Origin of the sequence: Paenibacillus terrigena DSM 21567, assembly GCF_000374845.1 — a bacterium.
Lineage (GTDB): Bacteria > Bacillota > Bacilli > Paenibacillales > Paenibacillaceae > Paenibacillus_K > Paenibacillus_K terrigena.
Window position 1 is genome coordinate 345,517 of record NZ_KB895415.1, and the last position, 57,671, is coordinate 403,187.

The window sequence follows — 57,671 nt, forward strand, 5'->3', positions numbered from 1 at the left end:
AGCAAGGAATCCCGAGGCTTCGAGCTCTACTGTCTCGCCTTCACGGTTCATGGTGGTGATCTTCACTTCATTGTAGCGTTTCACAATCCCAATATATCTTGGCAGTGACAAGCAGCCTTCATAGCCTACTTGTTCTCCCGATTTCTCGATGATTTCCGGATTAATGAGTTCATAAAATGTATCATCAATATTCATAACAATGACTCTACGCAGCATTCCAATTTGCGGTGCCGCCAGACCTGCTCCATACTCGGAATCCAACAATGTCGCCTTCATATCATCCAATAGACGAATGATTTTGGCATTGATTTCAGTTATCGGCTTAGCTACTTTACGTAGTACCGGATCTCCGAATGGAACGATTTCTTTCACTTGCATTACGAGCTTCCTCCCCATTGAACATTTGTATCCCCTCAATATACTATATGCAAAATGCAAATGACAAGAATAAGCATAAACGACTTCGTCGTCCTTGTAAGGACGGGAAGCGTTAAAGCGAGAAAAAAGCATCTCATCTACGATGTAGATGGAGATGCTCTCACGATATTCAAGCTATATTCAAGTTATTGTAACGATCCGCCTGCGGCTTCAATGACCATCTTGGCTTGATGATAGACGGAATCCGGTACGACTGCCGAGAGTTGAAATTGACGCGAAGCTTCATTCATCGCATCATACCCTGCTGCATACAAACCTGTCATCATGGATGTGGAATACGACATCATCGACATCGTGCTCAGGTTCCCCAAGTTGAACCAAGCAGGATCTCCGTTATAACCCAGAAATCCCCCATCCCCTGCCGTATTCTCGTTAATAGCCGTATTCTCAATTCGAAGAGCACGCAGTTTGTTCTGCGCCGCCTCTGCGTCCGCGGATCTGGTGAAATTCGCCTTAATCTCTATCGTCTGCATATCTACTTCACCTTCACGAATTCTCTTGACGCGCATCTGCTGCTTCGGCGCGTGCTAGAGCATCCAGATCTGCCTGATCTGCATCATCCATGGCGAATTCGACATCCTCATTCTTCGCAATGGGTAAGTTGTTCGTTTTCTTTTGGTTTTCTCGATGGTTGTCCATTTCGAGTCACTCCTTCTATAGGTTTCTGCAGCTATAGGATCGGCGTAATCGATAGAATCTATTCGCGCGAAGACGACAAAGAGCCTGAATAGCACGGTAATCCGTTACTATTCAGGCTCTATATTTCACACTAACTTGATTTCAGGGCATCAATCTCCACGAAATGCTTTCTTCATGCGATCGAAGAAGGACTGCTGCTGTTCGTGCGTATGTTCACCATTTAAGCCTGCGAATTGACGCAGCAATTCACGCTGCTCGTCGGTCAACTTCGTCGGTGTCACAACAACGACTTTCACATGCTGATCGCCTTGACCGATACCACGTAGACGTGGAACCCCTTTGCCTTTCAAGCGGAAGTAAGTACCTGTCTGCGTACCCGCAGGAATCTTCAGCTTAACTTTCTCTGTTAACGTTGGGATCTCAATTTCATCACCAAGCGCTGCCTGAGCAAAAGTCAGCGGAATTTCGCAATAAATATCGTCGTTCTCACGCTCGAAGAACTCATGCGATTTCACACGAATGACAATGTACAGATCGCCTGCTGGACCGCCGCGTAGGCCGCCTTCACCTTCGCCAGACATCCTTAATTGCGCGCCGTCATCGACACCCGCAGGAATTTTAACATGAATCTTACGCTGCTTCTTCACTTTACCTTGCCCGTTACATGTCGAGCAGCGCTCACGAATAATTTGTCCTTTACCGCCGCAAGTCTGACAAGCGCGGCGATTCACCATACGACCAAATGGCGTATTCTGAACCACTTCTTGTTGACCCGTACCATGACACGTCGAACATGTATCTGGCTTCGTACCCGGCTTCGCACCCGATCCGTGGCAAGTATCACAATTTTCCGTACGAGGAATCGTAATATCCGTCTCTTTACCGAATACCGCTTCCTTGAACTCAATCGTCATGGAATATTGAAGATCGTTACCGCGCTGAGGCGCATTCGGATCTCTTCTTCCACCGCCGCCACCGAAGAACATATCGAAGATATCTCCGAACCCGCCGCTGAAATCCGCACCGCCGCCGCCAAATCCTTGATTTGGATCGACATGACCATATTGATCATATGTGGCACGTTTCTGATCGTCGCTTAACACTTCGTAAGCTTCTTTCACTTCTTTGAACTTGTCTTCGGCATCCGCAGCCTTGTTCACGTCTGGATGATATTGCCTTGCTAGCTTTCGATAAGCTTTCTTGACATCGTCATCAGACGCCCCCTTATCTACACCGAGAACCTCATAATAATCCCGCTTATTCGCCACTATTCCACCCCCATGCTGGTATACATTGTACTGTGTTCGACAACAAAAGGAAAGTCAAAGGGAGGGAAATCCCCTCTCTTTGACCTGTTGTTTCACAATGTGAAACGCTCATCGCTCACGAACGATTACTTCTTCTCGTTGTCGTCAACAACTTCGTAATCTGCATCCACGACGTTGTCTCTGCCTGGAGCTGCACCTTCTTGTGCCGCACCTTCAGCACCTTGCCCCGCTTGCGCTGCTTGCTCATACAACTTCACAGAAAGCTGTTGCACGATTTCAGTCAAAGCTTCTGTTGTGGATTTAATTTCTTCTAAGTTATCCGTTGCAAGCGCAGCTGTTACTTTTTCTTTCGCAGCATTCGCTTTGTCGATTTCCGCTTGATCTACTTTGTCGCCAAGATCTTTGATCGTCTTGTCAACTTGGTATACCAATTGGTCCGCGTTGTTCTTCGCTTCAACCAATTCCTTACGGTTACGGTCTTCTTCAGCATGCAATTCTGCATCCTTCATCATACGTTCTACTTCTTCATCGCTCAAGCCGCTGGAGGAAGTAATCGTAATTTTTTGTGTTTTGTTCGTGCCTTTATCGGTAGCCGATACGTTAACGATCCCGTTCGCATCGATATCAAATGTAACTTCGATTTGCGGTACGCCGCGTGGCGCCAAAGGAATTTCACCTAATGTAAAGCGACCGAGTGTTTTGTTGCCTGCTGCCATCGAACGCTCACCTTGCAAGACGTGGATTTCAACGCTTGGTTGGTTGTCTGCGTATGTGGAGTACACTTGGGATTTGCTTGTAGGAATCGTTGTGTTACGCTCGATCATTTTCGTGAACACGCCGCCTGCTGTTTCGATACCAAGGGACAATGGTGTTACGTCTAGCAATACAACGTCTTTTACATCGCCAGTCAATACGCCCGCTTGAACGGCTGCACCTAGTGCAACGACTTCGTCTGGGTTAACGCCTTTATGTGGGTCTTTACCGATTAATCTCTTAACCGCTTCTTGAACCGCTGGAATACGCGTCGAACCACCAACCAATACAACACGGTTGATCTCACTAGCAGACAATCCTGCATCACTCAAGGCTTGACGAGTAGGGCCTAATGTACGCTCTACAAGGTTAGCAGAAATCTCTTCGAATTTCGCACGAGTCAAGTTAAGCTCTAAATGCTGAGGTACGCCGTCAACAACCGTGATGAACGGTAAGGAGATTGTTGTCGTAAGAACGCCAGACAATTCTTTCTTCGCTTTTTCCGCAGCATCTTTCAGACGTTGTACAGCAGCTTTATCTTTGCTTAGGTCAATGCTGTGCTCTTTCTTGAATTCAGCTACAAGATAGTCGATGATCACTTGGTCGAAGTCGTCACCACCAAGACTGTTGTCACCACTTGTTGCTTTAACTTCGAAGAAGCCATCACCAAGCTCAAGGATCGATACGTCAAATGTACCGCCACCAAGGTCAAATACAAGGATTGTATGATCTTCTGTCTTCTCCATACCATATGCAAGTGCTGCTGCTGTTGGCTCATTGACGATACGAAGCACTTCAAGACCTGCGATTTTACCCGCGTCTTTCGTTGCTTGACGTTGACTGTCATTGAAGTAAGCTGGAACCGTGATAACCGCTTGGGTTACCGTTTGACCCAGGTAAGCTTCTGCATCAGCTTTCAACTTTTGCAAGATGATAGCGGAGATTTCTTGTGGTGTGTAATCTTTGCCATCGATGGTTTCTTTGTGATTCGTACCCATGTGACGTTTGATGGAGCTGATTGTACGATCTGGATTCGTGATCGCTTGACGTTTCGCTGTCTCACCAACGATACGCTCGCCGTCTTTCTTGAAGCCGACAACGGATGGTGTTGTACGGTTACCTTCTGGATTCGGGATGACGACAGCTTCGCCACCTTCCATTACTGCAACACAAGAGTTTGTTGTTCCTAAGTCAATACCAATTACTTTACTCATCGTAAGTATTCCTCCTCAAATTCGTTCCTGACGGATTCATTTATTCAAAAACCGCTGTGATGCGGATATTACATGCTCACTTTAACCATCGCAGGGCGAAGAACTTTGTCTTTCAACATGTAGCCCTTCTGAACTTCCTCCACGACAATACCTTCCTCATACTCATCAGACTCCACTTGCATAATCGCTTGATGGTATTCTGGATTAAATGGTTGACCCACGGCATTCATCTGTTGCAGACCTTCTTGGTCCAGCACTTGGGACAATTGACGGAAGATCATTTGCACACCCTTAGAAAAGGATTCGAAATCTTGATTTTCACCACTTACTTGAATGGCGCGTTCGAAGTTGTCCAGTACCGGGACAAGCTGCTCAACAACTTTCAAGGATGCGTATTTCGCGAGTTCTTCTCTTTCCTTCACCGTCCGGCGACGGAAATTATCGAAATCCGCTTGGACTCTCAAGGCTCTATTATTGTTCTCATCCGCAAGTGCGGTGAGACGCTCGATTTCAACTTCTGCATCCGATAGGGGCGCAGTCTCTACTGTCTCTTGTTCTACTTCTGGAGTTGCCTCTGTATGTGATGACATCGTTTCTTCATGATGATCTGTCATGTTCTGTTCATCCCTCACTTCCGTCGTATTCTCTCTCTCTTCCACGATTCGTTCACCTCCTTAACATAGACTAGCGCATTTTGATTACGGTATGGATTCTTAGAATCGCAGCCGCAACCTCGCCCGCCGCATGAATAGCATGTATTTTGACATTCGCAGGATCAATAATGCCTTGCTGGATATAATCAATAAATGCCCCTGTATCGCAATCCATCCCCATCGCATCTGTTCCGTATTCCTGCTGTGCGGATCTTGCTTGCTCGATCTTCTCTAATGGATTAAATCCTGCATTCTGAATGATCTGTGACATCGGTTTATGCAGTGCCGCAGCTACGGCGACAACGCCGAAGGATTCCATCCCTCTCAAGGATTCCCGGAATCGTCCCAGTTCATAAGAGATGGCAAGCTCTGTCGTCCCTCCACCCGGAAGAATCCCGCCTCGGACTGCAGTCTGTACGGCCGAAGCCGCATCTGCAGCGATCCTCGCACGTTCCCCGACGACTTCAGCCGTACTCGCACCAATAATAATGGAGACAGTCGATTCACAAGCCACACGGACACGTTCGAGCCGCTCGTCATATTGGACAAGCTCGGAGTAGCCAAGGACCTGCTTCAACTGCTCCTCCTGCTTATGTAATGCGGCACGTTTGATCGGAATGGACCCTGTAGACTTGCAAATCCGACGAATTTCTTCCCGGCTTACGCGCTGCACCACCATCATATTATGGTCCGCACAGAATTGTTCGGCATCCGGATGGATCCCTCGCTCCAATACGATCAGGGCGACATCCAATCTTGATAAGCATTCGAGCTGCTGCATGAATCGAGCACGATGCTCCATGTATTGCCCGAATCCAGCTTCTGTCGTGAGCAGCTCTTCATCGAGCTGTTCAGGCTCCAGTGCATCTTGCAGGACCAAAATCCGCGCATGCCTGCGTTCAACGGACCCATGCCGATAAATCGGCTGCTGCCTTAGTAGTAGTCCATGCCATACTTCGCTGGTTGCCTTCTCATGCGCAAATACGGATTCCGACAAGCTATAATCTTGATCGAGCAATCGTTCCATCCCTACACGGGCAGCAGCTTCCATCACGAAGTCTACGATGTCATGATGCTCGCGCCCTGCGATGAACGCTGTCTGACGAAGCAATGGATCGTCGATCCCTGTAATCCGAATTGCACGCTGCTCCAGCGCCTGCTTCACCCAGGCGATCCCTTGCTGCATCCCCGTAACAACCTTCGAAGCTGGTACGCCCCGAAGCACTTGAGCAACACCTTCTTGCACAAGCGCTCCCGCGAGCACCGTAGCCGTTGTGGTACCATCACCGACAACCCGCTGCTGTGAGCGGGCCACTTGGATGAGCAGCTTCGCCGCAGGATGCGTCACATCCATCTTCTCCAGGATCGTGACGCCGTCATTCGTAATAATGACTTCTCCTTGCGGACTAACCAGCATCGCATCCAGTCCTTTCGGACCGAGCGTCCCTTCAACTGATGAGCATATCGCACGAATCGCATTCGCATTATTGATGAGCGTCGCATGACGTTCATCGCCTTCTAGCAGATTTGAATTGCCTTGCGTCATGCTTCACAGATCCTCTCTAGTCGTACCCACGCGAGTTACGTCTTATTTATACCAACGCTCAAGCACAGGGGTTAAGTTCTTGCTTAAGAAATCCAATAATCCAATGACTTTTCCGTATTCCATTCGCGTTGGACCAAGAATTCCAATCGTCCCTACGGCTTGCCCTTCAATCGAATAGGTTGCTGTAATGAGACTGCAATTATTAATCGCCTGATGATTATTCTCGGTGCCAATTCGTACCTGAATACCGTTCTGCGCTGAAGAAATCATCTTCAGAAGCGTCGGCGTCTCATCGAGCAAATCCAGAATCGTCTTCACTTTATCGACATCCTTGAATTCCGGCTGCGTCAACATATTCGTTGCGCCGCTCAAGAAGACACGATTCTCAGATTCCCCTTCAAGCACATTCTCAACAATGCCCATGAGCTCTTCATAATGATTGACATGACGCTTCATCTCGTCGCCAACCTCACTGAATAGCTGCGATTTTAATTTATATAGAGGCACACCCGCTAATTTGTGGTTCAGCAGATGAACCATTTGTTCCAATTCGGATGGCGATACACCTTCCGGTAAGGTCACCGTTTTATTCTCCACATGCCCTGTGTTCGTCACGATGATCGCGACCGCAGTCGTCTCCGTAAGCGGCAGCAATTGAAAATGCCGAAGCGATGTGTTGAACATTTCTGGCCCTAAGACAATCGATGTATAATTCGTCATATTCGCCAGAATCGTGGCGGCATGCTGGATGACTTGCTCCGTAGCCGTTAACTTCTCCGCGAAAAAATGCTTCATCTGCATCGAATCATACGGCTGCAATGTACCAAACTGTATAAGATGATCAACATAATAGCGATAACCCTTGTGAGATGGAATCCGCCCCGCCGACGTATGAGGTTGTTCCAGAAATCCAAGCTCTTCCAAGTCAGACATTTCGTTACGAATCGTCGCAGGACTATATGTGACTTCCCCGCGTTTCGAAATACTGCGGGATCCAACGGGCTCGGCAGAACGAATATAATCATCTACAATCGCATTCAATATCATTCGTTGACGCTCCGTTAACATGCTAACCCCTCCCGTTATCGATGAATCCGATCTCGTTAGCACTCCTCTCGAACGAGTGCTAAACGTTAATACAAAAATACCAAACTGACAAGATGATTGTCAAGTCAGTTCAGCATCTTTATCGCGCGAGCCCGCGCCCGTTTATTAATTTTAAGCCAACTACTTCGACAGCTGTTCCAGTGCTTGGTTCAAATTTGATTCATACGATTCGGAAAATGCATTGATGCGGTCCATATGGTCCTGAAATTGATCAACCATAGACTGCTCTTCAAATTGAATTTCACCCTCTACGATGCCATAATGCCCTTCAGCCTGCTGCAGCAGCGCGTGAACAGCACGGAGGTGAGACATCAATTCACGCGTCCCCTCTTCGGTTTTCTTCGCCCCCTGTTTATACGAAACCATGAATTGTTTGATAAACGCATCCTTCTCCTGCTCAGACAGCTCGGACCCGTATTGTACAGATGCGAGCAGTTTGTCCCTAGCCTCATTTCGGAGGGTAAAAAAAACAGTCATCCGCATTTCATACGTATCGACAAGCGCATTGTATTCCGCTAAGCCTATCGCATCCTTCAACAGCTTCTCCGTGAAAAATCCGTCCGGCACCGCTTCTTCCATCCACTTATTATTCGCCATGACAGCGACTGACATCTCTGTAGCGTACGTTTGAAACCCCTTCAATACTTCATGGTACTTGCCGTATTCCTTCTCCGTAAATGTGCGAGGCGTAATCATCGTCCCATGCGTCATTTCGGCCATCAGTTCTACAATGGTAGACTGAAAACGCTTGTCCTGCTGCTCGGCTTCCTGTTTGCGGTGCGAAAGATTACCGAAGATGCCAAGCACGATCAATACTGCTACACCAATCCAAAGGAGTCGCTTGTAGCTGCGATTCTTGCCTTGAGGAGATAATGTCTCAGGCGAATATTCCATCATGCCCCCCTCCTTTCGAAGTGGCCAAGTTGCTTGTATTCTGCGCAGTCTTTATCACGTGCACTTCATCCAACACCTTTCATAGATTCCATAATTTGTCTCGTAGTATTTTAAGTGCAAATGTTGAATTTTGTCAAACGTTGCAATAGCACAACAAAAGCTCGGCAGCCGCGCTCCGAAATGGAGGTACGGTCACCGAGCTTCAACTTTTGGTTATTCAATCTGTGATGCATATCCATACAATCCATGGCATATTTAGCCCAACATTTTGAGTACGGCAATCTCATCACAGCAATGAAGCTTCTTGCAATGGATGCAATCTTTCCAGACCTTCTCCGGGAAGATTTCTTTCTGTACCACTTCAAATCCGTTCTTCTGAAAGAAATTCACTTCATATGTGAGTGCCATGACTTTCGGAATGTCTAGCCGTCTTGCTTCCTCTATAAGATAATCGACCATCTTCGAGCCGATACCTTGACCTTTGTGACCATCGGATATCCCGAGGGATCGAATTTCAACTAAATCTTGACCAAGCCTGCAAAGGGATCCGCAACCCACAATATCTCCTTCAAGCTCTGCAACGATGAACCATTCCAGCTGATCCACCAGTATCTCACGCGTGCGCGGCAGCATGATTCCTTTCTCTGCATAACCTTTGATCAATTCGTACAATGTTTCTATATCTTCTGTAGTCGCTTTTCTGCAAACCGCAGGCATCGCGTTCTCCCCCTTACGACATCCTGGATGTATTTAATATCCTGTCAAATTCTGATAAGAATAAATATACATCAGGAGGTATAAATACGCAAGAAGGAAAATTCCATATTTTATATTAGAAAACGAACCTTATGATTTAGCTTTCAATAAACTCTGCAAACACATCATTTCCGAATAGTACACCACGGTCACTTAGCTTATAACCATCCGTTGTCGCTTCGATCAATCCAGCTTGAAGCAGCTTGTTCAACTGAGGCGCATACACGTCATCCAGATCAACGCCAAACTGCTCGGTGAAGTGTGTACGTGTAACGCCCTGCATCATACGAAGTCCCACCATCATGAAATCTTCCATCGCTTCATTCGCATTGACAGCAAATTGGTCAAGTCTCAGAAGACCTTTGTGCGATGCATCATTATAGGCTTGGACGCCTTTAATATTCACATGACGCTGACGGTTGACATACCCGTGCGCACCTGCGCCTATGCCGTAATAACTCTCATTCAGCCAATATTTCATGTTATGCCGACTTGCCTTACCCGGTTTCGCGAAATTGCTAATCTCATACTGCTCATAGCCCGCTTCTTTCATTCGCTTCATTAAGAGAAGATACATCTCAAGCTCGATATCCTCATCTGGAAGCGGCAGCTGATTCTTCTGATACATCGTATGGAACAGCGTGTTCTCTTCCACTTTCAAGCTATAGATCGAATAATGAGGAAGGTCCAATGCGAGCGCCTTCGTGATGCTGTCATCCAGCATTTCAAGCGTCTGATTCGGCAGTCCGAACATCAAATCGATCGACATATTATCAAATCCCGCCGCACGTGCATTCTCAATACTGCGATAGACATCATCTGTATTATGAATACGGCCAATCTCCGATAAAAGCTGGTTGTTGAACGATTGCACGCCGAAGCTGATCCGATTGACCCCTCCAGCATGCATGACGCGCAGCTTCTCCAAATCGGTCGTACCTGGGTTTGCTTCCATGGAGAACTCGAGATTCGGATGCATGCTTGGAAATGCCCGATGAACCGACGCTAGAAAATACGCCATCTGCTCAGGTGTTAATACCGTCGGCGTTCCGCCCCCCACGAAGATCGTCTCGATCACATCGGGAGGCTGCATCTCGGTCGTAAGCGCCATCTCCGCTTCCATAGCCTCTAAGTACTCCATAACCGGCTGGCCTTTGAGCACATAAGAATTGAAATCACAATAGAAACATTTATTGGTACAAAAAGGAATGTGGATATATAAAGCTTTAGGTGCAGCGAGCTGTACCTCTGCTGAGGGAATCGTTGTCATGTGGATTCACCTTCCTTTCATTTCATGGCATTCATTTGAACTTGCAAAAAGGGAAGCACGAGGCTCCCCTTGATCCTTACGATCTATTCGTCGATTCGAAGAACGGCCATGAACGCTTCTTGCGGCACTTCAACGCTACCGACCTGCTTCATCCGTTTCTTACCTTCTTTTTGTTTGTCGAGCAATTTCCGTTTACGTGAGATATCGCCCCCATAACATTTAGCAAGGACGTTCTTACGCATCGCTTTAACCGTCTCACGGGCAACAATCTTGGTTCCTACAGAAGCTTGAATAGGTACCTCGAACATTTGTCTTGGAATCAACTCGCGCAATTTCTCACAAATGATACGTCCGCGATTATAAGCACGGTCTCTGTGAACGATGAAGGACAAAGCATCCACTTGTTCACTATTCAACATAATATCCATCTTCACGAGGTTCGATTTGCGGTAGCCAGAAACTTCATAGTCGAAGGAAGCATACCCTTTCGTACTTGATTTCAATTGATCAAAGAAATCGTAGACGATCTCAGCCAGTGGCATATCATACGTAATCGTAACACGGTTCGAATCGAGATATTCCATATTTACGAATTCGCCGCGTTTACCCTGACATAGCTCCATAATCGCACCAACATAGTCATTCGGTACGATAATCGCCGCTTTGACGTATGGCTCTTCCACGAAATCAATCCGACCGACTTCTGGATAGTTGGATGGGTTATCGATATTCATGACATCCCCATTCGTCAATGTTACGCGATAGATAACGCTCGGAGCCGTCGTAATAAGCGGAATATTAAATTCACGCTCAATCCGCTCCTGAATGATCTCCATGTGCAGAAGGCCCAAAAATCCGCAGCGGAACCCGAAGCCAAGCGCACTCGATGTCTCTGGCTCGAAGCGAAGCGATGCATCGTTCAGCTCAAGCTTCTCAAGTGCCTCACGCAAATCTGTATAATCAGAGGACTCGATCGGATACAGACCGCAATATACCATCGGGTTAATACGACGGTAACCTGGCAATGGCTCAAGTGTCGGGTTCTTCGCATCTGTAACCGTATCCCCGACACGTGTATCCTTCACGTTCTTAATTCCTGCTACGATAAAGCCTACATCACCCACGGCAAGCTCATCTACGATACCCATGCGAGGCATGAATGCACCAACCTCAATCACTTCGAAGGTCTTGTCCGTCGCCATGAACTTGATCTTGGAGCCTGCACGAATGGAGCCGTCAATAACCCGAACATAGACGATAACACCTTTATACGCATCATAATGAGAGTCGAATATCAATGCTTTTAACGGTTGATCCGGGTCTCCTGTAGGCGCTGGGACCTTCGCTACCACTTGCTCCAGAATTTCTTTAATCCCGATTCCTGCCTTCGCAGAAGCATGTACCGCTTCACTTGCATCCAGGCCAATTACTTCTTCGATCTCTTCTTTGACCCGATCTGGATCTGCGCTTGGCAAGTCAATTTTATTAATGACCGGCAAGATTTCAAGGTTGTTATCAAGTGCCAAGTACACGTTCGCTAAAGTCTGAGCTTCAATCCCTTGCGCCGCATCAACGACTAGTAACGCGCCTTCACACGCTGCCAAACTGCGCGATACTTCGTACGTAAAGTCGACGTGTCCCGGTGTATCGATCAGATTCAGCAAATAAGTCTCGCCGTCATCCGCTTTGTAGGATAAACGTACAGCTTGTAGCTTAATGGTAATACCGCGCTCACGTTCTAGATCCATTTGGTCGAGAACCTGGGCTTGCATTTCGCGTTGCGACAACGCGCCTGTATATTCCAAGATTCGATCCGCCAGGGTTGATTTCCCGTGGTCGATATGTGCGATAATGCTAAAGTTTCTAATTTTCTCTTGTCTTGCCCGAATGTCCGTCATTCCTTACCCCCACTACGAAGCCAAAATGTTTTCAATTTACTCATTATAGCAGTTGTGTGAAAACCCTTCAATGGTGGGGGGTAAATCCTCAACTGGTAATCGAGCTAAATAACGAGACAACCCATTCAATTCCTTTGTGTGACACGGACTCAAGTACTCCGCCCGTGGTGCTGGCTAATCGATCTACTGCTGGTTCATTCCGGTTACTGATCGCCGAAGCGTCCTGCTGCGGCGTATGTTTCCCATCTAGAACGCCGTCTTTGACGATCGTCTGCTGGATGGCACGTTCCTTCTTATCCGTAACCCGTTCCTGAGCAGCATTCTCTTCTGCCTGTTCTGTCGTATCGAGCGGCTGCTGGACCGTCCAAGCCGGTGGATTATTCTGAAGTTCGGCCGGACCTTGAATCCGTTCTATTCCCGATGAAGCAAGATTCAGACCGAGCATCACCCCGACCGCGACCATAGCAACCATAACAAAGACTCTCCGTTGAAAAATGGACATTGAGAACGCCTCCCTTTATTCCTCTATTTAACCTTTGCCCCCGAGTGACCGCTCGCAGGGGCATTCACTTTCTCTGCATTTCGATACGTATCCGCAATAAGCTGTGCGAGTACATCTGCCGTGCGGTAGCTCTCTTCAAGTGTGTTATCTACACCGCCAACCTCAATCAGGAAGCTGTTCGGGGAGAGGGATTGATTGTACTCTCCATTGCCGTTAGCTGAAGTTTTTCCCCATACCCCCCTGGAAATGCCGGGATAATCCTTCTCGAGCTTATCGTGAATTTTGCTGGCAAAAGCTTCGTTTTGACGCCAATTTTTGTTCCCATGACCAATAATGAAGAAGACTTGCGCATAATCTTTGCCATTGATTTTCACCGTTGTCTTCTCTCGTTTCTGTGAGTCACGATGGATATCGAAGAAATATTGCAGTTCTTGATTCTGTGCCATCGCTTCTTTCACCGTTGCACGGGAGTATTTATAGGAATAATTCCAACTGTATGATTTCATCGTCGTCATATAGTCTGTCGAAGAATGCATAGCACCGACGCCGAGTTTTTCGAGTGTATTCGCCAATCGTTCACCGACGAGTGTAATATTCTTTTTCGCAGATGAAGGTTCTTTGACTGTCTCTCCTAAGACGGGATTCCAAGATTCGCGATTGTGAGAGTGATAGATAAATACGACTTTCTTCCCTGAAGCTGCTTGCTTCGGATCATTCGCACTCTTGCCGATATCGGTATCCTTCGCCGGAACTTTCTCCGGGATTGCAGGCACGTCCTTCTTCGGAATGTCCACAGTAGGCGTAGGCAAATCATTCGGATGCACCTCATCCTTCGGTAACGCTGCATCATGATAATCTTCCGGTCCTGTCATGGTGTCATTTCCAATCCCGATACGAAGTGGAACGGCATCATCTCGGCCAAGTCCTGGCATCTCATGCGATAGCATGCTCTTCGGGTCCATCGGATTCACATTCGTGAGCATCTGGAAAAGAAATGCACCGATCTTCTGCTTTGATAGAATCGGCTCCTCTGATGTGTTTTTCATATGAGGGATCTCCATTCCTATCATATCCAGAAAAAAGTGACTTGAAACCGCAGCAGCAAATCCCTTCATAGAAGTCGTTGGCGACGTATTGACCTGCTTATGCAGCATCGTCCCGAGTCCTAGCAATATAAAAAAGAGCATTGAGCAAATGGTTAGGACCGCAAAGGTTCTGCCCGTGACGAGCATCTGCATCATCCGCCGCTTTAATTTAGGAATATGTATCGTCTGGAATGTCGTGGTCTTCATCGTATCTCCTCCTGTAAATCTAGCGATAATTAAGACTATGAGGAGAATCTAGCAAGTAGAACCAAAATCGAATCCATAGGTTTGAAAAAGTAGAGAGGGCAAAAATAGAGATAGGATGAGTTGATAGAAGGAGGGGTATCTCACTCCAGCCGCTTCTTGTCCGCCATTTGCTATTGATTGGATAGAAGGTTGCAAATGGCTTCCAAAGAGCGGACGTAAACTCCTACGTGAGACACCCCTTCCCTAATTTGATCATCCTATTTCTATCTCAGCAATTCTCTGCTTTTACAATCGTGGGAGTTCGATTTTGAAGGCGGGGGAGAGGAGAAGGGGCATCTCACTCCACCCGCATCTTGTCCGCCATTTGCTTTTGATTGGACAAAAGGATGCAAATGGCTACCAAAGAACGGACGTAAACTCCTACGTGAGATGCCCCCTTCCCCTTTCATATTCATTTCAAAGGCTTTCAACATATACTTCTCCCCTTTTGCAATCGGTGGATTCGATTTTGGAGGGAAGAGGAGGGAAGGGGAGTGGGGGGCTTAATGTGTATAGGCCCCGACGTTGTCCTTATCTACCGCTTTGTGCAGCGCTGCGTTGAGCCCACTTGCGATAATGTTCGCGATATCCTCGATGAACTCATCGATTTCTTTCGGCGTTACGATCAGATCGTGGCCGAGCGGCTGCAATACTTCTTTCACGAGCATCAACCGGTCGTTCTCTGGGATATCGTCGAGCATACCCATGATTTCCTTCGTCTTGTTCGTCTCTTGCTGGAAATGCGCACGCATCATCTCAATGGCATTATTCACGATGGTGGAAGCATAACAGACAGTCGGTACGCCAATTGCAATGCACGGGATGCCCAGAATTTCTTTTGTTAATCCTCTACGTTTATTACCGATCCCGGACCCCGGATGGATCCCGATGTCTGCAATCTGAATCGTCGTGTTTACGCGTTCAAGCGCTTTGGAGGCAAGAGCATCGATCGCAATCACCAGATCCGGTTTGATTTTATCGATAATCCCTTGGACGATTTCACTCGATTCAATCCCTGTAATTCCGAGTACGCCCGGAGCAACCGCACTTACCGGCCGATATCCAGGGCTTATTTGATCGGGGGTTAATTCAAAATAGTGCCGCGTAATCATCGTGTTCTCGACGACGAGCGGACCAAGGGAGTCCGGCGTGACATTCCAGTTGCCCAGACCGACAATCAGCACTCTATCCATTTCCTTGATTCCTAATTTCGTCAAGAAGGCAGCGAACTCTTGGGCAAATTTCGTCGCGACACGATCCTGCAGATCGGTGTCTTTGTTGCGAAGTTCCGGTACTTCGAGCGTAATATAGTGGCCTTGAACACGACCAAGCGCTCTAGAACCCGCTTCGCTCTCGACATCGATTCGCGTTACTTTGATCCCGCGATCCTCATCAATTTGTTCGAGTACGCCAGGAATTTGAGATCCATGAATGGCCGTCGCCATTTCCTTAGATTCTAACGCCAGATCCGTTCGCACAGAGTATTGCTGCAAGTCTAATTTATCGTTCATCGATATTCTCCTCATCAGGTATTTTCTCCTAGTGTGCGAGTTGCAGCCATTGATTATTCAACCCGCTGTAAGACATGTCAGGATTCTTTCCTTGATTTTTAATAACCTGCATGATAGAATATTTTAAGTTGTGGAATCTCTTTTGGATTCTAGTTATTGTAGGTAGTGATGCCTTACAGGAGGTGAATGCAATGCCAAACATTAAATCCGCTGTTAAACGTGTAAAAACAAACGAAAAACGTCGTTTACTTAACGCTTCTCAAAAATCCGCTCTTCGTACAGCTGTTAAAGCTGCTGATGTAGCTGTAGCAGGTAACGAAGTTGAAGCTGCTAAAAGTGCAATTCAAGTTGCTTCCAAAAAGCTGGACAAAGCTGTAACTAAAGGCTTAATCCATAAAAATGCAGCAGCTCGTAAGAAATCTCGCTTAGCGAAAAAATTAAACGCCCTTTCCGCACAAGCGTAAGGAAGCGAAGAAAAAAGTCCTCGAGAATTTATTCTCAAGGACTTTTTTGTATGTTATCAAGATGCTGCAAGCCGCAGAAGGAATAGCTCTAATCCAAGTACCTTATCTCTTCGGCCCGTCTTAATCTCATAATCCAATTCCGCAATACTGGATAATATCGCAGCAAGCCGCTGCGCATCGAACTTCCGTGCCTGCTCACTCGCTAATTTGACGGCGTATGGATGAAGCCCTACCTGGGATGCAATCTGCTGCTGCGAATAGCTTTGTCTCGTCAATTCCTTCACTTGTAACATGATGCGGAATTGTCTGGCGATTAGCGCAATAATCTTAATCGGTTCTTCCCGCTGCTTCAGCAGATCATAGAGGATCGATAACGCGCGATCCACACGAAGGTTAGCAATCTCCTCGATTAAAGCGAATATGTTCTGCTCTGTGTTCCGCACGACCAGTTCCTTCACGACCTGCGCTTCGATCGTTCCACCAGTACCGACGTAGAGGCTCAGCTTGCGAATCTCGGCTACTAACGTCTGCAGGTGTGTACCAGCATGATTTACGAGCACATCAGCGACCTGAGGTGCCATTCGGCTTCCATTCTTCTCCGCTTCCTTCTCCACCCATTTCAGCAGTTCCTCAGCGCTTAAAGGCACGAATGAGATAACGGCCCCCTTGTCCTTGATCGCCTTCACAACTTTCTTCCGTTCATCCAGTTTCTCGCCTTGAATCATAAATACAATGACACTGTATTCGGCAGGACTATTCAAATAAGACATCAAATTCTCGACGCGATGCTCAATTTTACCGGACTCTTTGCCGCCAGCCATGAATATAGAAGGATCGCGGACCACAATCAATTTGCGCGGGACAAGGAAAGGCAGTGTTTGCGCTTCATCGATGACCGTATCGATCGGCACCTCACCAAGATCATATTTGCTTAGCGCGAAATCTCGATGCTCTTCTTCGATCAACTTATTCGTAAGCGTCTGAACGAACTCTTCCATTCTATATTTTTCGGTCCCGTAGCAGACATAGACCGGCTGAATGTTTCCTTTATGAATATCTCTTATTGCTGTTTTGGCATCCAAGCTTGTTCCCCCTCTAGAAATAACCCCACACGAAAACTTATAAATTCTATACTAACAAAAAAGGCCACCCCCCGCAAAGGGGATGACCACCAACTAGACACAACAACAAAGAGATTACGCTGAACCTCCAGCATAATCCCTCTGTCCCACAGCATCTATATAAACATTCGCGAAGAAGTCCGGTTCTCCTTAGCGAACGGTCATACGACGCAAGGGGCGCCGCTGACTTCATGTTTGTATAGTATACGACGGCCGCAACAATGTGTGCGTACGTTTGAAATAAAAATCATGATTTAGACTTTTTGCCTTTTTCTTGTTGTTTTTCTTGTTGTTTTTCTTTATCTTTCGCTTTCACTTTCACTTGGATCACTTGTTCCTCACCCATTTGTCCATCCGCTTTACGCGGGGTGAACGTATAGGTTAACGTTTTGTTATCCTCTGCCCATAATGGATTCGAGAACACACCATTCGTAAGCTTCTGATGATATACCTCTTTATCCTTGGCATTGTAGATCATGAACTTATTCTTCTCAAATACAGCTCGATATGCTCCGTTCGATGTCGCCACTTCCGCTCGAGAATCTGGATTCGCCGTATCATACTCGACCAACGATAAGAGGTTATTTCCACCCTTATCCCCAGCATCGGATTTCAAGCTGCGAGGTTCACCAGATCCAATCTCAACTGTCACGGGCTGTCCGTCCTCAAGGGTCGCATCGCTGGATGTACCCCCAACGTTGCGCTGCGAGTCACCGTCCGTACCCTGTTGATCTTGTTCTTGTTTCGTTGGGGGCACTGGGTTCGGCAGAGCACCAACTTTAGAACTATCATTGCCTGATTTGGATCCCACAACGGACTTCGAATCAGCAGTCCCCTGGTTGGAAGACGTACCGCCGCTTGAATCGGTATTGCCTTGGTGAGCTTTGGCCGCGTCACCCGTCGCCCCTGATTTGGTACCCGCAACTGTCGGTTCTTCCTTCGGAGCAGTATCTGCAGACCGAGCATCCGGCTTCTCCGCATCCTTTTTTTCCGTACCTGTCACAACATCTTGTGAGACGGCTTGATCGGCTGATCCCGCCTTAGGTTGACTGGTTGAAGGAGACGAAGCATCGATCTGCATCTCAACCTTCTGATCCGCTGCTGCTGATTCTTGCGAACTCATTAATTCCATATCTGCTTGTTGAGCGGTGTCCGGTTTGTATGTGACCATGAATAGACCTACGATGATACCAGCCGCAACCACACCGCCAATGGATCGGAAGGAGAGACGTTCCCAGAAACGCGGCTTCATCGGGACAACCTTCTGTGGCGATTTCTCAGGCAGTTCACGCTCTCGATCGATTTGATCGAGCTGTGGCATAATGGCATCGACAAGGCTATATTTCGGCATGACTTTCGGCATATTCTCGAGTTCAGCAGATAGGTGTCTAAGGCGTTCGAACATTTCGGAACAATCCGAACATTGCTTCAGATGCTCCATCAGGTGAGCGGATTCCAACTCGTTAAGATCGGCATCCAAATATCTATTCATTAATTCCATCACCTCTGGACAATTCATCATCGAACACCACCCTTCTGATAATCTTGAAGTAAGCTTTGCAATTGTTGTCTTGCCCTAAATAAATACGATTTCACCGTATTCAAAGGCAAGTTAAGTGAATCTGCAATTTCATTGTAGGAGAAATCTTGTAAATACCTCAGTACGACGACCGCACGATGGTGTTCTGGAAGCTTTTCGATCGCCTCTTGAATGTCCTTGGCGACATATGTAGACAGAACCTCACGTTCCACATTGTCGTCCCCCCTGAACACGAGTTCATGTTCCTCAATAGAGACCGATGGCTTTGTGCGTCGAAATTTATCAATACAAATATTCGTTACAATGCGTTGCACCCAAGTCTTGAACTGAGCTTTCTCTTCATAAGAGTTAATTTTCGTATAGATACGGATTAATGCCTCCTGAGAAGCGTCCATAGCATCCTGCTCATTATTTAGAATATAATAGGCTGTCCGGTATACATGGGTTTCAATATTGCGCAATAGAGTTATGAGTGCGTCGCGATCGCCCGACTGAGCAGCTCGAATGAGTTGTTGCTCTACCACTACTAGGATCCTCCTCTCTTGCAACATTACAGACGGCACAATGCCTCAATTTGTTGCAATGTTGCTTCGATAATTCTGAATTAAAATTTGGTAATCTTTATTTCGTCACGAGGGCAAAGACTAGAGTCTTGTCTAAGGATATCAGAAAATGATAGGCGCGACCACTTTACATGGGGTTCTTGTGGCGAACTCGAATCCCCGCATCCGTCACTTCCATCTGAATTTCGCCTTGTTGATCCGTACGAAATACTTGAATACGGTTCATGTCCAATCGTTCCATAACAATAGGGCTTGGGTGTCCATACAGATTCTTCTCCCCTACGGAAATAACTGCTGCTTGTGGTTTCCAGTACTTCAGCCAAGTGTCAGAGGATGACGTTTTACTACCGTGGTGCGCGATCTTGAGCACATCAATCCCTTGACCTCCTACGACGCGTGATCCACCCGGCTTCAACGCCAATTGATCCAGGATCTGCTGCTCAACTCGAACTCCCATATCGCCAGTAAATAAGAACGTCGATTGTTTCATATGTAATAAGAAGGAGACCGAGACATCGTTTTGTTCATCCATCTTCGTTATACGCTGATTATTCATGAATGTTGCGGAAGGAGACAGGAATGTAAGCGAAGTCCCGGCGTCCATCTGCAAGGTTGCGGGTACTCCAGCGGCATATAGTGGAATGCCAAGTCCAATTGCGGTCTGGAACAGCTTGGATATCGGTTGATTCTCCTTCAACGTTCCATTAAATAGAAAAGCATGGACAGGAATTTCTTCTAATACCGCTTGCAGTCCGCCTGCATGATCTTGATCCTCATGGGTCATGATTAATAAATCTAATTGTTGCACCCCTCTTTGCTTCAAGAGCGGGACCAGCGTCTTGCGTCCTACCTCATAGGGATCCTGCCTGGTCTTCCAGCCATCTCCTGGCTTGCTGAACCGCACCGTTCCTCCGCCATCGATGAGAATGTATTTACCACTCGGCGTGCGGACCAGTATACTGTCGCCTTGACCGACGTCAATAAATTGAACATGACCGTCTTGCTTATAGAACGTAGGATTGTAGGTATAGAAAAGCGTAAGTGCTATAACTAGAAGGAATGAAATTCGTCGAACTATTGTACGTGCTTTGTTTCTTCCTCTTGGTTGAAGATGCTTCAATATCGATTCGGATGGCATCAAAGGTGCTGTTTCTTCATCGGATACCCATTGCGGAATCCTCTGTGCACCTGGTCGCACTTTCCCAAGATGAGCAATACCAAGCCCAATAAGCCCGTAATAGAGCAGTATCCACCAAATGGGAGGCGAAGGCCAGATCATTAAAAATTCACGGGAAGCATTGAACCACTCTATCAAATGAAAGGTCCATCCATTTAACCATTCGGTCGGCCATACGAGAAGCTTCGCTGCGTTGATATGCATATAACTAACCGCTAGGGCAAATGTCCCAAGCGGTAAGATGATGAGACTAATAAATGGTACTAGCACAAAATTAGCTATCAATGAAAGCCATGAAACTTGGTTAAAATAATAGATTGTCAGCGGAAACGATACGATTTGTGCAACGAGTGTAATCGACAAGAGGCTAGCAATCCACTTCGATCGGATTGGCAGCAATCGCTGCAGTGGCGGAACCCACAAGATCAGTCCAGCGGTCACAATAAACGAGAGTTGAAAGCTAACATCCAGCACTTGATAAGGATTCCAGAGCAGCATCAGAAATGCCGTGAGGCTGAGAATATGTAATCCATCCTTAAGCCATTGCCTCCTAAGCGCGTAGAGCGAGATCATCGCCATGATTCCCGCACGAATGACAGACGGTGAAGCGCCAGACAGCAGTACATACGGCGGAATGAGACCAATAACGATGAGCAGACTCGTCTCCCTCGTCAAGCGAAGCCGTTGGAACAGCCACAGGAAGAACCCTACATAGACAGCAACGTGGGTCCCCGAAATCGCAAGAATGTGTGTAAGACCGAGCTTCGAGAACTCACGGAATTTCTCAGGATCAAGATCCCCGCTATCCCCAATAACAAGTCCCTTCATATAGCCATCATGTGGCGCATCGAAGATCCTGGACATCTGGTTCCCTAATTGCGCTCTCAGCTGATCATTGATCCGCAGTAACGTCTGCTCGTTCCACCCCGGAGGCGCGGTGACTTGAATAGAACTAACCCCTTTCGTCCGGAGTGAGTAATGAATATGCTTCAACCGAAGATACGCGCGGTAATCGAAGCTTCCGAAATTCCGGGCCGTTGCAGGCCGACTCAGCGCCCCCGTCATTCGCAGCGCATCCCCGCGCTGCCAGGAGCCTGCTGCATTTTGCTGCGCCTGCTCCGTGAGTTGAACTTGCACCATTACTTTCTCATCAAGTACTCGCTGCTCCGCCTTCCCTTCCAACATCATTTGTCTTATTCGAAGAACAAAGCTTACCCGATCCCCGTCGACTTCAACTTTGGAATCAATTACACCTGTCACTTGCACACCCTCAAGGACTGTTTCAGCCCCTAACCGTTCTGTAATCTCGGCAATTTGGCTCGTATTTCGCAAATCAGTATAGACGTAATTCAGCATGCCGAATACAACCGCTGCAGCGCACAGCACCGCAAGCTTGATGGATGCTGCCCGCATCAACAGAAGAAGCGGGATGCCGATGAACAGCAACCCGCAACCGATCATAATTAAGAGAGTCCCTTGCCACATACTAGAGAGTCCTGTACCGAGCACAAAACAGCTTGCAAGCCAGACCAGTGGCCGCCGATGGATCATTTCCATTCATCCTTTCTAGAGGTAGTTCAAAAAGTCATCTTTTGATCACGAGGTGTTTTAGGTAGTTAATTCGACATCGAATCTTGCGTTCACCCTCGAAGAGTATATGCTTACGGAGTATGTTTCCTCTGGAAACATTTTAGGTACTCATTTAGGTTTTGCCTAAACTCCGTTCCTCCTGAAAGTTTTTCAAAGAAAAACTCTCTCCGGAAGCATAGGCTTTCGGGTTCTCGCAACCTAAGCACACGCTTACGAAGCAAGTTTTCTACGAAAACTCTTAGGTGCTGAAAAGCCACTTTTTGAACAAATAATTTTACGTAACAAAAAAACCTCTAACCATCCACCTGATTCACTCAGGCTAATGAATAGAGGTTCCTCCTCATTTTTGCATCACATATTTCGATTAATTGGATACTTGCATGATCGTATCTTGTGGAGGCTGATAGCCTTCCAAATGTCGGAAGACAATTCCTTTGGTCTTCATCATCGTAATGACTTTCTCGCTATCCTTCGGATATGGGCGGTGATATACGATTTCTACAACACCACTGTTCGCGAGCATATTCGCACAGGTCCAGCAAGGCTGATCTGTTACATAAACAACTGAGCCTTCCCGATCGATACGATCCGTGAACAATAGCAGGTTCTGCTCCGCATGTATGGTCCGTACGCAGCGCTGCTTCTTGATCATCTCTTCACGGCCATCGACGACCTTTAGTTCATATTCTTCAGCAATCATACATCCCGCTTCTTCACAATCAGGCACGCCCATCGGGGCACCATTGTAAGCTGTTCCGAGCAGCTTCTTCCCTTGTACCAGCACTGCGCCGACATGGCGCCTTGGACAGCGGGAGCGCGTCGAAACCATGTAAGCAATATCCATAAAATAAGTGTCCCAATCTTTACGCATGTTTGTCTCATCTCCAGCGGGTATTCTATGGGAACATTGTAGCATCTTTTCATGCCAATGCATAATTCCATTCGATGACAGTTAGGTTATAAAGCTAGCTTCGACGACATTTTGGCGTAAATTTTCGGACCAATCCCTTTCACATTTCGCAGCCCTTCAATCGAGCTGAATTTCCCATGCTGTTCGCGATACGCGATAATCGCCTTCGCCTTACTCTCCCCAATACCAGGCAGTTCCATCAACTGTTCCATCGTTGCCGTATTGATATGAATGAATCCCGGAAGGTTCTCTTGGGGGGCAGCTGCTTCCGTACTGAGTCCGGCCCCTGTCGTAACCGTGTTCGTCACAGGAAGCGCTAGAGCCGTCTCTTCCGGCTTCTGTTTCTCGTTTGCAACTTGTTCTGACACGACTGTGGATTTGACAATTGGCTTCTCAGGTTCGACAGTTAACGCCTGTGACATCGGCTCGTTCAGCTTAGTCCATCCTGGAATCCCCGTGATCGATGTCGAACGTATCCAAGCAAATACCAATATACCTATACCAATGCATAGACTACTAAACAAAAACCAACTTTTTCGGCCTGATACGGGTTGTCCGTACGGTTCCATTCGGTCACCTTCTTCATTAAATATTCAATATATATCGCATGTTGGCCAAACCGTATTGCATATATTGTGAAAAATGTTGTGCTTAGGGATAGTCATAAAGGAGGAATCGAAATGAAAGTAGGATTCATCGGAACGGGGAGTATGGGCAGGACGCTGATCGAATCGTTCATTGAATCCGGTGCACTTGAACCGGGGCAAATTATCGCCAGTAATCGAACCATGCAGAAGGTTCATCAATTGGCTTCTCAATATCCGGGGTTGCAGATTGCTTCTTCCAATACCGAGACGGTGATTGGGAGTGACATCATATTTCTATGCGTTAAACCGTCGCAATTTAAGAGAATCACAGAGGAGATTGGATCGGTGGTGACCGATCATCAAATTATCGTCTCCATTACGAGTCCGGTACAAATTCGACATCTCGAAGATCATTTGCGATGTAAAATCGCCAAAGTCATTCCGAGTATTACCAATTCTGTACTCGGCGGAGCTACCTTATGTATGTACGGTAGTCGCATAAAAGGAGAAGACCGGCTGCTTCTGGAGGATTTACTACAATCCATTAGTCGTCCCGTGTTGATTGAAGAACAAAACACACGGATAACTTCGGATTTTTCCAGCTGCGGACCGGCCTTCATTGCTTTTTTCCTAAATAAATGGATTGATGCGGCGGTTGAAACGACGGGCATTGATCGGGAACAAGCGACGTGCCTCGCTAGCGAGATGGTACTCGGTACAGGCAAGCTGCTCACCGAGGGAGGACTCACCCCTGAACAAATTCAGACGCGCGTCTCCGTTCCCGGCGGGATCACGGCCGAAGCCATTCGTCTCATGGACCAAGAGCTTCAAGGCGTGTTCCATCAATTAATCCGTACCACACATGACAAGTACAATGAAGATCTCGACAAACTAGATGATCTCTTCCACCTGCCAGAGGTTAACCGACAACAATATTAACGAGCTTGCCTTTGACAGCAATGACTTTACGAACGGACTTTCCAGCCATCGCAGCTTGAACGCTGGACTGTTCCATCGCTGTTGCTTGCATGCCTGCTTCATCTAGATCTTTGCCAATCATGATGCGCTCTACGATTTTACCATTCACTTGAACGACGATCTCGACTTCTGCATCGACGGTCAATGCTTCATCATACGTTGGCCATGCTACGTAGGAGATGCCGCCGGAATGTCCAAAGCGCTCCCACAGTTCTTCCGACATATGCGGTGCAAGTGGGGATAACATTTGGATGAAGTTCTCCATCGCTTGGCGTGGAAGCTCTTCCGCTTTGTAGGCATCATTAATGAAAATCATCAATTGGCTAATCGCTGTGTTGAAGCGTAACCCTTCGAAATCCTCGGTTACCTTCTTCACGGTGCGATGCCATGTGCGCTTGAAGGCTTCGCTGCCTTCGCCATCGACGATCTTCGGATTCAGCTGACCATCTTCGGTAATCATCAAACGCCATACGCGAGCCAAGAAGCGATAAGAACCTTCTACACCGCTTGCATTCCATGGTTTCGTTGCTTCAAGCGGTCCCATGAACATTTCATACATCCGCAACGTATCTGCACCGAACTCGTTCACGATTTCATCCGGGTTGATGACATTACCACGGGATTTACTCATTTTCTCATTGTTCGTTCCAAGGATCATCCCTTGGTTCACCAGCTTATGGAACGGCTCCTTCGTATCTACGATACCCAGATCATAGAGAACCTTGTGCCAGAAACGTGCGTACAGCAAGTGTAGAACCGCATGCTCTGCACCGCCGATGTACAAGTCTACTGGCAACCAAGCCTGCTGTTTGTCTTTGGAACACAACTCGTCATTATTCTTCGGATCGATGAAACGAAGGTAATACCAGCAGCTGCCCGCCCATTGCGGCATCGTGTTCGTCTCGCGACGTGCCTTCATTCCTGTCTCAGGATCAATCGTGTTCACCCACTCTGTCACGTTCGCAAGTGGAGATTCACCTGTACCCGAAGGTTTGATATTCTCAACATCCGGCAGAAGAAGCGGCAATTGATCCTCAGGGATCGTCTTCATGCTGCCGTCTTCAAGATGAATCACAGGAATGGGCTCGCCCCAATAACGTTGACGGCTGAATAACCAGTCGCGTAGACGGTACGTGGTTTTGCCTTGTCCTTTACCACACTCTTCAAGCCACTCGATCATTTTCGCCATAGCTTCTTCTTTGTTCAATCCGTCTAGGAATCCAGAGTTCACGTGTACGCCTTCTCCAGTATAAGCTTCCTCTTGAACATTTCCGCCTTGAACGACTTCAATAATCGGCAAGTCGAACGTCTTCGCGAACTCCCAGTCACGCTCATCATGCGCTGGCACTGCCATAATCGCACCGGAGCCATAGCCCGCAAGTACATAATCCGCGATCCAGATTGGCACTTTCACGCCATTAACTGGGTTGATAGCATATGCACCTGTAAATACGCCCGTCTTCTCTTTCGCAAGATCCGTACGTTCCAAATCGCTCTTATGCGCCGCTTTGTCTTGATAAGCCTTCACGGCATCCGTTTGTTCCGCTGTCGTGATCGCAGCAACCAGTTCATGTTCAGGAGCAAGCACGCAATATGTAGCGCCGAACAATGTATCTGGACGCGTCGTGAAGACAGTCAATTGACCCTCATGACCATCGATCGCAAAATTCACTTCTGCACCCTTCGATTTTCCAATCCAGTTGCGCTGCATGTCTTTAATGCTCTCTGCCCAGTCTAGCTCTTCCAGGTCATCTAATAGACGATCCGCATAAGCTGTGATCTTAAGCATCCATTGACGCATCGGTTTGCGAATAACTGGAAATCCGCCGCGCTCACTTTTGCCATCGATAACCTCTTCGTTCGAAAGCACGGTTCCGAGCTCTTCACACCAGTTCACCGGTACTTCAGCCACATAAGCTAGGCCCATCTTATACAATTGGATGAAAATCCATTGCGTCCACTTGTAATACTCAGGATCCGTCGTACTGATCTCACGATCCCAATCATACGAGAACCCTAATGATTTAATCTGACGGCGGAAGTTATTAATATTCTTCACAGTAATATCGCGTGGATGCTCACCCGTATTCAAGGCGTGCTGCTCCGCTGGCAAGCCGAACGCATCCCATCCCATCGGATGAAGTACGTTGTACCCTTGCATCCGCTTATAACGCGACACGATATCCGTTGCCGTGTAGCCTTCCGGATGTCCTACGTGCAGACCTGCACCCGACGGATATGGGAACATATCCAGTGCGTAGAATTTCTTCTTGCTGGAATCATCATTTGTTTTGAATGTCTTGAACTCATCCCAATGCTTCTGCCATTTCGGTTCGATCAGGAACGGGTTATACCCTTGTGATTGCTGAATTTCTTGTGTCATGAATCATTCATCCTCCTACATTATCTAGCGCAATTTGCATCAAAAAAACCTCTCATCCATAGCGAAAAAATGTCGCTAGGGACGAGAGGCTATCTCCCGTGGTACCACCCTAGTTAGCCCTCGGCATACTTTGCCAAGTTGCTCCCTCAATGCCCTTAACGCGGGCTAGACGATACGATTTGATCCGATCGGAGTTGATCGTATGACTCAGAGGCGAGTAGATTTTGACGAACCATCGGCTTGCACCACCCGCCGACTCTCTGACAGATTTCGATCAAAACGTATAATCCTCATCATAGTCTTCTTCCATATCCTACTTACTTAATACTGCTCATTATGAGAAAACCTCTATCGAGGCGATTGCAAAGACGAGCGACCGCGTTTAGAGGTAGGTTTTATCGCCAAATAGAATTTGGGTGTTTCGATTGTAGCGAAACTTATAAATTCTATTGTGGTAAAAAAACCACAAAGTGGGGATGCCGCTTCGAAGTCAATTCAGATACTTTGCGTGGACCCCGAAATCATATACCTTCTTAGCATTATAAAAAAAGGACATCACTCATGTCAAGGCTGCTCCGCTATTTCACCGCGATATAGAACAAACGCCCTGTCTCATTCGTCGGAGCTTCCCACGTAAAGTCCCCGAATATATGAACTTCCGTGAATCCTACGCCCTTAAGCTGTTCCGTCATCCACGTCGGATCATATGCCCGCTCAATATGTACCTCTTCAAAGCGTTGGAAGAGATCCTGCGTGGCTGGAGTTCCTGCCTGGCGTGCAAAAATCGTCAGATGATGTTCGATTTCACACCGCTCGGCATCCAGATCACAAGTCCATAAATAAGCAACATTGTCTTCATTATAGATAAATGGCTGCTCTGCTTCATATTGCTCGAACTGACGCGGATGATGTACGTCAAATAAGAATGTACCGCCTGGCTTAACCGCACCATAGGCACGGCGCAATGTCTCAACAATATCTTCTTCTTCGAGCAGATAATTCAGACAATCGCAGAAGGATATGACCGAATCTACTGGAGCAGGCAGCTCTAAATCTCGCATATCTTGCTCAATGAGACGCACTTTCCCTTCACGAAGCAAGCGGCTGCCTACCGTAGAGCTCTCAAGCTTCTGCTGGGCAACCGCAAGCATATCCGAGGAGAGATCGATACCTGTGACATGATACCCTTCACTGGCCAGCGGAATCATCAGACTACCGGTTCCACAGCCTAGGTCAACAATCGTCTTCGGTTTTCCGAACCGAGCCCACGCTTCACGTGCGAACGCCAGCCATTCCGGATAAGGCATGTCCGCCATGAGTTCATCATAGACATAGGCGAATTGTGCGTAAGACGTCGTCATTTGGACTCCGTCTCGGACGGTTCAGCGCCATCTACTGGCTTCAACTGTGTCCAATTGTCTTTCTGTGTGATAAGTCCTTCCCGCATCAGCTTGCCAAGCGCCCGCTTAAATGCAGCCTTACTAATGCCAAAGCGCTGCTTGATAATGTCCGGTGGCGTCTGATCGGAATAAGGCATTGCGCCATTCGGCCGTTCCTTCAAGAACGTAAGGAGACGATCCGCATCTAGATCGCGTCCAACTTCTTTGCGAGCTGCCATGGAGAGATTCACTCGGCCATCCTCACGGACGAAGCTGACTCTCGCTTGCACGCGTTCGCCAAGTCGAAGCATCTGCAGACGCTCCGAGCTGTGAATCATGCCGATGACGCCGAAACCAAGAACACCGCCATCCACAAGGACGAAGGTCCCCATTTGGAGCGTCTTATAGACCGTACCTTCCACCCATTGATTGAGCCATGTACTTGGCGCATGGAACGTAAGGGGTGCGAGTTCCCACTCTCCAGCAAGCTTAGCTCTCAAGCGGCCTTGTTTATCGTGCTCCATGATGACGAACACTTTGTCGCCTATGCGCGGATGCAACTCTTTTAATTCAGGAAGCTCACGAATCGGCAGCAGCAGCTGACGACCGAGCCCCATCTCCAGGAAACATCCCAGACGTGGGTGAATATCCGCCACCTCCAACATCGCCAAATCGCCGAGTGTCAAATAGGGCTTCTTCATCGTCGCAGCTAAGCGATCTTCCGTATCGTAGAAGATGAATACTTCGACCATCATACCTGGTTCTATTTTACCGACAATCTCCGAGTAGTGAAGCAGGACATCCTGATCTCCATCTGTTAGAAAAAAGCCGTAAGGCGAAACCTCACGGTCGATAGGTAAATGGACTGTCGTCCCTGCAATCAAACTCATAGATTCACAACTTTCGCATCCGACCATAGACGTTCGATGTTATAATACTCACGCTCGTCACGGTGGAAAATATGCACGATCACATCGCCAAGGTCCATCAGCACCCAACGTGCAGAATCTGTACCTTCAATACCTCGAATGAGGCCGCCCTTTTCTTGGACGCGCTTGCGAATTTCTGTCATGATGGCATTCACTTGGGTATCAGAATTACCATGGCAAATAACAAAATAGTCAGCAATTAATGAAATGCCTTGTAAATCGAGTGCAACGATATTCATTGCTTTTTTATCTTCTGCCGCAGCAACGGCAAGGTTTAATATTTCTTTGGATTGAACGGGCATGCGTCAACCTCCCAATTGTTGAATTAAATCATTTCTCGCATCAATCGTGAGCGGGAAAATCCGTTTTCTTCTGGATAGCAATAGTTCTATCGTCGAGTCGAACCCTGCAATTAAGCCTTCTTCTAAGCTATGGTTGGCTAACTGACGAATATTATTCACGCCTGGAAAATCTCTTCCAGGTTCGATATAGTCTGCGAGGCAGACGATTTTATCCATTAATGTCATTTGAACACGACCGGATGTATGATATCTGATCGCATCAAGCACTTCCACATCCGTAATGCCGAACTCTTGCTCTGCCACAAAAGCGCCTACTGGCGCATGCCACAACTGCTTGTCATGTTTAAGTAGGATGGCAGGCAGCTGCTCTTCACGAATAATACGTTCCATTCGGTCTGTTGACCAATATTTCGCCACATCATGTAAAATCGCCGCGAGCTCTGCCCGAGTCGGATCACCTCCGAATCGCACTGCAAGCTCGATGGAAGTCTGCATGACACCTAAAGTGTGCGCCCAGCGCTTCTCCGGCATTTGTCCACGTACTGCTTCAATAATGGCCTCACGGCTTCGATTCATATAGATCATTCCTTTGAATGAATTCATGAACACGATCCGGTACACGATACCGGACCGACATGCCTTGGCTGACCCGCTCGCGAATCGTCGTTGAAGATAGTTCGAAGAGCGGCACCTCTAGCATGGTCACTTGATCCCGAATATGAGCAGGGAGATTATCCAATTGCAGCAACGTCCCAGGTCGCTGTACTCCAACGAAGTCAATACGGGCTGCGAGTTCGTCAATCCGATGCCACTTCGGCAAATAATTCACCATGTCGGCCCCCATCAAGAACGAGAAGGCATGATCCGGGAATCTACGCTGCAATTCTTCAATCGTATCGATGGTGTAGGATACGCCGCCGCGTTCCATTTCGATATCCGTGACCTGAAATAATGAATTCCCATCGATCGCAAGTCGGATCATCTCGAGCCTCTGCAGCCCCGTCGCGAGTGGCTGACGAGACTTATGCGGAGGATCTGCGGCTGGCATGAACCATACGGCGTCGAACTGCAAGGCCTCACACGTATGTTCTGCCAAGAGGAGATGCCCGAAATGAATGGGATCGAAAGTCCCTCCAAATAAACCGACCTTCACCATGTGACTTGTCGCCTCTATTCTAGAGCCTTAAGGGAGCTCGATTTGCTTATGTTCGCGGGATTCCTTATACAAGACGATCGTCTTCCCAATCACTTGCACAAGCTCCGAGTTCGAGCCTTCAGCAAGATCACGAGCGACTTCATCACGATCATCCATGTTATTGTTCAAGATCGATATTTTAATCAACTCACGCGTCTCAATCGCTTCGTCGATATGGCGGATCAATTGATCATTAACGCCACCTTTACCGACTTGAAAAATCGGGTTCAAATGATGGGCGAGCGAGCGTAAATAGCGTTTTTGTTTTCCTGTTAACATGCGTGTGATAAACCTCCAATTTTTACTTTGAGCTACTTCTTACTTCAGGGATTGCAGTACAGCTTGCCGCATCACTTCGACAGGCGCAGCCTGACCTGTCCAATATTCAAATGCATAAGCGCCTTGATAGACGAACATGCAGAGGCCGCAATGGGTACGACTACCACGTAACCGAGCCTCCCGCAAAATCGCCGTCTCAAGCGGATTATAGATCAAATCGCTAACGATCAAATTGGTGCGAAATCCTTCTAAAGAAAGAGGAGACGCATCCACATGAGGGAACATGCCTACCGACGTTGTATTAATCACAATATCGACATTGGAGCGTATATCTAATATCCGTTCTAGTTCAATTGCCTGAACATTCCCGTACGGCAGCAAATCCGCCGCTAATTCAACGGCACGTTCGACCGTTCGATTCGCGATCCAGATGACCTCGGGTGATTCTTGTGTTAACGCATAGACGATACCACGAGCCGCACCGCCAGCGCCAATGACTAAAATTCGCTTGCCGAGCAAATCGGATTCCGCTTCTTCGCGAAGCGATCTAACATAACCAATCCCGTCCGTATTATAGCCGATCAGCTTCCCATTGTCATTGACAATTGTATTCACGGCGCCAATTACCCGCGCGCCTTCATCGACTTCATCCAATAATGGCATAACATCCAACTTGTGTGGAATGGTTACATTAATGCCGCGATAACCTAACGCACGCACACCGCGGATGGCATCCTCGAGCTTGTCCGGCAAGACATGCATCGCTGTGTATACGCCATCCAATCCTAAGGCTTGAAGGGCACTGTTATGCATTAACGGGGATTTGGATTGACGAATGGGATCGCCAATAACCCCGAGCAGCATGGTTTCACTACTTATTCGATTTACGAGATGATCCCCCATCAATTCCGTCTCTCCTCTATCCAAGCGGCAAATCACGCCGCAAATTCCCATAATTTTATATCATTGCATCCCGCGATAGCACTTTGACACCCTTCGGTGCATGAATATTCACCAGCGCACCAGCATCCGAATTCACTTTAATCCAGCCTAGACCGGAGATGAACAAATCTGTCTTGCTGCCTTTCGCTACTCGAATCTGATGCTTCGACCAAGCCGGCAGGTCGTCGATATGATCCTGGTTCGGCGGAGTAAGCATTACACCGCGATGTTCTGCATACAATTCATCTGCCCGTTCAAGCTTGGTGCGATGGATCTTCAATCCATTCGACACAAAACAGGTAAAGGACTGACGTTCCCCTTGTACGAAATCAAATCGCGCCATGGCACCGAAGAACAAAGACTGGCCTTCATTAAGCTGGAATACCGTCGGCTTGAGCGGTCGATCTGGCATAATTGCACCCAAATCTTTACGATGCACAAGCTCTGTGAGGCGTGATGGATACACAATGCCTGGCGTATCGATGATGAATTTCCCGTCATCAAGTGGAATTTTCACAAGATCCAACGTCGTACCTGGGAACCGTGATGTGGTCAATTCCCGCTCCATATCACTATAGTCACGAATTAGGCGATTAATGAGGGTTGATTTACCTACATTGGTGGCACCGACAACGTAGATATCACGTCCGCGGCGATATTCTGAAACTTTGTCAATCAATCGTTCGAAGCCTTGATTCTTCTTTGCACTGCACAAGACTACATCGATGACTTTGATGCCATGTTCTTTGGCGCGTTTCTGTACCCAATTCGTTAATCGATTCCAGTTCGTTACGATAGGCAGCAAGTCGATTTTATTCACGACGAGCAGCACAGGATTATTGCCCACGAACCTTTGAAGGCTTGAGATTAAGCTGCCGTCAAAATCGAATAAATCAACAATATGAATGACAAGCGCATCATTCGTTGAAGCTCCCACCTGATTTAGCAGACGAAGGAAGTCATCCTGCTCCAGTGTAACGGAAGCCGCATCATTATAATTTTTAATCCGGAAGCAACGCTGGCATATAACGGGTTCCCGTTCTAATGCCTGCTGCGGGATATATCCCGGAACTTCCGGCCGTTCTGTCTGTAATTTCACACCGCAGCCTTCGCACGAGGTTACCGCGCCCTGCTCTCGTTGTTGTTCTGTCATTGCTTTTCCTCCTCGTGCCAAAGACCCTTGTTCCGTAATCTTCGCAATATCAATTTTTCCATCCGACGATTGAAGCGCGTCATGAATCCCTCATCATGAATCGCAATCGGTTGAACAAGAATGGTAAATAAACCCGATCGGTTGCCCCCGAGTACGTCCGTCATCATCTGGTCCCCAATGACAACCGTCTGTGCCGCCGATAGCTTCATAAGGGTTAGCGCTCTTTGGAACGGTCTAATCCTTGGTTTACGCGCTGCGTGCACGAATGGAATCTGGAGGGGGTTCGTAAATTTGGATACCCGTCCTTCATCATTATTGGATACAATGATGATCTGAAACCCTATCTCCTTCGCACCTTTGAGCCAGGTGATCAACTCTGGCGTCGCGTACGGTTCCTTCGCCCCAACAAGCGTATTATCTAAATCGGTAATAATTCCCCGATACCCTTTCGCGTATAACGATTCAAGATCAATATCGTATACGGTGTTTACCCGAAGCTTGGGTATAAACTTCTCTAACAAATACGTCACCTCTGTTTCATACGACAAACTATACCATATTCTTTGTTTTTCGTGCAAAAAATTGCCGCCCGTGTCTATTTAACGACGAGCGGCAAGATCCTGTGTCATTATAAGCGGTTGTTCAAAAATTCATCTTTTGATCACGAAGTGTTTTTAGTAGCGGATTCGACATCGAATCTTGCGTTCACCCTCGAAGTCCGGTACTCATTTAGGTTTTGCCTAAACTCCGTTCCTCCTTCTTCGGATTCTCGCAACCTTCTCGGTGCTGAAAAGCTAAATTTTGAACACACATTATAAGCGTTCCAAAAGCTTCTTCATCTCCACTTGTGCTCTGGACCAATCTTGCTCGGTCACTTGCTTCGTACTGTATTTGGCTTGTTCGAACAATGCGAGCAAGCCGCTCCACGCCCCTCGAAGGGCCTCCTTCTCCTGTTCCCACCTAACCACGCTCTCACGCAGCGTCTCGTGTTCTTCACGGCGAAGTCCCTTGCGTCGACAATGTCGAATCCAATGTTCGGTCAGTACGATGAGCTTCTGATCACTTGAAGGCCTTCGCCCCGCGAGCATCGCCCGCCACCAGATTGTCCCTAACAACCGGTATTTCCATACCAGGAACCACAGCGCGAAGATGAGGATGATGAATAATGTTCCATAAATAGCGAGCGGTGAAACAGCCCCCGAATTGCCTCCGTTCGTCACTTCTTCGGTCATTTTCTCCTCTTCTGTTACAGGAAGTATAGACGCTTGCTGCTCTTCCTGTTGTAATGTGACAGGAATTGAAAACCCAGGTGTCGCCTCAAATGGTACCCAACCAAAGCCTTCGAAGTAAACCTCCGCCCATGAATGAGCGTCCGCATTACTCACATAATAGGTTCCTTCTTCACGCTGCATCTCCTCATGCATCGCATAGGAAGAGATCTGATCTGATCGAGGTCCTGCCTTGGCGCCGGTCGTATACCCCTTCACCCACCTTGCAGGGATCCCTAATGACCTCGTCATGACAACGAGCGATGTCGAGAAGTAATCGCAGTACCCTTCTTTCATATCGAACAAGAAGCTATCAACGAAATCGCCACTCACCTTGCGTGATAAATCAGGCTCATTCGTATATTTGAATTCCCCGGAAATTAGATAGGTTTTGAGTGCTTTGATCCGATCATAATCATTCGTCAGGCCGGCAGTAATTGATCTCGCCAGCTCCTGCACACGGGCAGGGAGTTCATGAGGCAGCTGCAAGTCCACGGCTTGGGCCGCAGATAATGTTCGTCCCGAATTACTGCCAAAATTACGTAACTCCTGTTCATCAATTTGCGGAATCTGAGACACAATCGTATATTGCTTCGGATACGAAGGTGCTGCGGTATCAGCCCACGTCAATGTGGAGGTATCCGAATCCCAACGAAGATTCGACAAGCTGCCTTCGCCTCCAAGCTGTGTCACCTGCCCAATCGGATACGCGCCGAACAGTACCGGATATGGCTCAGCCCGTGTGATGGTCACCGTTGCCGTTAACTCGGCTGTCTTCGAGAACTTCATGCCTCTCGAATCCAGCGGCCTATTTAACACTACAAATGGCAGGTCAGCGTTCTTCTTCTCAGGCAAGGTCTCCCAGCCTTTCCCTGTGTAGATCGAGCGCGTCTCTCCACGCCAGTAACTCTTCCGATTGGTCGTGATCTGCATCACATTACTGTAATCGAAAGTGAACCCGCTGCCCAGCTCACTGTCATCCCGACCATACCCTGATCGATATATACCAACCTGGATCTTCTCTCCATCCTTTGCATTATAGAAGACCGGTACAGCTTCACCTTTCCAAGTCTTCCATAGCGTATATGGATCTGTTACCAACGGAGCTGTGGAGGGCATACTGACCCCCACCAAGAAAATAACGGAAAGTAAGAGTCCCACGGTCGTAAGCAAACGCAGCGGATAGGAAGCTAAATGCCGCCATCCTTCCGGATATTTATCCCTTAACACAACACAATGATCGGTGATTAACCACGCGAGACCAAGCAGCATGGTCCAAGCAACGGCGAGCCATAAGTTCATTTCTGTAAATGAATCTAGGATAGCCAGTCCAATCATTTGAAGGACGATAAGCGCAACGATCCGCACGCGACTTCGCACCCATACCATAATAAGCTCCAATAAAATCCAAGTCCCAAGCGCAAATAAAATATAAGGAAACAGGCTCTTGAAGAATAAGATCGTGTTCTCAACCCTATCCTCCGGTTGCTCTGCGTACAAGTGGTAGGCGCGAAGCACTTGATAGTGAATCAGCAACATAACCAAAACGATAAAGACACGGCGAATCCACGGACGAAGCGGAATGAAGAAATGAACTGCAACTGCACTGATCAAAGTGAGACGAACAATCTCCATCGTCTCCTCCCACCAAATCGTCTCGAGTGGTCCGAACCATTGCCACAGCATGGCTGCCGCGCATAGCATCATCAATTGACGGAGTCCGTCTATCCTAAGATTTCGAAATACTACTCGCAGCCACTTGCCCATTAGCCCACCCTCCTAACACCACAGGAAGTTCTTGCAATTGTCGAATTGAATAGGCTGGAATGCCCCTGGACATCAGGAATGCACTCCAATTGTCTTGCGATGCACCGTCCGGATCCGTTAAATGAATATGACTCACGCCCATCTGCTTCTGCTGAAGGAAACTAAAAAGTCGCAGCACCTTGTCATTCGCACTCGGACTAATTAATACGTAGAAGCTGCCTTGAACAGACTTTGAACCCATTTGCTGCAACCTAACACTTAGATCCTGATAACCATCTGCCTCTGTCTCCATAAGATGGTCATTCATAAGCCTCTGCTGATGTGCTGAACTACCTGCCTCAAATGTCTCCACGGTTTTCCCAAGCGAAATAAGTCCTAGAGGTATATGCCGTTCGCGCCCGTAAGCCAACAGCGAAGCTGCGACGGAAATAGCAAGCTCGAATTGTTCTTCCGTGTAATAATGACGCTGCGTTCGATCTAGAATCAGCATCATAGAGGGCAAAGACTCTCGTTCAAATTCTTTGGACTTCCAGTGCCCCGTCTTCGCGGTTGCATTCCAATGAATCCGTGATATGCGGTCGCCATAGATGTACTCCCGCACGCCATTGATTTGCGTCGTTTCTCTCGTCGATCTCTGGATGAATGCATTCCTTCCGAAGCCTTGTTCCCGAGAATCGAATATTTTCCACTTTGGAATACGGACGGTATGGGGAAGCACGGAGAACTGCGTCGGTACCGTAATCGTAGCTTTATGCTGGAACAATCCTATGACATCTTCCATCGCGCATTCCGATTCTCCGAAGCTATAGAAGCCTCGCCGAAGATTCGATAAGTTATAACGCATTACACATTGCCGATTCCAATCGGGGAGGACTAATGATTCGAACGTCTTCGTCTCCCCGTGCCTTCGGACCAACTGATCGCGAAGCAAGACGTAAGGCGTAATCCCAATCGGCTGTACTTTAATGGTTAATTGGGCCTCGATCGAATCCCCTGCATGAAAAACTAACCGATGCTCCCCCTCATAGAGCAGTTCCCGCTTCCCTGTCGATTTGGATATCCCGCTCCATCTGCCAATCCATAGATATAGACATAAGACAGACATCATGGCGAGCAGCATGAAGGAGGTCTTCCCCCCTTGAAAGAGAAAGAAGAGCAGACAAACACACCAAATCGTGACGATCATCCAGAACCTGAGCGAGTACGCGGACTTCCCGCTTCGGCGGAGGTTAAACCGAGACGCAAATGGCTTCATTCGCATGCATCATCGCTCCATTCTTACGGGAGCATCCACCTGTTTCAATACTTGCTCGATAAAAGACTGCGGCGACACCCCTTCCATACGCGCTTCCGGACGAAGGGTAATGCGGTGTGCAAGGATATGTGGGGCAAGCTGCTTCAGGTCATCAGGCAGAACATAGTCCCGACCATGAAGGAATGCGAAGGCTTTGGCAGCGGACATAAAAGACACCGATGCACGCGGGCTTGCACCGAGTAACGATAAGGCATGATCCCGAGTCTTACGAACAATCTGAACGAGATAATCGCCGACGGCCGGATCAATATGCACATTTCGCACTTCCGCTTGAAGTGTTGATAATTGATCGAGATTTGTGACGCTCTGCACCGTATCGATTGGTTGTCCATACTGGTGCGAGTACAGCAGCTGCTTCTCTGTCGCTGCATCTGGATAACCCAGCGAGATACGCATCATAAATCGATCTAACTGCGCTTCGGGCAGCATATACGTCCCATCAAATTCGATTGGGTTCTGCGTCGCGAAGAGCATGAACGGCTGTGGCAGCGCATAGCTTTCGCCGTCAACGGTTACATACCTTTCTTCCATGGCTTCCAGAAGTGCAGATTGCGTCTTCGTCGTCGCACGGTTGATTTCATCTACCAGTAATATATTCGTGAAAACCGGACCATTGCGGAATACGAATTGCTCCTCACCCGGGTGGAATATCGACACGCCCGTGATATCACTCGGCAATAAATCCGGATGGCATTGAATGCGTCTGAATTGACCATCTAATGTTTTCGCTAAGGCTTTGATTAATTGCGTTTTGCCTGTACCTGGCACATCTTCCACAAGCACGTGCCCTCCTGCGAGTACGGCAGTAAGGAGCAGCTTAATCTCTAGGCTTTTGCCGAGAATGCATCCTTCTAGCTGGGTCTGAATCGCTGAAATCGAGTGCGTATACGAGTTCATATTCATGGCGCAACAACCCTTTCATCATCTGATAAAATATTCCATTTATTTTATTTTACATGATGAATAATAAGGCGTATATAGTAGAGTTTTACAGCGTTAGATGTTGTTTCCCACAAAGGAACCCCACAAAGTGATGTTTTTGCGTTGAAAGCGATTCAGGTACTTCGCTGGAACACAAAAATAAAAATAGACAAAGAGTGCCGTGACGAATGATTCATCACTTCTCTTTGCCTATTTCATAACTGCTTCATACCTGTCAGCCTTTCGGCTTCACGATAAGCGAAGCCAGGAACGAAAATATAATCGCAGACGATATCCCCGCACTAGTTACTTCAAAGATCCCTGTGATTACACCAACCCAGCCGTCTCGCTTAAGCTCCGTCAATGCACCGTGAACAAGGGCATTCCCGAAGCTGGTAATCGGTACCGTCGCACCTGCGCCTGCAAAATCAATCAGTGGTTCATACCAACCAAATCCATCCAGCACAGCGCCTGCAACGACCAATGTCGTCATTGTATGTGCCGGCGTTAATTTGAACACATCAAACATCAATTGCCCGATCACGCAGATCAGCCCCCCAATAACAAAGGCCCATAGAAACTGCACGATTCATCCCTCCAGACTTCCTCAACCTGCTGCATACTGCACTAACAATTACATTATGAGTTATTCGAGGTCTGGTTATGCGAACCATGCAGATATTCATCTGGATTGAACCGGCGAAGCATCGATAGCTTAGGCAGAAGGAACAGAATAAAGACAAGTAGAATCACGCCCATCCCGATCACTGCGGCTTGAATCGGCACTCTGGTACTCAAATACAAATAAATGAACAATCCAATAATCGTTAAGGAGTTCTCCACCAAATTCTGAACAGCAATCGTCTTGCCTGCACCGACTAAATCTTTACCAACCGTCTGTAGAATGGTATTCATTGGAATGAGGAAAATCCCCCCGAATACACCAATGAAAAATAACATGATCACCGCAAGAATCAAATTATGCATAAAGGCAGTAATCAATACGCAGAACACCATCAAAAATCCAAAATAATACGATAAGTACATTTTACCTACAGGGATTAGTTTCGGCATGAGGACAGAACCGAGTACGACGCCAATCGCGGTACTGCCGATAATCATCGATTGCTGATCGGTATTCGTAATGCCAAGATTCGCCGGAATCCACGCGACGAGCGCAATCCGAAGCACCGTAGCCGTTAGCCAGAAAGCTCCTGTCGCAATAAGTGAAAATTGAGCCTGCGGATGACGGAACAACGTACGCGTATCCTGAAAGAATCTTTTTGCTGCAGCCACGTATTGAATTTGTGAATTTCCCGGATTCTTCGGGATAAGGAACGTAAGCCCAAAGGACAACCCATAGACAACAAAACAAGTGATCAGACCCAGCAGATCCGAATATTCCGCAAGGAACCCACCAATAACCGTACCCAAGAGGATCGCTAGAATCGTCGTGCCTTCCACCTTCGAATTGGCGCGAAGCAGTTCCTCCTCTGTGGAGGTAAGCTCGGTCAGAATCCCATACTTTGCAGGGGAATAGATCACCGCTCCAATCCCGAGAATCGCATAACAGAAGATCGGATGAAGTCCGAAGATGAGCAGCAGTATGGCCGCTGCCTTAAATAGATTACCGACCATGAGCACGCCAGACTTTGCGTTACGGTCTGCAAAAGAGCCGACGAATGGCGCCAAGATCAGGAAGACCGCTAGAAATCCAATCTGTATGTAGGTGACCGCTTGATCTGGATTCTCCAGACCTTGCCGCTTCAGCATGCCGATAATGATGAAGAAATTCAAATTATCGGAGAAAGCGCTCATGAACTGGGTCAATACCACCGAATTGACTGGATTCAGCCAACGTCGTGGTGAACGAGCAGAGTCTCGTGTGTGAACCATCGTATAATTTCTCCTTTATTCATGTTCCTATTTTTTACTATTGAGAAATATAACATAACCCTGTTCATCTGACTACGAATTCTGCCTTACGATATTGTAAGGAAATATCGATCTTCGGAATAGAAAACGCCACAACGCCTTGCATGGACACGAAAAAAAAGCTAACCCAGAAGGTCAACCAAATGACGATCGGGTTAGCTTATCTTTTTGAGAACTATCCTTCGACTAAATCTACCGCACTTGCATTCGCAACAACCTGCTCCGGATTCTTGCAGCCCGGAATAACAGCTGTCACCGCAGGGTGCTTCAAGCACCAAGCTAGCGCCCATTGTGCCATATCAACGCCCTCAGGTACCTCGTCCCGCTTAATACGCTCTACCTCTTCGAGCTTGCGTCTGACCATGTCCGCATCATGACGGTGGCGTACATCCGTAGCATCGAATACAGCACCTGGCTTGTATTTGCCGCTCAGATAACCACTCGCTAACGGAACACGTGCGAGCACGCCCAGATCCTGCTCTTGGCATGACGGGAAGACCCGGTTCTCTGGCGTACGATCGAGACGATTATACACGACTTGAATCGCTTGGGAATTGACTTGCGAGGAAGCCGCCGTCTGGTGCAGGTTATCATTGCTGCCAATGGATGTACCTAAATGTCTGATTTTGCCCGCTTGGATCTGCTTATCGAGCACCGTCCACAGCGCATCGTTATCGAATGCTGCATCCGGTCCGGAGTGGAATTGATAGAGATCAATATACTCCGTCTGCAAAGCCTTCAGGGATGCGTCGAGTTGCTTCACAACATCATCCGCACCATATGTATCCGTGCGCGTGAAGCGTTCGTGGAAATGGTGCCCGAATTTCGTCGCGATTACCCAATCCTCACGATTTCGGCGCGCGATATAATTCCCAATGAACTGCTCCGAGAGATGATCTCCATAGCATTCTGCTGTATCAATCAGATTGATGCCTAATTCTTTTCCTTTATCAAGGATCGCATCCACTTCATCTTGTGTGAACTGCTGCCCCCACTCACCGCCGAACTGCCAAGTCCCAAGACCGACCACGGATACATTCAACTCTGTCTTGCCTAATCTGCGATATTTCACTACGATCGCTCCTTTATTTCATTATGTAGTCTAGATATATTTCAAGCATACACTTCTCCGAACGATTATGCCACCGACAATGATTAAGCTAGCGTAAGATCCATATTCACAGGAAGTAGAGAACTTATCCGTTTCGAAAACAACATCAAAAAATATATTGACTTTCTTTTTTATCGCAACTATACTAAGTACATAGAAATTATTAAGTAACAAACAAAAATATATTAACGAGTCGAAAGGAATTGAAACAACATGACTAAAACATTATTCCAAGCTATTGAAGACAGACGTTCCGTATACGGTATTTCGAAAGAAGCTGTTGTATCCGATGCTCGCATTCAAGAAATCGTTGAGTTTGCTGTCAAACATACACCATCTTCGTTCAACTCCCAAAGCGCACGTGTCGTTGTACTCTTGAACGAACAGCATAATAAATTGTGGGATATCACGAAAGAAACGCTTCGCAAAATCGTTCCTGCTGATCAATTCGAGCCAACAGCACAAAAAATGGAAGCTTTCCGCAGCGGTTATGGTACGGTATTGTATTTCGAAGACAACACGGTCATCGAAGGACTTCAAAGCAATTTCGCAGCGTATGCAGACCGTTTCCCTACATGGGCTCAACAATCGAACGGTATGCTTCAACTTGTGATCTGGACAGCACTTGAAGAAGAAGGCTTCGGCGCAACGCTTCAACACTACAACCCATTGATCGATGAGCAAGTGCAGCAAGAATGGAACATTCCTGCAAGCTGGCAATTGGTTGCTCAAATGCCATTCGGTAAGCCAGTAGGCGAAGTGGGCGAGAAACAATTCCAACCGCTTGACAGCCGCGTTAAAGTATTCAACTAATTCGACGATCGACAATGTTAAAATAAAAGCCGACCATGAGCTCAGCCACTTTCGCTGCGTTCATGGTCGGCTTTTTGTCTGTTATTGCGTTGAAGAGGATGATTCATTTCCTTTGCCCGTTGGCGAGAATCCCATCCCTCCATTACGAATGGTCACGTACGAGGCTTGTCCTTGCGCATCCGGATTCATCCAAACCGTGATCACTTCGTCCGCCTTCAGCTCCTTCACCGTGAGCTGCTTGAATGCCATTGTGCCATCCGTCCAACTCATCGTGTAGATCGGTGTCCCTTCGGGGATTTGAATATGCTGTTTCTCTTCGTCGAACTGCATTTCTCGTCCGCCGCCTCCACCTCGTCGCTGGTCGGCTGCTTCGCCGTCGCCGCTTGATTGCGCCGGCGCTGTCCGGCCCTCCTCGCCATTGCCTTGACTCCGCTGTCCACCGCCCATCCTTGCGCCGGGGTCCATTTTAGACGGCTGTATTGTAATATCCGTTCCGTTCACCGCGACCACTTTGGCCATTAGATCTGCATTGCGGTCAGGCTGATCCGGCGCCTTCTGGAACATGCCTCCGCGATGCGGTCCGCCCGTTCCAGACTGTCCATCGGGGGCCGAATTGAAAGCTGAGGTTCCCTTATGGGATTCGGCAGCGCTGCTACAACCTCCCACCCAGATCAATGCGATCATAAGACTTGCCATACACGCCATTTTTCCATAGGTATGTAGCTTCATTTCCATCACCATTCCTTCATCGATTATGCAACGACTAGCATAACAGAAGGATATGAACAAAATATGTACACGCAAAGAGAAACGAGAAGCCGACGCTTAAGCAGCATATCAAGCTGCCAAGGTCGGCTTTTTCGCAAGTTATCGATTTTATCTATTCTATAATTTTCGAAGCAATAGCAGCAAGATCCTTAATGTCGATCACATTGTCGCCATTGATATCCATCTTCTTCACCTGTGCCCAATCTGGACTGGAAGATGTTTTGCCGTAATGAGCCGCCACCATCGCCAAATCTCCGATACTAACCTTGCCATCGCCATTCACATCGCCCGGCTTCGTCGTGATAACCGATGCTTTGAATGTGTCCAGCGCCTGCTGCAAGGCTTGAATTGCCGCAGCCACTTGGTCCACGGTTGCACTTGCGTTATTCACGACCGCTTGAGCCGCTTTAATGGCCGTTAGTAATTTCGCCTTCGAACCTGCTGGGTACTGACCGATTTGCGTACCTTCTACGGCCGCATCGTAAGCCGCTTGCGCCGTACGAATCAGGTTGTTCAGCTCTGTCTTATCACTTGGAGCTGGGTTCACTTGGATGGCCAACGAGGACACGGCAATATTTGATTCCGCTCCCACATGGTCCGCCAATGTTGCATTGCTAATCGAAATCGTTCCTTCCGTCATTTGCGATACTTTTTTCGCCTTGAAGGTCAACTCCAGCAATTGCTTATCTCCTGTAATCGCGTGACCCGGACCTTCACTCGCCAGAATAAACCGCAGCTTGCCTGGGGTATCTTTGCCCGTCTCAAGAAGATTCACGCCATCTTCCAAAGACTTCGCCGACACGAATTCCATCACGTTCGCATCATAATTCATCGCTAAATCTTGGGCATACACGCTCTGCGTGACATTTTCGACGCCAAGCTGCAGCTTGAACTCTTTATCACCCTGAACCGTATCGTCACCGCCGAGAACAGCTGTAGGTTCCTTCGGAATCGCGGTTGAAGTAACAATGAATTCACGCACAATGACCCAATATTCCTGCGTTCCCGTCACACGAATGCGAACGAATCTCGCCTTCTGATTATCCAGCGGAACGCTGATCTCCGACTTCTCCTCTAACGTCGCAAGCTGTGTCCAGTTGGCTCCATCGACCGAATATTCCAACACACCGTGATGGACATAGTCGTTCACGCTGCCGCTCTTGCTCATTAATACCTGAACGTTGGACACCTTGCGCACCTCATTCAGATCCACCCCAATGACATCATTGATTGCCGGGGAATTGTTGCTCCAGAAGTACGTATTCAGATTGCCATCGAGCATTTTGTCTGGCGTATTCGTCTGATAGGTGCCCATCGTCGTAATCGGGAACGGTTTGGAGGTGCCGACGCCGAGCCACGTATCATTCTCGCGAATCGCTCGTGACATAAAGTCCTCGAACACTTGGTTCGCTTTCGCTTTGGTAATCGCATTGATCTGCGTTCTTACATTGTTCAGCGCCGTACGATGCTCAGCCGACTGCTGCTTGTTGTTCCGCTTCTGAGACAACAGCATTTGCGTCGCTTCTACGCCCGCTTGACCGTACAACTCGTATTTGTTCAGATAGAACTTCGTTTCATCGATGAAATCCGGATTGTTCAGGCCGCTGCGGAGTGTAGCAGGCGCTTGCTGCAGCTTCGTAAATTCTGCAATTAGCTGGTTCGCTGCATTGGTAATGCTTCCTCCCCCAATAAAGACCGTCCACAGATTATCGATTTGCGGCTTAATCGTTAATGATTCTTTCGCATTGAGCGGAGAGGAATAATTATTCTCTGCGAAAATGCGGAGTGCGTCAGCAACCTCACCGCCGAAGCGTTTCAAGCTCAGCTGCCACGCTGTCTCAGGATTATACGTCGCTGGATTCCACAAATAATCGGCAATTGTGAAAATCGCAATCTTGGACGCTTCCGCTTCATTCATTGGATTCGTCGTTAGACCAATAATGCCATGATCAGCAAGCTCTGCATCCCGATTGTAGAGCGGGCCTAAGTACAACCGATCCCGTGCGTAATCATTCACCGGGAAGTTATCCCAGATCAATAGATCATGCTTATAAATTGCATTCGCCTTATCCGCATCGGATGCCGAAATACCCGCTGGAACAACAGCCGATCCTGTCCATTGGACGATAATGCTCGGATCCACCAAGGCAGCAAATCGGTTAATATAAGCAGTCGCCGTAATATTCGCATAATCCGTTGGGACGGTAATCAGACGATGAGCTCCTGCGTGCTTATCAATGAATTCCGTCTTGAATCGATTGAGCAGAAAGGCTTGCGCAGCAGCGACCGGATTCGTGTCGCTGTTGAATTTAGTCTTATCGGCATTACAACGTAATGTCTTATCGATATCGTCCAGGAAAATCGCGAACGAGCGAACACCAACATCCCACATCGCTTGCGCTTTGGTCGTCAGCGCCCCAAAATCTGCATCATCGGAGAAGCAGACGCTATTTCCCGGCGAGATGGCAAAGACAAGTTCCACATGATTCTCCTTCGATCGCTGAACGAGCTCGGCAATCTCTGCTAACTTCGCAGCCGGATAGGCTTCACGCCATTTATCCCGGTGATACGGGTCATCTTTGGGCGCATAAATGTACATATTCATTTTTTGCTGGCCATAGAAATCGATTTGGCGAAGACGATCCTGATGGGACCACGGGTCGCCATAGAATCCTTCAATCGAACCACGCCAAGCCATTTTCGGCCAATCGCGAATGGTTACGGACGGAATACGGTATGCTCCCTCCTTCGCTGTAATCAGCTGACGAAGCGTCTGTGCCGCGTAGAAGGTGCCTAGCGTTGTCTTCCCAGCGAGCACGATTTTTGGCTTGCCTGATGTATCCGAGCCGGAAGCCAGGACATACCCCTCATCCTTCAAATCATCCGGTCCCGCAGCCCCAAGAGATTGCAGTGCAGCTGCTGTCGCTTGATTCTCCGAAGGTCCTCCAACCCATACATTGACTGGTGAATTCGGAACCGCAGAATCCTGGACACGATTGATATTCTGCACGCCAGCCTTCCGCAGTATCTCTTCGACGCTCTGGACCGCAGCCGGGTCCGATGTACTGCCTGTTACGATACCCACCTCATACGGAATGACGAATCCATCCCCCGTCGATTGAATGGATTGCGGTATGGGCGAAATTTCAGGCAATTGGGGTGCTTCTGCGGCTGAAACCGTTGACCCTTGCATCGTAAACATCGGTATGACAAGTGCGAGTGCAAGCACGAAAGAAATCGAACGAGACATAGTCTTCTTATTCTTATTTGACTTCGCATAGAAAAAGGATACATTCATGAACAGAGCACCTCTCTATCAATTCATTGTGTCATGCCATCATGATCGATCTATGATGAGCTTATTCTCCCCCCTTTCCACGTCACGAAAAACGTAAAAAGCACGAACCAAAGAGTGACCTCTTTAAGCTCGTGCCCGGCTTCATCCGGTTACACGCTTGGACAGGCGTATTTCGTTATCGATATGTAGATACCCACTTCACGATCGAAATCTTAGGACCAAGACCATGTACCGAAATATGTAACGCTTACAGTCTTCAATGTTAAAGTAATCAAGATTTGAAATCATTTCAATACATTCGACAAAGGTTCTTATGGATCAACATCTTGTCTGCTTTTTCACGTGCAAGTCATTATTCCGCTGTAACCTCGAACGCCCATCGCGTTAATTCCACATTCATCGTCTCGCCCAAATATATCATGTCATACTCGCCTGGGGGAAGTTCGATATGCTCGAACGTCAATACCCCATCCGGCTGCTGTATCGTATTCGTCAAGATCGAAGCGATCGGTTCGATTTGGCGAACTTCATTCGGCACAGCCCCCCTTGGAAATATACCAAACGCATCCTTATTGAGCGAACCTGTATACGTGACTCGAATCGCCTCTCCGACGAGGTAACTGCGCTTATCTAGCTGCATCGTCGGGTTACTCAGCGTCATATCCGGATCTGTCTCCGGATCAATCATAGGGATTTGTGGCGGTAGTGAAATGCTGTATTCTGCTTCGCTAACCCATGCTCCATTCGCAAAGTCCCTGCCTCTGAGCAGTACCTTGTCATCATAAACTTCCACGTAGTATCCCTGCGAACCATCCTTATGCGCATCCTCATCCGTCCATAGGTAGGCCGTCGATGGAACGTTGAACAATGTCGCATACTTGGTATGATACATCGTATCCTTAGCGCCCAGCTCCCAGTGGGTGTGCCCCGTGAACAGGATGGATTGCGGGTACTTCGATAGAATCGTCTTCAATTCGCGATCCTGCCGAATGCCATGCCAACCAAACCGCGTCTGCGCACCTGCGACCGTGTTCATCATCGGTTCATGCACGAAAATGAAGATCGGCTTATCCGCTTCCGCATTCTCCGCTATTTTCTGTTCGAACCAAGCAAGCTGCTCTTCGGATAGATAGGCACAATCTTTCAAGGGCTTCTCTGTCCCTAGGAAAATAAAATGATAACCCTTAATCCAGAAATCATAATACAGTTGATCGATTCCCGTCGATTCTCTAAAACTCGCCATCCGTTCCTCAAAGTCGGCCCAACGAACATCATGATTCCCCGTTGTAAAATATATCGACGGTAAACCTTCCTTGTTACGATCCCAAATCTCTGCCATTGTCTTAAATTGACCGGGAAGACCACGATCGGTCACATCGCCCACATGCATAATGCCGTCACTATCCGGTGTCGTCTTCCGTATATCCTTGAGCGCTCGATCGAAGTTAATAGAATAGATATTGTTCGGATCTTCAGCAACATGCGTGTCAGAAATCACTTGAAAATGAATGTTCGGTTTCATCCTAATCCTCTCTCCTCCTAAATGCTCATCCGTAAATCTCATCATAGGTGAGCGGCATCATGGCTCATGCCTCCATTTTATACCAATGGGACAATCATGATAACCCATAAACACGACATTGGATGAAGAAAGTTTTTGTAGCAAATCGAAGGTTTTGTCGAATATAGTCAAATGCGAAAAAATCCCCTCCGGCCAACAGCATGAAGTCTACTTCACTGTCAACCATAAGGGGATTCTCTTGTCCGTTTCGGACGATTTCATGACTTATAAATTAGCATCCACCGAAGAATCTTCCTGTGGGATTGTTGCCGTATGTGTCATATGCGGGCTTGTTGGCTTTTCGCCTAACGTTTGTTGATCCACTTCTAGTATCCAGCTTTTTATCGCTTGACTGATCTCGACAGCGGCTTTGGTTGGGAGCTGATGCTTCTCTTGCTGCAATACGATCAACTTCCATTGCCGAAGATGATGCTGCAATATTTTACGGTAACGGTTATAGCCTTTGTCTTTTGCCCCATATAGCAATAAGACAGGAGAGCTGATCATCGCAAGCTGATTCGTGCAGTTGTAGTTCAGAGCGGATCGGTAATACTCATGAATATTCTGCATGTTGCCTCTTTCTGAATCCTGTAGCAGGTGACGAAATGTATGGACCTGGTCGGAATTCCCCCACGCAATCCCCCACATCAACAGACGAAACGTCGGCCGCCATGCAGATAGTCCCATCGCGAGCTTAATCCGGCTTCGGAGTACAATATCGCTGACCTCGGACATCGCGCTAATCAAGATGCCGCCTGCAAAACGATCCGGATAATCAAGCATGGCTCTTAATGCAACGCCTCCTCCGGTCGAGTACCCGGATACATAAGCTTGATGGATCTGCAGGTGGTCCAGCAATCGGACGATATCCTGGACAATTAATTCGTAAGTGACCGGCACGGGGGATGCGTGACTTCTGCCGTGTCCTCGAATATCGAAGGTGATAATCTGAAATTGATCGGACAAATACGCTTGCTGGTATTCGAAATTCGCGCTAGTCAAAAGCGGGGGATGGATAAATACGATCGGTATGCCTTGTCCGGATACTTCGTAATATAGCATGGTGCCGTTAATGTTCTGAAGAGGCATCTCGTAATAGCTCCTTTAGACAACAGAATGAACGATTCTGCTATATTATGCGTAAAGGCGGACTGGAAAATTCTTATATGCCATCGCTATTCACATCAACCTGCTTACCTGTTCGTCTGGATTCTTAGATGGCTTCAATGATTGCGAGGTTTGTTAATCCGCTAACCAGCAATATAGCGTTCTCATCGATTGCAATAGAAAAAAAGAATCTCGCCAATTGCGACGAGATTCCCCCATATCTATCTTAATTACCGAATCACCTGAACCAGCTCCGTGAAAATCACACCCAGCGCATAGGCTCCCGCATCCGGGTATCCGATGCTGCGTTCACCCACCGTACCCGCTCTTCCCATCCGAGCCACGATCGTCTCGGTGTTCTTCGCGCCTTGGACCGCGGCTTCGGCCGCTTTCACAGATGCGGTCTTAAAATCCTCGCCCTGTCTCGCGCTCTCCTGCCAGGATTCTGCATACGGAACGAGCGCATCGATTAAAGTCTTATCGCCCACGACAGCGCCGCGTCCGAATGATCTTGCTCCCGTGTCTTGAATGCCTTTAACGACGGCCGCCATCATGTACGCGAACGCTTCAATGGACAAGGTCTGCTTGTCGCCCACCTGTCTACTTGCTGCCCGGAAGGCCGATCCCCAGATCGGACCGGATGCACCCCCACAATGCTCCATAATAATCAGCGAGCATGCATCCAAGAAGCTTCCAATACTACCGCTGCTATGCGCCAGAATATCCTTCCACTCCGTCTTCAGCTGCTTGAACCCTTTGGCAACACTCATCCCAAAATCCCCGTCACCTGCATGGGCATCCAACTCGCAGAAAGGGACCTCATTTTCAATAATGATCTCACTCATCTGATCGATGAGATACACCATGTTCTGGAGCGAGAGTTGGTTATCTGTCATCGTCGCCCAAGCTGGGTCGCTCTCGTTCTTATAAGATACGCGGGTTTCTGCTGCAACTGGTCGATGAACAACCTCTGTGTACTCCACAGTTTCAAACGGCTCATGTACGCTTAACGCCGGTGTATCGCATGGTGCCGATAGCCACTGCTTCAGCGTTGCATCGAGCTTCATCAGGGTCACCGATGCGCCTGCCATATCGATACTCGTCATATAATTGCCGACAAAACCTTTGAAGATCTTAACACCCTTCGCCGTCAATTCACGTGTCACCGAATTATTGAGCAGATACAATTCTTGAAGCGGCGTAGCACCGAACCCATTAATGAGCACCGCCACTTCTTGCTCGGCTCCCTCACCCATTTGCAAATTCGCAAGCAATGCCGTCACCATACGATGCGCCAGCTCATCCGCATAGAGGATACGCTCGCGACGGATCCCCGGTTCACCATGAATGCCCACGCCGTACTCCATTTCTCCCTTTTCGAGTTGGAAGGTCGGGGTGCCTTTTGCCGGAACGGTACAAGAGGTATATGCAAATCCAATACTGCGAACGTTATCGATCGCATGCTGTGCCGCTTCCTTCACTTCCTGCAAAGATAAGCCCGCTTCCGCCGCAGCTCCTGCCACTTTATGAACAAGAACGGTCCCTGCAACCCCTCTTCTTCCCACGGTATAGAGGCTATCTTCGACTGCGATATCATCATCGACCTTGACATAATCGACTTGAATCCCATCTTCACCCGCAAGATGCGCAGCATTTTTGAAATTCATAATATCTCCGCTGTAATTTTTAATGATTAGCAGCGTCCCTTTGCTGCTCGCCGAGTTACGAATCGCTTGATAGACCTGAATCTGCGAAGGCGAAGCGAACACGTCACCGCATACCGCGACGTCGAGCATCCCCTTCCCGACGAATCCAGCATGCGCGGGTTCATGTCCACTGCCGCCGCCACTGATTAAGGTGACCTTCTCACGATTCGGCGCTTTCTTCGAGATGATTTTATATTTGCTGTCAAAAGCAAGATTCGGATGCGCAAGCACAAGTCCGTTACACATTTCCCGAACAAGCGTCTCGGGTTGGTTGATGATTTTCTTCATGTTATTCGCCTCGATTCCGTTTGTATTCACGTCCAATCTGATCGGCAACTCGAATCGCCGCCGCCACCGCTTCCACTGTAATCGGGAATGGCATCGAATGAATGGATTCTTCTGCAATACATGCTTTCTCGGCCACCTGCAACAATTCCTGCTGCGTCACCTCGTCTACGCCGATGTCAGCTAAACAAATCGGTAAACCTATAGAAGCACAGAACGCGAGCACTTCATCGATTTCCGCTTGATCCGCATTTTCCAGCACCAATTGCGCAAGCGTACTGAAGGCAACTTTTTCCCCGTGGTAGTAGTGATGCGTTCCTTCGAGCATCGTTAATCCGTTATGAATGGCATGGGCTGCCGCCAACCCGCCGCTCTCGAACCCGAGTCCCGACAACAGAATGTTCGTCTCAATAATATTCTCAAGGGCCGTCGTGACGACGTTCTGATCACAGGATAGTTTGGCTTTCACACCATCTTCTAATAACGTCTCGTAGCATAATTTTGCAAGAGCCAATGCTGTCTTCGTTCCTTTTGCTTCGCCGCATGCCCCTTCACGAACGCCGCATGGCAAGCCCGCATTCACGTTCGAATAGGACTTCGCCGTTGCTCTGGCTTCAAAATAGGTCGACAGCGCATCCCCCATTCCCGCCACAAGAAATCTTGTCGGCGCGTTCGCGATCACCGTCGTATCGATCATGACCACGCTAGGGCTTTGCTTGAAATACGCATAATCATCGAACGCGCCTTCTGGCGTATAGAGCACGGCCGAATGACTCGTCGGCGCATCGGTCGCTGCAATGGTCGGTACGATGATTAACGCTTCTCCTTCGGCAACGCATTTCGCCGTATCAATCGCTTTTCCCCCGCCTAATCCGATCGTACAAGAACATTGATATTCCTTCGCCAAAGCTTGCAGACGTGCCACTTCTTGTCTCGAACACTCGCCTTGGAAACCGCTTTCAACGAGCGTGATGTCATATTGTTGACTTGTAAAAGCAAGCTTATCTTTCACACGCGCTACATCATCAGGGTGTGCAATCAATAATGCTGATTCTCCAAATGTCCGTACAAAATAACCAAGGTTCCGAAGCTCATCTTCCCCTTGAACATATTTGGTTGGGCTAATAAACGCTCTTCTCATAACGAATTCCTCCCTAGTTGAATATAGCTCTATTATAGGCTTGTCCCGCAGGAGATTCATGGAAAGATCATCGCGAATTCAAGCGTTTTCAGATCGAATTATTTTGTCATTTTCCTGTGAAATAGTAGAATCTTGTCCTAGTGTCCCCAAAATCGCGTATAATAGAGGCAAATCAGAATACGATGAATGCGGTGAAAATACGATGATGGTAAAATCACGTTATGATCTTGAACGAATAATAGATATGGACAAATGGCATAAGCTGCAGGACTCACTCTCCCTCGTCACCAAAATGGCGATCATCACGGTCGATTACAAAGGGGTTCCCGTGACCAAGCACAGCTATTGTCAATCGTTCTGTCAGGGGGTACGACAAGATCCCTTCCTCGCGCAATATTGTCAGAAATGCGATGCACGTGGCGGCTTGGAAGCTGTTCGACTGAACAAACCTTATATTTATCGCTGCCATTTCGATATTCTGGACATTGCGATTCCGATTATTATCGATAACCAATATATCGGTGCGATTATGGCGGGTCAGATCAAGCTTCGTGACGAAGACGCCCCCCTACTGGAGAGAATCGTATCCCGTCCATCAAATGCGGAGACGAACAACAAATTCCGACACCTTAAGGAAGACTATCTCGCTCTGCCCGTATTGTCTTACGAAGAAGTAACGACAATAGCGGACATGCTGTTCCACTTGTGCACGTATATCGTCGAAGAGGCGATACATAAGAATGCAACGATCGATATGTACAAGAAAGCACTATCGCTCGAAGCGGATCCCTCTCTCGATGCGATGAATACGTCGGAACGCACGTATCGAAATATTCAGGCTATTCAGCATGAACTATCCAGCGCACTGATTGAGACTAAAGTCAGACAATCCGTTGCCCAAACCTTCCATGCCTCTAATCCTGCGCTTCAACCAGCATTTGATTATATCTATGCCCATAAGAATGAGAACTTCACGTTGCAATCGATGGCGCAGCAATGTCATATGAGCTCGAGTTATTTTAGCCGCTTGTTTACCAAAGAGACAGGAGAGAATTTCTCGGTCTTTACTGCTAGACTCAAGATAGAATGGGCCAAGCAGCTCTTAGAGACATCTGACCTCGCCGTGAATCAAATTAGCGATGAGCTCGGCTTCTGCGATGCGGGTTATTTTATCAAAACCTTCAAGAAGTTCGAGAACTTAACGCCTGCCGTCTACCGTACGGTATACACGAACAAATCTACCGAGTGAAATACTGCTCGTCTGGAGCACATCCCATAAGCCGAAGCTTGTTCGGACCGTGGTTCACAAAAAGGGCAGCCTGAAAATCAGGCTACCCCTTTTGCAATGTTGCTATCGTTAGTACTGATTTGCCTCAATACGAAGATCCAACGCAGCACCTATTCTACTATTTACATAGATTTTCCAATCTCCACGAATTCCAATCGCAACTTGTTCTTCAAAATGCTGTACTAACTTCTTGCAATGGTTAACAGCCACAAATCCCAGCGCGTAATAGTCTGCTAGATGTTGCTCATCGTCTTCTCATGCTGCAGCAGCCAATCTTTGCGCGACAATCCACCACCATAACCGCCCAAATCGCCATTCGAATTAATGACTCGATGGCATGGAATCACGATGGCTAGCTGATTCGCACCGTTCGCTTGAGCCACAGCGCGGAAAGCCGTCGGTCTGCCAAGTGTTACAGCAATATCCGAATAGGAACGCGTCTCCCCGGGCGGAATCTTCACTAATTGATCCCACACACTTTTCTGAAACGGAGATCCGAGTAAATGAAGCGGCGTCTTGAACCCCTTCAGCTTACCGTCAAAGTACTGCGTCAACTCCTGTTCAATCAATTGAATCGGCTTGGTAGTGCCCGGAATAATCGCTGATTTCGTCCGTAGTCGCAGACGCTCTACCTCACGCTCTAAACCCCGCCGATCTACAAATTCTAATAAATATAGCGCATGCTCATCCGCAATCGCGACCATTGGGCCGAGCTTCGTATCGATCCAAGTAGCTCTAAGCACTTTGCTGTCATCGAGCATCGTAGGCGCTGCGCCCATAATGCGAGAGAACGCATCTCTAAACCCACTGCTGGACTCATAACCCGATGCTAATTGGGTATCAATGACCGTATGCCCTGCTTTAATGTTCTTGAATGCAAGTCCCATGCGGCGGGAGCGTGCATATTCGATAAAGGTCATGCCGAAGCGCTTCTTGAATTGTCGACGTGCGGTCGATTCATCCATGGACAGATCTCTAAAGTCTTGGGTCTTCCAACGTTTCTCCGGGTTCTGCTCCACCGCTTCCACGAGCTGACGAACAACATCGGAAACTTGGTTCGGATGGGACAAGGGACGACAGCGTTGACAAGGCCGAAACGATGCCAGGAGCGCCTCCTTCGCAGTCTCATAAAACTCGCAATTCTCAAACTTCGGTTTCCGAGCGGGACAAGTCGGACGACAGAATACCCCTGTGGACTTGACACCTACATAAAATACACCTTCGTATTCTGAATTTTTCTCGATTAATGCTTGATAATATTCGCCATACCGTGCAGTAGGAATCATTGCAGCACTCCCTAATATGTGTTGTTGTCCTTATTATAGCCATAACCGGGCCGGGCCGTAACCGAAAATCAGGCATTCATTTTTTTGCCTTCACCCAGATATATCCTATTAAAAGCGTGCCTACTTCCTATGTATGGTTTATGATGGTATTGCTATTTCTATTAATATTAATCCAGAAAGGTCGAATAACATGAAAAAATTAGTCTCCGCAATCCTCATTGTTACCCTACTCGCTGCCATCCCACTCTCTGCATCCGCTCACTCTGGAAGACTTGATAAGAATGGTGGCCATAATTGTTCAGCAAAATCGAAGAAAAAAGGATTATGCACCGGATATCACTATCATCGAAAAAACAAATAATCCATATGAATGCTCTAAAACGAAAGGGGCTGTCCCTCGGCCATTTTCATGGCTTTGAGACGGCCCCTTACATTAATGATTATTGACTAATCGAACCTGTTGGATATAACGTCGTACCCCCTATTGAAACTTTGATATTGCTGGATAATGGAACGTTCGTTTCATCAATCACGGTTCTCCACCAATCCCACGCAAGACCTGTACATTCTTTGGCGTGAATTTTGATGTTCTTGGCATTAGGAGGAAGTGGAATCTCTGTCGAGAAATGCGCTGTTTTGTCTCGACCATTTCCTTCCCATGTTTTATGCGTAATGACTTCTTGTCCATTTGCATCAAATGTAAATTCATCCCAAGATACGTCAAACTGAGCTACATATGCACCGCTGTGATCAAGTGTAATTTTACCTCTAGTATATTCTGTCGTCTTGGTCTCAATATACTCCGTATTGTTATGCACAGCAGCAAGGGAATTGTCTTTCAAGAATACACTCGTATACGAAATGGGGTAAGCTGGATTTTTACTGCTAAATTGTGCATTGTCCTTAATTACATTTTGGATGACACTAAAGTCTTTCGTGACGATCTGGTTATGCGTTTGTGCATCGCCGCCTAATACAACAGCTGTAAATGAACTTTCATCATAAATATCTTTGTACTGTCCACTACCACTAACTTGGATGTTAGGATTATTGAGCAATGCTTTAAATGCCGTCTGTACATCACTACTCTTCGAGGTTGTCTCCAATTTCACATAAATGGTTCTGCCATAAGCTACGTTGGATACCATCAGTGGTGGAGCCTCATTACTTACCCCTTTACGGGCTAATTCAGCAAACGTCACACTAGTATCAAAAAGGTCCGATGGATTGTTAGGAAGCGTTGCACTTACCGTATAAAAGATTTGCTTATAAGCAGCGACCATTACTTTTTTCTCGCCGCTTGCTACTGCGTTAAAGTCGATTCCGAGTGTATTGTTAAGGTATTGCGCGTTCACATTAAGTGCACTGGCAATTTGATTTTTGCTGTACACCATCGATTCTGCATACTGTAATCTTGCAGGCAGTGTGTGTGTGTTCGAGTACTTGTCAACCCAAGTCGACACGAGCTGATCAACGGCACCAGAAACACTGCTGAAATTTGGATTTTGAACCGTAATTGTATTTTCACTCTTCAGCCCAGGTAGATCAATGCTAATATCTAATGGTTTTCTCGCGGCCATAACCAGACTAGGCTGATTATTCGCAAAATCTTCATTGGCAAGCTGTATTGCACCTGGATACGTGCGATTCGTGATCGAATCAATAATGGAAATATCTACGGGTGAGGTTGCGAGTGATTTTTTATCCCGCTCAACCACGATAAATTTGCCATTGGACTTGGTACCTTCTTTAGGAACAAAACTACTGATTTGATCGCCATTGACGGCCAAAACTTCATTACGATTGTAATTTAGGCCTGCGATCCCAGTATCAATATCATTGGGCACGTACGCTTCAGCGAATGAAATACTAGAGAATGTGAATACGCTTACACTAACTAATAGACTACATAACCATTTCGCTCTATTAACACGTTTTTGAGTTTTCATACATATTCCCCTCCTATATTTATATTGTATAGCAGTAGGATCCTACACTATATATATCGGTTTTTTGGTAGAAAAGTTGATACAGTTGTAGCAAAAAAATATCACGAGGGCTACATTTTGTTTCGCTCACGCTTCATAATCACCGCTCATGTTGCAACCTTTCTATGTCCAACAACACGAAAAGGCTGTCCCCTGAGGAACCACGGGGATATCATGTGTAAAAGCCAGATCCATAAAAGGACCTGGCTTCCATTTATCAGTACAAGCGATGTCTACCAAATGCTTACGCGGTCCTCAGGAGCCACATATTGCGCATCCTTAGCCGTTACACCATACGTTTTGTAGAATTCTTCAAAGTTCGAAATCGTACGGTTAACACGAACCTTATTCGCAGAGTGCGTATCAATCGTTGTCATATACGCAGCGATTTCCTTGGTCATCGTAGAACGCCAGATCGTTGCATATCCTTCGAAGTAGGCTTTATAATCCGGATTCGTAAGCTGAGAAGCCACTTGAAGGGATGTCGCCATGCCGCCAATATCCGCAATATTCTCACTTACCGTTAATTGACCGTTATTGTAAGCGCCAGGAACAACTTCAATGTGATCGTAGAATTTAATCACTTCTTCACACTTCGCTTGGAACTTCTTATAGTCTTCTTCCGTCCACCAATTCACCGCATTACCGTTCTCATCATAAGCTGCGCCTAAATTGTCGAAGGCATGACTGATTTCATGCGCAATGACCATTCCGATCGCACCCAAATTCGCTTCAGGTTTCGCTTTAATATCATAGAAAGGCGCTTGCAGAATACCTGCCGGGAACACGATTTCGTTATTCATTGGGTTATAGTAGGCATTTACATCATATACAGCCATAA

The 57,671-nt window shown here is 47.5% G+C and carries 51 protein-coding genes and 1 other annotated feature (2 of these 52 only partly in view); of the genes, 5 read left to right on the forward strand and 46 right to left on the reverse strand.

The window, feature by feature from the left end; translation table 11 throughout:
* The 15 genes from def to gpr form a co-directional block, all read right to left on the reverse strand.
* On the reverse strand, positions 1 to 378 hold the 5' portion of the coding sequence (gene def / locus C558_RS0113215; protein WP_018756757.1) for a peptide deformylase. Its footprint begins 138 nt before the window's first position; only the first 378 of its 516 coding nucleotides appear in the window; it begins with the start codon at positions 376 to 378; the stop codon falls past the left edge of the window.
* Positions 379 to 563: 185 nt separating this feature from the next.
* Positions 564 to 947 (reverse strand): hypothetical protein, encoded by a 384-nt coding sequence (locus tag C558_RS0113220; RefSeq protein WP_169445368.1) that lies wholly within the window; start codon positions 945 to 947, stop codon positions 564 to 566.
* Positions 925 to 1,077 (reverse strand): YfhD family protein, encoded by a 153-nt coding sequence (locus C558_RS33160; RefSeq protein WP_018756759.1) that lies wholly within the window; start codon positions 1,075 to 1,077, stop codon positions 925 to 927. Before C558_RS33160 ends, C558_RS0113220 begins: the two co-directional genes overlap by 23 nt.
* Before the next feature lie 149 nt (positions 1,078 to 1,226).
* On the reverse strand, positions 1,227 to 2,345 hold the full coding sequence (gene dnaJ / locus C558_RS0113230; RefSeq protein ID WP_018756760.1) for a molecular chaperone DnaJ: 1,119 nt from the start codon (positions 2,343 to 2,345) through the stop codon (positions 1,227 to 1,229).
* A 125-nt stretch (positions 2,346 to 2,470) separates the two neighbouring features.
* Positions 2,471 to 4,312 carry a molecular chaperone DnaK gene (gene dnaK / locus C558_RS0113235; protein ID WP_018756761.1) on the reverse strand — a complete coding sequence of 614 codons (1,842 nt, stop codon included), beginning with the start codon at positions 4,310 to 4,312 and terminating at the stop codon, positions 2,471 to 2,473.
* A gap of 68 nt (positions 4,313 to 4,380) precedes the next feature.
* On the reverse strand, positions 4,381 to 4,971 hold the full coding sequence (grpE, locus tag C558_RS0113240) for a nucleotide exchange factor GrpE (protein WP_018756762.1): 591 nt from the start codon (positions 4,969 to 4,971) through the stop codon (positions 4,381 to 4,383).
* 25 nt (positions 4,972 to 4,996) lie between these two features.
* Positions 4,997 to 6,511: a TCP-1/cpn60 chaperonin family protein gene (locus C558_RS0113245; protein WP_018756763.1), complete on the reverse strand. Its 1,515-nt coding sequence runs from the start codon at positions 6,509 to 6,511 to the stop codon at positions 4,997 to 4,999.
* A 42-nt stretch (positions 6,512 to 6,553) separates the two neighbouring features.
* On the reverse strand, positions 6,554 to 7,579 hold the full coding sequence (gene hrcA / locus C558_RS0113250) for a heat-inducible transcriptional repressor HrcA (protein ID WP_018756764.1): 1,026 nt from the start codon (positions 7,577 to 7,579) through the stop codon (positions 6,554 to 6,556).
* 159 nt (positions 7,580 to 7,738) lie between these two features.
* Positions 7,739 to 8,515, reverse strand: coding sequence for a hypothetical protein (locus C558_RS0113255; RefSeq protein WP_156826099.1), 777 nt, complete (start codon positions 8,513 to 8,515; stop codon positions 7,739 to 7,741).
* 252 nt (positions 8,516 to 8,767) lie between these two features.
* Positions 8,768 to 9,229 carry an N-acetyltransferase gene (locus C558_RS0113260; protein WP_018756766.1) on the reverse strand — a complete coding sequence of 154 codons (462 nt, stop codon included), beginning with the start codon at positions 9,227 to 9,229 and terminating at the stop codon, positions 8,768 to 8,770.
* Between the two features lie 136 nt (positions 9,230 to 9,365).
* Positions 9,366 to 10,538, reverse strand: coding sequence for a radical SAM family heme chaperone HemW (hemW, locus tag C558_RS0113265; RefSeq protein WP_018756767.1), 1,173 nt, complete (start codon positions 10,536 to 10,538; stop codon positions 9,366 to 9,368).
* Between the two features lie 83 nt (positions 10,539 to 10,621).
* Positions 10,622 to 12,436 carry a translation elongation factor 4 gene (lepA, locus tag C558_RS0113270; RefSeq protein WP_018756768.1) on the reverse strand — a complete coding sequence of 605 codons (1,815 nt, stop codon included), beginning with the start codon at positions 12,434 to 12,436 and terminating at the stop codon, positions 10,622 to 10,624.
* A gap of 88 nt (positions 12,437 to 12,524) precedes the next feature.
* The gene (locus C558_RS0113275) at positions 12,525 to 12,938 is read right to left on the reverse strand and encodes a DUF3679 domain-containing protein (protein WP_018756769.1); all 414 of its coding nucleotides are present in this window, start codon (positions 12,936 to 12,938) and stop codon (positions 12,525 to 12,527) included.
* 23 nt (positions 12,939 to 12,961) lie between these two features.
* Complete coding sequence (gene spoIIP / locus C558_RS0113280; RefSeq protein WP_018756770.1) at positions 12,962 to 14,230, reverse strand: stage II sporulation protein P; 1,269 nt, start codon at positions 14,228 to 14,230, stop codon at positions 12,962 to 12,964.
* 542 nt (positions 14,231 to 14,772) lie between these two features.
* The gene (gene gpr, locus C558_RS0113285) at positions 14,773 to 15,780 is read right to left on the reverse strand and encodes a GPR endopeptidase (RefSeq protein WP_018756771.1); all 1,008 of its coding nucleotides are present in this window, start codon (positions 15,778 to 15,780) and stop codon (positions 14,773 to 14,775) included.
* A gap of 191 nt (positions 15,781 to 15,971) precedes the next feature.
* Here gpr and rpsT point away from each other — a divergent pair, with 191 nt between their 5' ends.
* Positions 15,972 to 16,244, forward strand: a complete 273-nt coding sequence (rpsT, locus tag C558_RS0113290; protein ID WP_018756772.1) for a 30S ribosomal protein S20 — start codon at positions 15,972 to 15,974, stop codon at positions 16,242 to 16,244.
* Positions 16,245 to 16,300: 56 nt separating this feature from the next.
* On the opposite strand, the gene holA is transcribed toward rpsT, so the two are convergent.
* The 6 genes from holA to C558_RS32550 form a co-directional block, all read right to left on the reverse strand.
* Positions 16,301 to 17,326 (reverse strand): DNA polymerase III subunit delta, encoded by a 1,026-nt coding sequence (gene holA / locus C558_RS0113295; protein WP_018756773.1) that lies wholly within the window; start codon positions 17,324 to 17,326, stop codon positions 16,301 to 16,303.
* Positions 17,327 to 17,612: 286 nt separating this feature from the next.
* Complete coding sequence (locus tag C558_RS0113305) at positions 17,613 to 18,887, reverse strand: zf-HC2 domain-containing protein (RefSeq protein WP_018756775.1); 1,275 nt, start codon at positions 18,885 to 18,887, stop codon at positions 17,613 to 17,615.
* Positions 18,884 to 19,429, reverse strand: a complete 546-nt coding sequence (locus C558_RS0113310; RefSeq protein WP_018756776.1) for an RNA polymerase sigma factor — start codon at positions 19,427 to 19,429, stop codon at positions 18,884 to 18,886. Before C558_RS0113310 ends, C558_RS0113305 begins: the two co-directional genes overlap by 4 nt.
* Before the next feature lie 166 nt (positions 19,430 to 19,595).
* The gene (locus C558_RS0113315; RefSeq protein WP_018756777.1) at positions 19,596 to 22,196 is read right to left on the reverse strand and encodes a DNA internalization-related competence protein ComEC/Rec2; all 2,601 of its coding nucleotides are present in this window, start codon (positions 22,194 to 22,196) and stop codon (positions 19,596 to 19,598) included.
* 403 nt (positions 22,197 to 22,599) lie between these two features.
* Entirely contained in the window at positions 22,600 to 23,106 is a 507-nt protein-coding gene (locus C558_RS0113320) for a deoxycytidylate deaminase (RefSeq protein ID WP_018756778.1), read from the reverse strand.
* 86 nt (positions 23,107 to 23,192) lie between these two features.
* Positions 23,193 to 23,714, reverse strand: coding sequence for a ComEA family DNA-binding protein (locus tag C558_RS32550; protein ID WP_018756779.1), 522 nt, complete (start codon positions 23,712 to 23,714; stop codon positions 23,193 to 23,195).
* Between the two features lie 111 nt (positions 23,715 to 23,825).
* Between C558_RS32550 and comER the strand changes: the two genes are divergently transcribed.
* A complete protein-coding gene (gene comER, locus C558_RS0113330) occupies positions 23,826 to 24,671 on the forward strand; it encodes a late competence protein ComER (protein ID WP_018756780.1) in 846 nt (281 codons plus the stop codon).
* Here the strand turns inward: comER and leuS are convergent.
* The 16 genes from leuS to C558_RS0113410 all read right to left on the reverse strand — a co-directional run bounded on the left by leuS (position 24,652) and on the right by C558_RS0113410 (position 41,550).
* Complete coding sequence (gene leuS / locus C558_RS0113335) at positions 24,652 to 27,093, reverse strand: leucine--tRNA ligase (RefSeq protein WP_018756781.1); 2,442 nt, start codon at positions 27,091 to 27,093, stop codon at positions 24,652 to 24,654. The two genes, comER and leuS, sit on opposite strands and share 20 nt — an antisense overlap.
* Before the next feature lie 74 nt (positions 27,094 to 27,167).
* Positions 27,168 to 27,399: a binding site (T-box leader), on the reverse strand.
* Between the two features lie 272 nt (positions 27,400 to 27,671).
* Complete coding sequence (locus C558_RS0113340; protein WP_018756782.1) at positions 27,672 to 28,454, reverse strand: class I SAM-dependent DNA methyltransferase; 783 nt, start codon at positions 28,452 to 28,454, stop codon at positions 27,672 to 27,674.
* Positions 28,451 to 29,362, reverse strand: coding sequence for a CvfB family protein (locus C558_RS0113345; protein ID WP_018756783.1), 912 nt, complete (start codon positions 29,360 to 29,362; stop codon positions 28,451 to 28,453). Before C558_RS0113345 ends, C558_RS0113340 begins: the two co-directional genes overlap by 4 nt.
* Positions 29,359 to 29,703 (reverse strand): ribosome silencing factor, encoded by a 345-nt coding sequence (rsfS, locus tag C558_RS0113350; protein WP_018756784.1) that lies wholly within the window; start codon positions 29,701 to 29,703, stop codon positions 29,359 to 29,361. Before rsfS ends, C558_RS0113345 begins: the two co-directional genes overlap by 4 nt.
* A gap of 3 nt (positions 29,704 to 29,706) precedes the next feature.
* The gene (gene yqeK / locus C558_RS0113355) at positions 29,707 to 30,279 is read right to left on the reverse strand and encodes a bis(5'-nucleosyl)-tetraphosphatase (symmetrical) YqeK (RefSeq protein WP_018756785.1); all 573 of its coding nucleotides are present in this window, start codon (positions 30,277 to 30,279) and stop codon (positions 29,707 to 29,709) included.
* Positions 30,263 to 30,856 carry a nicotinate-nucleotide adenylyltransferase gene (locus C558_RS0113360; protein WP_026263902.1) on the reverse strand — a complete coding sequence of 198 codons (594 nt, stop codon included), beginning with the start codon at positions 30,854 to 30,856 and terminating at the stop codon, positions 30,263 to 30,265. Before C558_RS0113360 ends, yqeK begins: the two co-directional genes overlap by 17 nt.
* 30 nt (positions 30,857 to 30,886) lie before the next feature.
* Positions 30,887 to 31,177 carry a ribosome assembly RNA-binding protein YhbY gene (yhbY, locus tag C558_RS0113365; RefSeq protein ID WP_018756787.1) on the reverse strand — a complete coding sequence of 97 codons (291 nt, stop codon included), beginning with the start codon at positions 31,175 to 31,177 and terminating at the stop codon, positions 30,887 to 30,889.
* Positions 31,178 to 31,216: 39 nt separating this feature from the next.
* Positions 31,217 to 32,080 (reverse strand): shikimate dehydrogenase, encoded by an 864-nt coding sequence (gene aroE, locus C558_RS0113370; RefSeq protein WP_018756788.1) that lies wholly within the window; start codon positions 32,078 to 32,080, stop codon positions 31,217 to 31,219.
* Positions 32,081 to 32,135: 55 nt separating this feature from the next.
* Positions 32,136 to 33,272 (reverse strand): ribosome biogenesis GTPase YqeH, encoded by a 1,137-nt coding sequence (gene yqeH / locus C558_RS0113375; RefSeq protein WP_018756789.1) that lies wholly within the window; start codon positions 33,270 to 33,272, stop codon positions 32,136 to 32,138.
* Positions 33,269 to 33,793 carry a YqeG family HAD IIIA-type phosphatase gene (locus tag C558_RS0113380; RefSeq protein ID WP_018756790.1) on the reverse strand — a complete coding sequence of 175 codons (525 nt, stop codon included), beginning with the start codon at positions 33,791 to 33,793 and terminating at the stop codon, positions 33,269 to 33,271. Before C558_RS0113380 ends, yqeH begins: the two co-directional genes overlap by 4 nt.
* A 291-nt stretch (positions 33,794 to 34,084) precedes the next feature.
* Positions 34,085 to 36,307, reverse strand: a complete 2,223-nt coding sequence (locus tag C558_RS0113385) for a transglutaminase TgpA family protein (RefSeq protein WP_018756791.1) — start codon at positions 36,305 to 36,307, stop codon at positions 34,085 to 34,087.
* Positions 36,270 to 37,562: a DUF58 domain-containing protein gene (locus C558_RS30975; RefSeq protein WP_169445372.1), complete on the reverse strand. Its 1,293-nt coding sequence runs from the start codon at positions 37,560 to 37,562 to the stop codon at positions 36,270 to 36,272. Before C558_RS30975 ends, C558_RS0113385 begins: the two co-directional genes overlap by 38 nt.
* 9 nt (positions 37,563 to 37,571) lie before the next feature.
* Entirely contained in the window at positions 37,572 to 38,525 is a 954-nt protein-coding gene (locus C558_RS0113395) for an AAA family ATPase (RefSeq protein ID WP_018756793.1), read from the reverse strand.
* Between the two features lie 253 nt (positions 38,526 to 38,778).
* Positions 38,779 to 39,129, reverse strand: coding sequence for a stage V sporulation protein AE (gene spoVAE / locus C558_RS0113400; protein ID WP_018756794.1), 351 nt, complete (start codon positions 39,127 to 39,129; stop codon positions 38,779 to 38,781).
* A gap of 53 nt (positions 39,130 to 39,182) precedes the next feature.
* Positions 39,183 to 40,439, reverse strand: coding sequence for a lysophospholipid transporter LplT (lplT, locus tag C558_RS30980; protein WP_018756795.1), 1,257 nt, complete (start codon positions 40,437 to 40,439; stop codon positions 39,183 to 39,185).
* 214 nt (positions 40,440 to 40,653) lie between these two features.
* Positions 40,654 to 41,550, reverse strand: a complete 897-nt coding sequence (locus C558_RS0113410; RefSeq protein WP_018756796.1) for an aldo/keto reductase — start codon at positions 41,548 to 41,550, stop codon at positions 40,654 to 40,656.
* A 252-nt stretch (positions 41,551 to 41,802) separates the two neighbouring features.
* Here C558_RS0113410 and C558_RS0113415 point away from each other — a divergent pair, with 252 nt between their 5' ends.
* Positions 41,803 to 42,402, forward strand: a complete 600-nt coding sequence (locus tag C558_RS0113415; RefSeq protein WP_018756797.1) for a nitroreductase family protein — start codon at positions 41,803 to 41,805, stop codon at positions 42,400 to 42,402.
* An 81-nt stretch (positions 42,403 to 42,483) separates the two neighbouring features.
* Here the strand turns inward: C558_RS0113415 and C558_RS0113420 are convergent, their stop codons facing one another.
* The 6 genes from C558_RS0113420 to C558_RS0113450 all read right to left on the reverse strand — a co-directional run bounded on the left by C558_RS0113420 (position 42,484) and on the right by C558_RS0113450 (position 52,268).
* Complete coding sequence (locus C558_RS0113420) at positions 42,484 to 43,098, reverse strand: hypothetical protein (protein WP_156826100.1); 615 nt, start codon at positions 43,096 to 43,098, stop codon at positions 42,484 to 42,486.
* A gap of 184 nt (positions 43,099 to 43,282) precedes the next feature.
* Entirely contained in the window at positions 43,283 to 46,468 is a 3,186-nt protein-coding gene (locus C558_RS30985) for a beta-N-acetylglucosaminidase domain-containing protein (protein WP_018756799.1), read from the reverse strand.
* 352 nt (positions 46,469 to 46,820) lie between these two features.
* Positions 46,821 to 47,990 (reverse strand): metallophosphoesterase family protein, encoded by a 1,170-nt coding sequence (locus C558_RS30990; RefSeq protein WP_018756800.1) that lies wholly within the window; start codon positions 47,988 to 47,990, stop codon positions 46,821 to 46,823.
* 264 nt (positions 47,991 to 48,254) lie between these two features.
* A complete protein-coding gene (locus tag C558_RS0113440; protein ID WP_018756802.1) occupies positions 48,255 to 49,118 on the reverse strand; it encodes an alpha/beta fold hydrolase in 864 nt (287 codons plus the stop codon).
* Between the two features lie 248 nt (positions 49,119 to 49,366).
* Positions 49,367 to 51,130: a dihydroxyacetone kinase subunit DhaK gene (gene dhaK, locus C558_RS33165; RefSeq protein ID WP_018756803.1), complete on the reverse strand. Its 1,764-nt coding sequence runs from the start codon at positions 51,128 to 51,130 to the stop codon at positions 49,367 to 49,369.
* A 1-nt stretch (position 51,131) separates the two neighbouring features.
* Entirely contained in the window at positions 51,132 to 52,268 is a 1,137-nt protein-coding gene (locus tag C558_RS0113450) for a glycerol dehydrogenase (protein ID WP_018756804.1), read from the reverse strand.
* Between the two features lie 202 nt (positions 52,269 to 52,470).
* Between C558_RS0113450 and C558_RS0113455 the strand changes: the two genes are divergently transcribed.
* Positions 52,471 to 53,517 carry a PocR ligand-binding domain-containing protein gene (locus C558_RS0113455; RefSeq protein ID WP_018756805.1) on the forward strand — a complete coding sequence of 349 codons (1,047 nt, stop codon included), beginning with the start codon at positions 52,471 to 52,473 and terminating at the stop codon, positions 53,515 to 53,517.
* Positions 53,518 to 53,789: 272 nt separating this feature from the next.
* Here the strand turns inward: C558_RS0113455 and C558_RS0113460 are convergent, their stop codons facing one another.
* Complete coding sequence (locus C558_RS0113460; protein WP_018756806.1) at positions 53,790 to 54,842, reverse strand: bifunctional transcriptional activator/DNA repair enzyme AdaA; 1,053 nt, start codon at positions 54,840 to 54,842, stop codon at positions 53,790 to 53,792.
* Between the two features lie 190 nt (positions 54,843 to 55,032).
* On the opposite strand from C558_RS0113460, the gene C558_RS33785 reads away from it, so the two are divergent.
* A complete protein-coding gene (locus C558_RS33785; RefSeq protein ID WP_156826113.1) occupies positions 55,033 to 55,203 on the forward strand; it encodes a YHYH domain-containing protein in 171 nt (56 codons plus the stop codon).
* 79 nt (positions 55,204 to 55,282) lie between these two features.
* Here C558_RS33785 and C558_RS0113470 read toward each other — a convergent pair whose 3' ends face one another.
* Together C558_RS0113470 and C558_RS0113475 are read right to left on the reverse strand one after the other, a co-directional pair.
* The gene (locus C558_RS0113470; protein ID WP_018756807.1) at positions 55,283 to 56,791 is read right to left on the reverse strand and encodes a thiol-activated cytolysin family protein; all 1,509 of its coding nucleotides are present in this window, start codon (positions 56,789 to 56,791) and stop codon (positions 55,283 to 55,285) included.
* A gap of 272 nt (positions 56,792 to 57,063) precedes the next feature.
* Positions 57,064 to 57,671: the 3' end of a M13-type metalloendopeptidase gene (locus C558_RS0113475; RefSeq protein ID WP_018756808.1), read on the reverse strand. The gene runs 1,744 nt beyond the window's last position; only the last 608 of its 2,352 coding nucleotides appear in the window; its start codon lies beyond the right edge, outside the window; its stop codon occupies positions 57,064 to 57,066.

Coding starts and splice junctions, on each gene's coding strand:
- yhbY (WP_018756787.1), bottom strand. CDS start 31,177: ATGTTAACAGGAAAACAAAAACGCTATTTACGCTCGCTCGCCCATCAT.
- hemW (WP_018756767.1), bottom strand. CDS start 10,538: ATGACAACGATTCCCTCAGCAGAGGTACAGCTCGCTGCACCTAAAGCT.
- C558_RS0113420 (WP_156826100.1), bottom strand. CDS start 43,098: ATGGCAAGTCTTATGATCGCATTGATCTGGGTGGGAGGTTGTAGCAGC.
- gpr (WP_018756771.1), bottom strand. CDS start 15,780: ATGAACGATAAATTAGACTTGCAGCAATACTCTGTGCGAACGGATCTG.
- comER (WP_018756780.1), top strand. CDS start 23,826: ATGAAAGTAGGATTCATCGGAACGGGGAGTATGGGCAGGACGCTGATC.
- C558_RS0113320 (WP_018756778.1), bottom strand. CDS start 23,106: ATGCGTAAAGATTGGGACACTTATTTTATGGATATTGCTTACATGGTT.
- C558_RS33785 (WP_156826113.1), top strand. CDS start 55,033: ATGAAAAAATTAGTCTCCGCAATCCTCATTGTTACCCTACTCGCTGCC.
- C558_RS0113415 (WP_018756797.1), top strand. CDS start 41,803: ATGACTAAAACATTATTCCAAGCTATTGAAGACAGACGTTCCGTATAC.
- C558_RS0113450 (WP_018756804.1), bottom strand. CDS start 52,268: ATGAGAAGAGCGTTTATTAGCCCAACCAAATATGTTCAAGGGGAAGAT.
- C558_RS0113395 (WP_018756793.1), bottom strand. CDS start 38,525: ATGAATATGAACTCGTATACGCACTCGATTTCAGCGATTCAGACCCAG.
- hrcA (WP_018756764.1), bottom strand. CDS start 7,579: ATGTTAACGGAGCGTCAACGAATGATATTGAATGCGATTGTAGATGAT.
- C558_RS30985 (WP_018756799.1), bottom strand. CDS start 46,468: ATGAATGTATCCTTTTTCTATGCGAAGTCAAATAAGAATAAGAAGACT.
- lplT (WP_018756795.1), bottom strand. CDS start 40,439: ATGGTTCACACACGAGACTCTGCTCGTTCACCACGACGTTGGCTGAAT.
- aroE (WP_018756788.1), bottom strand. CDS start 32,080: ATGGGGGATCATCTCGTAAATCGAATAAGTAGTGAAACCATGCTGCTC.
- C558_RS0113460 (WP_018756806.1), bottom strand. CDS start 54,842: ATGATTCCTACTGCACGGTATGGCGAATATTATCAAGCATTAATCGAG.
- yqeK (WP_018756785.1), bottom strand. CDS start 30,279: ATGAATCGAAGCCGTGAGGCCATTATTGAAGCAGTACGTGGACAAATG.
- C558_RS0113385 (WP_018756791.1), bottom strand. CDS start 36,307: ATGGGCAAGTGGCTGCGAGTAGTATTTCGAAATCTTAGGATAGACGGA.
- rsfS (WP_018756784.1), bottom strand. CDS start 29,703: ATGCCCGTTCAATCCAAAGAAATATTAAACCTTGCCGTTGCTGCGGCA.
- dhaK (WP_018756803.1), bottom strand. CDS start 51,130: ATGAAGAAAATCATCAACCAACCCGAGACGCTTGTTCGGGAAATGTGT.
- C558_RS0113305 (WP_018756775.1), bottom strand. CDS start 18,887: ATGATGAATTGTCCAGAGGTGATGGAATTAATGAATAGATATTTGGAT.
- C558_RS0113255 (WP_156826099.1), bottom strand. CDS start 8,515: ATGATGGAATATTCGCCTGAGACATTATCTCCTCAAGGCAAGAATCGC.
- C558_RS0113340 (WP_018756782.1), bottom strand. CDS start 28,454: ATGACGACGTCTTACGCACAATTCGCCTATGTCTATGATGAACTCATG.
- leuS (WP_018756781.1), bottom strand. CDS start 27,093: ATGACACAAGAAATTCAGCAATCACAAGGGTATAACCCGTTCCTGATC.
- C558_RS0113345 (WP_018756783.1), bottom strand. CDS start 29,362: ATGAGTTTGATTGCAGGGACGACAGTCCATTTACCTATCGACCGTGAG.
- C558_RS30975 (WP_169445372.1), bottom strand. CDS start 37,562: ATGAAGCCATTTGCGTCTCGGTTTAACCTCCGCCGAAGCGGGAAGTCC.
- C558_RS33160 (WP_018756759.1), bottom strand. CDS start 1,077: ATGGACAACCATCGAGAAAACCAAAAGAAAACGAACAACTTACCCATT.
- C558_RS32550 (WP_018756779.1), bottom strand. CDS start 23,714: ATGGAACCGTACGGACAACCCGTATCAGGCCGAAAAAGTTGGTTTTTG.
- C558_RS0113245 (WP_018756763.1), bottom strand. CDS start 6,511: ATGACGCAAGGCAATTCAAATCTGCTAGAAGGCGATGAACGTCATGCG.
- C558_RS0113220 (WP_169445368.1), bottom strand. CDS start 947: ATGCGCGTCAAGAGAATTCGTGAAGGTGAAGTAGATATGCAGACGATA.
- spoIIP (WP_018756770.1), bottom strand. CDS start 14,230: ATGAAGACCACGACATTCCAGACGATACATATTCCTAAATTAAAGCGG.
- dnaK (WP_018756761.1), bottom strand. CDS start 4,312: ATGAGTAAAGTAATTGGTATTGACTTAGGAACAACAAACTCTTGTGTT.
- rpsT (WP_018756772.1), top strand. CDS start 15,972: ATGCCAAACATTAAATCCGCTGTTAAACGTGTAAAAACAAACGAAAAA.
- lepA (WP_018756768.1), bottom strand. CDS start 12,436: ATGACGGACATTCGGGCAAGACAAGAGAAAATTAGAAACTTTAGCATT.
- C558_RS0113455 (WP_018756805.1), top strand. CDS start 52,471: ATGATGGTAAAATCACGTTATGATCTTGAACGAATAATAGATATGGAC.
- yqeH (WP_018756789.1), bottom strand. CDS start 33,272: ATGACAGAACAACAACGAGAGCAGGGCGCGGTAACCTCGTGCGAAGGC.
- C558_RS0113470 (WP_018756807.1), bottom strand. CDS start 56,791: ATGAAAACTCAAAAACGTGTTAATAGAGCGAAATGGTTATGTAGTCTA.
- C558_RS0113315 (WP_018756777.1), bottom strand. CDS start 22,196: ATGATCCATCGGCGGCCACTGGTCTGGCTTGCAAGCTGTTTTGTGCTC.
- C558_RS0113440 (WP_018756802.1), bottom strand. CDS start 49,118: ATGCCTCTTCAGAACATTAACGGCACCATGCTATATTACGAAGTATCC.
- C558_RS0113260 (WP_018756766.1), bottom strand. CDS start 9,229: ATGCCTGCGGTTTGCAGAAAAGCGACTACAGAAGATATAGAAACATTG.
- C558_RS30990 (WP_018756800.1), bottom strand. CDS start 47,990: ATGAAACCGAACATTCATTTTCAAGTGATTTCTGACACGCATGTTGCT.
- C558_RS0113275 (WP_018756769.1), bottom strand. CDS start 12,938: ATGTCCATTTTTCAACGGAGAGTCTTTGTTATGGTTGCTATGGTCGCG.